This window comes from Collimonas sp. GW821-FHT07E08 (genome assembly GCF_059418905.1).
On the sequence record NZ_JBWKQR010000001.1, the window covers coordinates 502,929 to 557,688 of the forward strand.

A 54,760-nucleotide genomic window follows, 5' to 3' on the forward strand; every position below is an offset into this window, starting at 1 on the left:
GGGACAGTTCGCGCCTGCTCGACGACACCACATCATTCGGCAACCTGGTTTCCACGCTGACCGGCTATCGCGCGCAGCCTGCGCTGATGAGCTTGCTGGTGTACGTGGCATATTGGGTGTGCGTATTGTTATTCCTTAAACGAGCCAGGCCGCAGCCGATCCCAGCTAAATAAACCGATGAATACTTGTGCCATTCCTCAAACGCAAACACGCCTCTCCCGCACCGCTGACTGGATGCGGGACCATGCGAAACTGATTCGCTGGGTGCAGTGGGGGATTGTGCTGGTGTACGGTTTCCTGATCCTGGTGCCGATCTTCTTGCCGTTGCCCGACGAGACCGCGCACATCTGGTCGAACTTGACCCTGGTCGCGCAATTTGCTTTCTGGGGCATCTGGTGGCCGTTTGTGCTGATCAGCATGGTGCTGATGGGGCGGGTCTGGTGCGGCGTGCTGTGCCCGGAAGGCGCGCTGACCGAGTTCGCCAGCCGCCATGGGCTCGGCAAAGCCATCCCGCACTGGATGCGCTGGGGCGGCTGGCCATTCGTGGCGTTTGCGCTGACTACCATCTACGGCCAGATGGTGAGCGTGTATCAATATCCTAAAGCGGTGCTGCTGGTGCTGGGCGGTTCTACCGCCGGCGCCATCGTGGTGGGCTACCTGTATGGCCGCGACAAGCGCGTCTGGTGCAAATACCTGTGTCCGGTGAACGGCGTGTTCGGCCTGCTGGCCAAGCTGGCGCCGTTTCACTATAAAGTCAATGAAACCGCCTGGCGCGCTTCCTACGGCACCCATAGCCACACGCAAGGACGCACCGTGATCCCTGTTAATTGCGCGCCGCTGGTGCCGCTGCGGGCCATGAAGGGCGCTTCCGACTGCCATATGTGCGGCCGTTGCAGCGGCCACCGCGACGCCATCGAACTGACCTGGCGCGCGCCGACCGAGGAAATCGTCGCGCATGGCGAACAGCATAACAACCTGTGGGAAAGCGCCCTGGCCTTGTACGGCCTGATGGGGATCGCCATCGGCGCCTTCCACTGGTCGGCCAGCCCTTGGTTTGTGCAGGTCAAGCAAGCCATTGCGACCTGGCTGATCGACCGCGACATCATGTGGCCTTTCGATACCAGTGCGCCGTGGTGGGTGTTCACCAATTATCCGGCGCAGAACGATGTCTTCAGCTGGCTCGACGGCAGCCTGGTGGTCGCCTATATCCTCACCACCGGCCTGGTGCTTGGCACCGCGCTCACAGTATTGTTCGCGCTGGGCAGCCGTGCGCTTGGCAACTGGGACCGCAAGCGTTTCAACCACCTGGTGCAGTCCACCATCCCGCTGGCCGGCTGCGGCGTATTCGTCGGCTTGTCGGCCACTACCGTCAGCCTGCTGCGCGGCGAACACTTGCCGGTATTCTGGGCCAACGACTTGCGCGCCATCCTCCTGATCGCGACCACCTTGTGGAGCGTCTGGCTGGCCTGGCGCGTCACCGGCCGTTATACGGCTTCGCCGGTGCGCCGCCTGGCGAGCATGGCGCCGGTGATCGCTGGCCTGGCGCTGGTCAACTTTGCCTGGCTGCTGATGTTCTGGTTGTGGTGAATTCCCATCATTTGCCGGAATTTTGTCACGTACTGATCGATGGGCAGGTGGTTAGTGCGTAAAATGAGGGTTGTTGTCCCGTCTATATTTATCTTGCCGTTCCCCTCCACAGGGGTACGGCGACGGCGGCGGGGAAGCTTTCTTCAACTCTACGCGACTCTGCGTTTCTTATCATGGTCCGCCCACGCTTTTTACCCGACAACTTCACGTTGTTGCTGGTTACCACGGTTCTTGTCGCCAGTCTTTTCCCGGCCAAGGGCCAGGTCGCGGTCTCTTTCAACCTGATTACCACGCTGGCCATCGGCCTGCTGTTTTTCCTGCACGGCGCCAAGCTGTCGCGCGAAGCGGTGGTGCAAGGGGCGCTGCACTGGCGCTTGCACTTGACGGTGCTGCTGGCCACTTTTGCACTGTTTCCGCTGCTCGGGCTGGTGTTCAAGCCGCTGCTGCTGCCGCTGGTGACGCCTGACTTGTATCTCGGGATCCTGTTCCTGTGCACCTTGCCGTCCACTGTGCAATCCTCGATCGCCTTTACCTCGGTGGCGCGCGGCAATGTGCCGGCCGCCGTGTGCAGTGCATCCGCGTCCAACCTGCTTGGCATTTTCCTGACTCCGGTGCTGGTCGGCCTGCTGGTGGTGACGCACAGCCAGGGCAAGGGTTCTTTCGATTCGATCCTGAATATCGTGATGCAGCTGCTGCTGCCATTTGTCGCCGGCCAGATCGCCCGCCGCTGGATCTGCAAATGGCTGGACAAGCACAAGATCATCCTGAAGATGGTGGACCAGGGCTCGATCCTGCTGGTGGTCTACACTGCCTTCAGCGAGGCCGTGGTGCAGGGGCTGTGGCATGAGCTGCCGCCGCTGTCGCTGGTCGGCCTGATGCTGGTGGTGATGCTGCTGCTGTTCGTGATGCTGACCATCGCCACGCTGGCCAGCCGCCGCCTGGGCTTCAACAAGGAGGACGAAATCACGATCGTGTTCTGCGGTTCCAAGAAAAGCCTGGCGAGCGGCGTGCCGATGGCGAAAGTCTTGTTTGCCGGGCACACCGTCGGCATGATCGTCTTGCCTTTGATGCTGTTCCACCAGGTCCAGCTGATGGTGTGCGCGGTGCTGGCGAAACGCTATGCTGCGCGTCCGGTTGAAATCGGCGCCGGCGGCCCGGCGCCGGTCTGGTCTGATGTCAGCCCCGAGGACTGAGGCTGCTTTTATTCAGGGGGCTGGATTAGGCTGGCGCACGTGGATTGCTTCGATCTCGCGCAAGATATCGTCATTCAGCGTGAGGTTGACGCTGTCGAGATTGCTTTGCAATTGTCCTAGCGTGGTGGCGCCGATGATATTGCTGGTCAGGAAACCGCGGCTGTTGACGAACGCCAGCGCCATCTGTGCCGGATCCAATCCGTGTTTTTTTGCCAGCGCAACGTAGTCGCCGACCACCCGGTTGACTTGCGGATTGGTATAGCGGCTGAAACGTTCAAACAAAGTCAGGCGGCCGCCGGCGGGCCGCGCCCCGTCCAGGTATTTTCCCGAAAGTACGCCAAAAGCCAGCGGCGAATACGCCAGCAGCCCGACCTGTTCACGGAACGCAAATTCCGAATGGCCGATTTCAAACGTGCGGTTGAGCAGGCTGTACGGATTCTGGATGCTGGCCACGCGCGGCAAATCGAATTTCTCCGAAGCCCGCAGAAACTCTGAAATACCCCATGGCGTTTCGTTCGAAATCCCGATTTGGCGCACTTTGCCGGCCTTGATGAAGTCCGCCAGGATGGCCAGCGTTTCTTCGATCGGCACTGTATCTTCGTCTGGAATATGGTTGTAGTTCAGGGTGCCGAAACAATTCACGCTGCGGTCCGGCCAATGCAGCTGGTACAGGTCGACGTAATCCGTTTGCAGGCGTTCCAGGCTGCCGTGCAGGGCTTCTGTCAATCCCTTGCGGTCGAAATTGTTGATGCCGCCGCGCACATGGCGCGGGTTGTGCGGCTTGCGCGCCGGGCCGGTAGCCTTGGTGGCGATCATGACTTCGCTGCGCTTGCCGGATTTTTTCAGCCAGCTGCCGATATAACGTTCGGTCGAACCCTGGGTCTCGGCACGCGGCGGCACCGGATACATTTCAGCGGTGTCGATCAGGTTGACGCCATGCGCCAGCGCCAGGTCGATCTGCGCATGCGCTTCTGCTTCCGAATTTTGTTCGCCCCAGGTCATGGTGCCGAGCGTAATCAGGCTGACCTTGAGCTTGCTGTGTCCGAGTTCACGATATTGCATTGTCGCTTCCTTTGCGGCGGGCGCTAAAAATTGGTGATGACGATATGACGACCAGGACCGCCGGTGTGCGGCAGCCGCCGATCCACGCCTGGGTGCAGGGGAATTGCCGCGTGCTGCCGAGGGCTAAGAGTATAGCTGGATCGCCGTTTCGCTGCAGGCCGCGGCTGCCCGCAGTCAAGTAGCTGTTGGGGTTGCCGGCGACGGCGGGTGGTTCGGCGGATTCGGGGCCGCAGCCGGACTGGCCAGTTTGTCGAGGCCGAACAGGGTGGGGAACAAGCGTATCCACAGCAGCACCACGACCACCGTGCCGACGCCGCCCAGCAGCACCGCCGGCACCGGTCCCAGCCATGCCGCGGTGACGCCGGATTCGAATTCGCCCAGCTGGTTGGAAGTACCGATGAAAACCGAATTGACGGCGCTGACGCGGCCGCGCATATGGTCCGGCGTTTCCAGCTGCACGAAAGAAGAACGCACCACCACGCTGATCATGTCGGAAGCGCCGAGCACAACCAGCGCCGCCAGCGACAAGACGAACGAACGGGACAGGGCAAACACGATAGTCGCCAGGCCAAACACGGCAACCGCAATGAACATGCTGCGGCCGACACGCCGGCTCAGCGGCCGCCGCGCCAGGAAGATCGCCGTCGACAGCGCTCCCACCGCCGGCGCCGAGCGCAGCAGGCCGAGGCCGAGCGGGCCGGTGGCGAGGATGTCATGCGCATAGATCGGCAGCAAGGCGGTGGCGCCGCCCAGCAGCACAGCGAACAAGTCGAGCGATATGGCGCCGAGGATCGCAGGCCGGCTCTTGATGAATGCAATCCCCGCCAGCAATGAACTGAGGGTGGCCGGTTCGCGCCGCGGCAACGCGCTTTCGATCCGGATCAGCGACACCAGCAGGCTGGCGCCGATGAACAGTGCGCTGCTGGTGGTGTACACCGCGCTTGGCCCCAGCACATAAATGAAGCCGCCCAACGCCGGGCCGATGATCACCGCCGTTTGCGTGGCCGATGCGGCCCAGGCGACAGCGCGCGGCAGCAGGCGCGCAGGCACCAGGCCGGGCACTAGCGCCTGCAATGTCGGCGATTCAAAGGCATGGGTAGCGCCGATCACAAACACGATGGCGAAGATGGCCTCCTTGTCGAGCCAGCCGTAGATGCTGCCGATGGCCAGCGCCGCCGCGGCCACGCCCTTGATGAACAGGCAGATGCGGGCGATCTTGCGGCGGTCGTAGCGGTCGGCGACATGGCCGACCAGCAACGCCAGGAACAACGCCGGCAGGAATTGCACCAGGCCCACCATGCCAAGATCAAAAGCGCTATGCGTGAGTTGATAGACTTGCCAGCCGACGGCGACGATCTGCATCTGGTTGGCGATGGTGGAGGCAACGCGCGCGCCCCAGAACAGCGTAAACGGGCGATGGCTCAGAACGGATTCGGATACGGGACTGGCAGGGGCGGGGGCGGTCATGTGGCGTAGGAAAATCGGGGCAAGGCCATAGAATATGCTTTTCCCATAAAAAAAACCGCTATCTGCAGCGGCTTTTTTTCATGCGTGTGGCTTATTCGGGATGGAACTGGTGAGCGAACGTAAATTCGTCGGTACGCGGCGTGTATTTGAGGCCCTTGCGCAGCGCCCATGTCGCGTACTGGTGATATAGCGGGATCAGTGCGTAATCGTTGAGCGCCACCACGGCACCCTGGCGCGCGAAATCCTCGCGCTGTTTCTGGTCGACCGAACCCAACGACGATTGCACCAGCTGGTCCAGTTTCGGATTGGTGTATTTGCCCCAGTTCCATGAACCCCAGCCGGTATCCGGATTGGTGGTGCCGAGCAGGGTGCGCAAACCGAAATCGCCGGCCAGCGTGCCCCAGCCCAGCAGGGCGGCGCTGTACTCGCCGGCGCGCGCCTTGCCGAAGTAGACGGCCAGCGGCAGCGTCTCGACCTTGGCCTGGATCCCGACCCGGTTCAGGAATTGGGCAACAGTCTGCACTACACGCTCATCGTTGATGTAGCGGTTGTTCGGGCCATGCAGCGTAATCCCGAAACCGTTGGGATATCCGGCCGCCGCCAGCAGTTTCTTGGCGCCTTCAGGATCGTATTTTTCCACTTTCAGCGTGTCGGCATAACCCAGGATGCCGGGCGCGATGATGTTCGATGCCGGCACCGCCAGTCCTTCCAGGGTGCGGTCAACCAAAGCCTGGCGGTTGATGGCCTTGGAAATCGCCTGGCGCACGCGCGCGTCTTTCAGCGGATTCTTGTCCAGCGGTTTGCCGGCCTTGTCGGTAATGTCCGGCGATTTGTCGCGCGACTGGTCCAGGGTCCAGAAGATAGTGCGCCAGGAAATCTTTTGCGCCAGCTTGAACTGCGGGTTGGCTTTCAGCTTGGCGAGGTCGGCTGGCGGCACGTTTTCGATGGCGTCGACTTCACCTGCAAGCAAGGCGGCCAGGCGGGCGCCGTCGGAGGTCAGGATGCGGAAGGTGACCTTGTCCCAGGCCGCTTTCTCGCCCCAGTAAGCATCGTTGCGCACCAGCTCGATACGGTCGCCGCGCTTGAAGCCGGCGAACTTGAAGGGGCCGGTGCCGACCAGCGCCTTGCCGCTGTTGAAATCGTCGGTGGTGGCGTTTTGCGCGGCTTTCTTGGAAACGATGAAGATGGTGCTGACATCCAGCGCCAGCGGCCCGTAAGGCGTGGCGGTCTTGAGGCGGACGGTATAGGGATCGACGGCCTGTTTGCTGACGATCTGTTTGGTGTAGCTGGTAAACGGCCCAGGGCTGTTGGTCAGCGTCGCGGGGCGGTCCAGCGAAAATACAACATCTTCCGCGGTCAGTTCGGAGCCGTCGCTGAATTTGACGCCGTGGCGCAGCTTGAATTCCCAGGTGAGTGGATCAATTGCCGTCCAGGAAGTAGCCAGGCCCGGAATCAGGCGGCCATTCGGGTCGACATTGACCAGCGCGTCGAACAGGTGCGACGACAGCGAGATGTTCGGCGCAATATTGTTGAAGTGGGGGTCGAGGGTCGAGACATCGGCAAACAGGCCGATTTTCAGGTCTGCAGCTTGGCTGGGCGCGGCGCTGAGCGCTATCGAGGCCAATGCGCCAAGGCCGGCAAAAGCCAGGCTCAGTATTTTCTTTCTTGAAAGCTGGAACATGCGATCTCCCAATCGTGATGAATAAGGCAAAAGCTAATTCTATGGGCGCTCACATAATTATCAAAACACAATAATTGCTTCCTGTTATGTGTTTTAGTTATATAGGGTAAAATGGGCCTTCCGAATCGCTGGCCGGGAATGGCAGATTGCGCAATCAAAAACGCAACTCTTTCCCTCGACGCAACTTTTATTTACGCCCCCGGTGTTTTAAATAAAATTATCGGTTATAATGCGACATCGTTTAAGATTCGAGCTAGTAGTGCAGTATTAGTCTGTCATTTCTTTCTTGCTTCAAACGATCTAACGGGCGACAGCCCAACTTAACTGAAATAGGAAATGTAATGGCAACTGGTATCGTAAAGTGGTTCAATGATTCGAAGGGTTTTGGTTTTATTACTCCTGACGAAGGTGGTGAAGATCTGTTCGCGCACTTCTCCGCAATCAATTCTTCCGGCTTCAAGTCGCTGCAAGAGAACCAACGTGTTTCTTTCGAAGTTACTGCCGGCCCAAAGGGCAAGCAAGCTTCGAACATCCAAGCTATCTAATATTAGATACGGCTTACTCAGTTGAAATAAACTGAGCATCGCAAAAATCCCTGGCTTGCCGGGGATTTTTTTCGTCTGTAGCAAACGCAGCGGCGACTATATAAAAGCGGAAAGACGCACCTTGTCAGGAAGCTGTAAGGGTGGCCTGAAATGCTGGGGTCGTCTGTATACCAGATGGCGGATATTGCAGTATGCTGGATCACCTTTTACTTAAGACAGCGCATTGGCGTCCATGCCGGTGCCCATCAATATAAAAACACGGAGGAGACGACATGAATACAATAATCAAAACATGTGTGGCAGCGGCATTGGTCAGCTGGTCGCTGGCGGCAGGAGCGGCAGAGCCGATCAAGATCGGCGTCACGGGACCATTTACCGGCGGCTCCGCGCCGATGGGCGTATCGATGCGCGACGGCGTCAAGCTGGCGGTGGCGGACATCAACGCCAAGGGCGGCGTGCTGGGACGGCAGCTGCAGCTGGTCGAGCGCGACGATGAAGCCAAGAATGAACGCGGAGTCCAGGTCGCCCAGGAACTGATCAACAAGGAAAAAGTGGTCGGCACGGTCGGCTTCATCAACACCGGCGTCGCCCTGGCGTCGCAGCGCTTCTACCAGGAAGCCAAGATCCCGGTCATAAACAACGTCGCCACCGGCAGCATCATCACCAAGCAGTTCGTGGCGCCGGAACAGAAAGATAACTACATATTCCGCACCTCGGCCAACGACACCATCCAGTCGGCGATGATCGTCGACGAAGCCGTAGTGCGTCAAAAACACACCAAGGTGGCAATCCTGGCGGACTCCACCAATTACGGCCAGCTCGGCCGTGAAGACCTGGAACGCGCCTTGGCCGCCAAGGGCATCAAACCGGTCGCCGTTGAAAAATACAACCTGAAAGATGTGGACATGACGGCGCAGCTGCTGAAGGCCAAGCAGGGCGGCGCCGAGGTGGTGCTGACTTACGGCATCGGCCCGGAGCTGGCGCAGATCGCCAACGGCATGGAAAAGCTCAACTGGAAAGTGCCCCTCATCGGCAGCTGGACCTTGTCGATGGGGAATTTCATCGACAACGCCGGCAAGAACGGCGACGGCGCGCGCATGCCGCAAACCTTCATCCAGGATGGCAGTACAGCCAAGCGCAAAGCCTTCATCGAAGCCTATCAGAAAACCTACAAGATCGACCGCATGCCGTCCCCTGTGTCAGCTGCGCAAGGCTATGACTCGCTCTACCTGCTGGCGGCGGCAATCAAGCAGGCTGGCAGCACCGACGGCGTCAAGGTGCGTGAAGCGCTGGAAAACCTGAACGGCACCGTGGAAGGCGTGGTCACCAACTACACCAAGCCGTATAGCCACGACGACCATGAAGCGATCAAGCCAAATATGGTGGTGATCGGCGAAGTCAAGAATGGCCGGGTGGTATTGGCCAAGTGATAGGAAGCCGGAGCGCAGCACTGCCGCGTTCCGGCGACACATCCGTTTAAGCGACATCGGTCCAGCCTGAGCAGGTCTACAGGCTGGATTTGTTTCGTCAAACGGCAGCGTTACTTTGCCATTTGTCTCTTGGGTCCATATCATGGAAATTCTGCTGCAACTCGTCTTCAGCGGCATCGCGCTAGGCATGATCTACGCGGTGATCGCTTTCGGTTATCAACTCACGTTCGCCACTTCCGGCACCCTCAACTTCGGCCAGGGCGAAGCGCTCATGCTGGGCGCGCTGGTAGGCCTCAGCCTGGTCGGCAATATCCATGGCGGCCCTTACCTGAACTACTGGCTGATGATCCCGGTGGTGATCGTGTTCGGCGCGCTGCAAGGCGTGGTGGTCGAATGGATAGGGGTGCGCCCGGCGCTCAAGATCAAATCGGAATTCGGCTGGATCATGTCGACCATCGCGCTGGCGATCATCTTCAAGAACGTCGCTGAAAACATCTGGGGCAAGGACGACCTGACTTTCCCGTCGCCCTTGTCGTCGACGCCGTTCCAGGTATTCGGCGCCAACGTCCAGCCGATGCAGGTGGTGGTGGTGCTGGGCGCGCTGGCGATGATGCTGGCGGTCGAGTTCTTCAACCGCAAATCGATTTACGGCAAGGCGGTGGTGGCGACCTCCAACGACCGCGATGCGGCCGGCCTGATGGGCATCAACACCAGCATGGTGATTACATTTTCCTACGCATTGTCGTCGGCCACGGCAGCGTTTGCCGGCGTGCTGGTGGCGCCGCTGACCTTGACCGGCGCCACGATGGGTGCGGCGCTCGGCCTGAAGGCTTTTGCGGTGGCGATCATCGGCGGCCTGACTTCGGGCATGGGGGCGGTCGTCGGCGGCCTGATCCTGGGCATCGCCGAGACGCTGACCGGATTCTATATCTCCACCGGCTACAAGGAAGTGCCGGGGCTGCTGTTGCTGCTGCTGGTGCTGGCTGTCAAGCCGGCCGGCCTGTTCGGCAAGACCGCCATCAAGAAGGTGTGAATATGAATAAAAAAATATTTGCACTGGCTATCGCCGGCATCCTGGTGCTGCTGGCGTTTCCCCAGGTTTTTCCGAATCCGTATTACATCCACCTGGCTGAAACCATCCTGATCTACGCCATCCTGCTGTTCGGGCTGGACATCGTGGTCGGCTACACCGGCCAGGTTTCGCTGGGACATGCCGGCCTGTTCGGCATCGGTTCCTACACGACCGGCGTGCTGGTGTTCAAGCTCGGCTGGCCGTTCCTGGTTGCAGCCCCGGCCAGCCTGGCGGTGACCGCCATCTTCGGCGCCGTCCTGGCGCTGCCCGCGCTGCGGGTGACGGGGCCTTACCTGGCCATGGTCACGCTGGCGTTCGGCACCATCATCCAGATACTGATCAATGAGATGAGCTTCCTGACGGAAGGGCCGATGGGGATCAAGCTGAACAAGCCGAGCTTCTTCGGCCATCGCCTCGACGAGGTGGAGTATTTTTACCTGGTGGCGGCGCTGATGGTGTTGGCGCTGATCGTCGTGCACCGGATCCTCAAGTCGCACCTGGGGCGCGCCTTCCAGGCGCTGCGCGACAGTCCGATCGCTTCCGATTGCATGGGGGTTTCGGTGTATCGCTACAAAGTGTACGCGTTTGTGATCAGCGCTGCGCTGGCGGGCCTGGCGGGCAGCCTGTATGCGTATTCGGAGGAATACATTTCGCCGAATACCTATAACTTCGAGCTGACCATCCTGTTCCTGCTGGCGGTCATCATGGGCGGTCGCAAGAGCCGCACCGGCTCGTTGATCGGGGCCTTGATCGTGGTCATGCTGCCGAGCCTGCTGGCGGATATCGAACTGTTCCGCCAGATCGCCACGGCTGCTGCCGTGATCGCAGTGCTGGCGACCGCTTTCCTGCTCTGGAAAAAGCGCAAGACCTTGCGCGAAGTGGCGGTGCCGGTGGTGGCGACGGTCGGCATGGCGGTGTTTTCCTATAAGCTGGAAAACATCACCGACTGGCGTTTGACGGTGTTCGGACTGATGACGCTGTTTGTCGTGTATTACCTGCAGGACGGCATCGTCGGTTTTGCCCGCAGCTTGCTGGGCCAGAGGATACCGTCCCGCGGCGAGCCGGCCAGCGTGGCCGCCAGTCCCGAGCAGGAGTGGGCTTCGGCCGGCGGCAGCGTTGCAGCCGGCGCTACCTTGCTGAGCGGCCAGCAAATATTGATGCAGTTCGGCGGCCTCAAGGCGCTCAACGATGTCAACCTCGATATCGTCAAAGGCAGCGTGCATGGCTTGATCGGGCCGAACGGTTCGGGCAAGAGCACCATGATGAATGTGCTGACCGGCATCTACAAGCCGACGGCCGGCAAGGTCGAATTCAACGGCAAGACCATTTCCGGTTCGACGCCGGCGGCCATAGCGCTGGGTGGCGTTGCCCGCACTTTCCAGAACGTGCAGCTGTTCGGTGAAATGACCGCTACTGAAAACGTGCTGGTCGGCCTGCACCACACCTTCCGCAGCAATGTGCTGGACGTGATCTTCCATACCCCGCGGTACCGGCGCGAGGAACTGGCGGCGCGCCAGCGTGCCGCCGGCATCCTGCAGTTCGTCGGGCTGAGCGGCCTGGCGGCCGAAGAGGCGCGCAACCTGCCCTACGGCAAGCAGCGCCTGCTGGAGATCGGCCGCGCGCTCGGGCTGAATCCGGAACTGCTGCTGCTGGACGAGCCGGCGGCGGGATTGACCGCGCCCGACATCAAGGAACTGATCGCGATCATCCACAAGATCCGGCAGCACGGTATCACGATCATCCTGATCGAACATCACATGGATGTCGTCATGTCGATTTCCGATACCGTGACGGTGCTGGACTTCGGCCAGAAAATCGCCGAAGGCAAGCCGGCTTCGGTGCAAAGCGATCCCAAGGTGATTGAAGCCTATCTCGGCGGCACCGCCGGCGAAGCCGCTGACGATGCCGGCAGCGCGCCGTCCACTTCCAACGCAGCGGGGTCATAAGATGCTCACGATTTCCAATTTGCATGCAGCGTATGGCAAGGTTGAGGTATTGCACGGCATTTCGCTGGAGGTGCCGAAAGGCAAGGTAGTGACGCTGATCGGCTCCAACGGCGCCGGCAAGACCACCACCATGCGCGCCATCTCAGGCATGATCAAGGCCAAGTCCGGCAACGTCACCCTGGCCGGGGTCGACGTTACCGGCCTGCCTTCGCACAAGATAGCGCGTGCCGGCCTGGCGCATTCGCCGGAAGGGCGCCGCGTGTTCGCCACCATGAGCGTGGTCGATAACCTGCTGCTGGGCGCATTCCCGCGGTTCACCCGCTTGCGTCCGCGCGGCGACATCAAGCACGACCTGGAGCAGGCGCTGGAACTGTTTCCACGCCTGAAAGAACGCCAGGGCCAGCTGGCCGGCACCTTGTCCGGCGGCGAGCAGCAGATGCTGGCGATGGCGCGCGCGGTCATGCTCAATCCGGAAGTGATCCTGCTGGACGAGCCCTCGATGGGGCTGGCGCCGATCCTGGTGGAAGAAGTGTTCCGCATCATTTCCCGGCTCAAGGAGCAGGGCGTGACGATGCTGCTGGTCGAGCAGTTTGCCGCCGCGGCGCTGAATGTCGCCGATTACGGTTATGTGCTGGAGAATGGGCGGATTTCAGTGCACGGGCCGGCGCAGAAGCTGAAAAACGATCCTGCGGTGAAGGCAGCGTACCTGGGTGGTGGGCAGCACTGATCTGTTCTTGTTTGTTGATTTTTGGAAATTATTTGTTGCAATAAACTGCTTAACAACGATTGATTATCATCAAATAAGCACAAAGGCGGACTTGTGACCAGGGTTTAGTTTTCTACAGTGTTCCGAACGTGAGAATCTGGCAATACCGTGATGCAGCTCATGCATAAAGCGGTCAACCATGTTGTTCACTTCGGAGCATTCAAATGAAACAAGACCACACAATCAGCACCTCCAGCGGCCCCGCAAGAGGGAAATTCATCCCGTCGTCCGTACCGACAGCCGCACTGCCTGAGGAGCGGCTGCCGTTTACCATCAGGATCGTCAGCGACGAGCAGGCTTTGCAGAAGGCCGTGGGGATTCGCTATGCAGCATACAGCCGGCACCTGCCTGAGCTGGCGCAAAACCTGCTCCGGTTCGAGCAGGCCGATCTTGCGCAGGATACCATCGTGCTGCTGGCGGAATCGAAGCTGGACGGCTCGTCCTTGGGTACCATGCGTATTCAGACCAATCATTTCCGGCCGCTGGGGCTGGAGCAGTCGGTGACTTTGCCGGATTGGCTGCAAGGCCGCAGCCTGGCGGAGGCGACGCGGCTAGGCGTAACTTCCAGCCAGATCGGCAAGATCGTCAAGACATTGCTGTTCAAGGCTTATTTTTTATATTGCGTCGAGAATGCCATCGACTGGATGGTGATTACTGCACGCTCTCCTTTGGACCGGCAATATGACGCCTTGTTGTTCCAGGATGTCTTCGCGGGACCTGAATTCATCCCGATGCTCCATGTCGGCAATTTGCCGCACCGTGTCATGGCGTTCGAGGTCGCTACTGCCCGTGAACGTTGGGCTGCCGCCAAGCACCCTCTGTTTGGGCTGGTGTTTGAGATGCAGCACCCTGACCTGATTCTCGAGCAGCCCCCCAATGTGCTGGCGGATCAGTTCACATCTCCCGACAGCTTGGCGAAAGAGCGGACGGCCCTGCCGAAATAGGCGTTTAATCTGGTGTTGATGCAACTTGATATTGAGAGGGTATTATTGTTTGTTTAAAAGGAATATTGTGTCTTTTTTTACAGTACAGTAGAACCCTCTCACTCTACGGATACGATGTCTATGTGGCTATTCCATGCCGATACGTCGAAAAGCTTTAATCAAAACCTGAAGCCTCAAGACTGGGCAGTGTTTTATTTTTCGGTCGTATTGGTGCCTGTGCTGGTTATCGTGTTGACGATCATCGCCTTTGCTACGCTTAACAGTCGCTTCGGTCATAGCGATCCGAGCCCGTCGCCATTCCATGTATTGAGCGATCCCGGGCAGCGCTTGCAGCCGGCGCAGGCATTCCAGGCGCTGGCGGCAACGCCGTTGCTGGCCTACAGCAATACACAGTTGCAAGAGACGCCGTTCTGGTTTTCATTTTTGGTGCCGGCAGCCGCGGATCCGGGGCTGACCGAGGTTGAGCTGCCTTCGCGCCATGCCCAGCAGGTCAGCTGCTGGGCCGGAGCCGGCGAGCGTTTGCTCGGGACTGCTAACCGCGACCGGGTAGACGGCCAGATAAAAGCCGAAAAAACCGGATTCGTCTTGTCGCTGGCGTCCGCCGCGCTGCCGCTCAACGTGCTGTGCAAGGGAGTATTTTCCGGTCCGGCGCGCATCACGGTGCGGCAATGGACACGTCCCGATTTCGTGCAGTCGCAGAAGGAATTTTATCGCGGCATAGGCCTGATGGAAGGCGGGCTGCTGACATTGACCCTGTTCGTGCTGGTGGCGGCGCTGATCAACCGCGAATGGATGTACGTATTGTTCGCGGTCTGGCTGCTGGGGAATCTGCGCCTTGGCGCCAATGCCATGGGCTGGGATGTGCACTGGCTGATATGGACCATTCCTAACCAATGGCTGCCATGGGTGCGCAAGCTCACGTTCGCCACCTACTACATCGTCACGTTCACCTTGTTCGGCCGTCTGTTCCAGAATGAACTGAAGCAGATCGGCTATGTTTTCCTGCAAAACGTGTTGCGCTGGATGGGGCTGGCCCTGCTGGTCGCCGCCATGCTGCTGTCGTACCAGCGCTTTCTTCCGGTCTTGTGGTTCTGGACCGTGGTTGGCATCGTTATCCTGGTGTTCCTGCTGGCGCGCATCGTCTGGAAGGCGCGTACCCGGGCGGCGCTCTGGTATTGCGCGTCGATGTTCGTGGTGCTGTTTACGCGGGTCGACGAGGTGGTTGCCGCTGCGTTCGGCATCAAGACGCTGGATGAAGTGCCGAATAATGTGATCGTGGCTTTGCTGTCGAGCTTGATGGCGTCGTTTGCCTTCGCCGAACAGATGCGCGCCGGCAAGCGCGAACTGGCAATGGTCCAGGCCGAATTGCGGACCACTTATGACGTCACGCCGGTCGGCTTGTTTACCCTGGCCGCCGATGGCAGTTTCGTGCGCACCAATCCCGCCCTCGAAAAAATCCTGGGCCACGATCCCGGTGCCGAATCGGTAAAAAAATTCGATGATTATTTCGAAGTCGGCGCGCGCGAAAAATTGCTGCGTATCGGTTCCGGCAGCGGCGGCAACGAGGCGGAGTTGCGCGGCGTCGCCGACGCCAGCGGCCGCCGCAGTTTTTACCTGGTGACAGCCACTTTCGCCAACGGCCGCATCGAAGGATCGCTGCAGGATATTACCGACCGCTCCCAGGCGGTCGAGCGCTTGCGGTTTTTTGCCGAGCATGATCCGCTGACCGGCGTCCTCAACCGGCGCGGCATCGAAATCATGCTGGAGCAGGCGATCGAGCGCCAGGCCGGCGACAGGCCTCTGGCCTTGGCTTATCTTGACCTTGACCGCTTCAAGCTGATCAACGACCTGTTCGGCCACCAGTCCGGCGACGAAGTGCTGAAGCAGCTATGTTTCCGGGTGCAGCAGCTGCTGGACGGCGATTGCCATATCGGCCGCATCGGCGGCGACGAATTCATCATCCTGTTCCAGGGTGTCGAGATCGGCGCGGCAACCGCCATCTGCAGCAAGATCATCCAGAAAATCAGCTATCAGTCGTATAACATCGGCGCCCGCGCATTCCAGGTAAAGGGTTCGATAGGGCTGATTGAAGTCGATGCCGGCATGCGCGTGCAGGACGCCATCTCCGCAGCCGACCGCGCCTGCCGCGAAGCCAAGCGGGCCCATAACGAACATATCGTGGTGTACCAGAAAAATGCGCCGGTGTTCCGCGAGCGGCTGGAAGAACTGAGCCTGATCGAAAGGCTGGGCGGCGAATTCCTGCCGGCCGGCCTGTTTGTCGAGATGCAGCCGATCATGTCGCTGCGTGAACCGGAAGCCTCGCTCAATTTTGAAGTGTTGCTGCGGCTGCGCGACGCCGACAACAAGATAGTGCCGGCCACCAAGGTGATTGCGGCGGCGGAAGAAAACGGCAACATCGCCGTGATCGACCGCTGGGTCATGAGCACGGTGCTGGAGTGGCTGGCGCAGCACCAGGCGCAACTGCCGCTGACAAAATTCGTTTGCGTGAATTTGAGCGGAGCCTCGCTCAACGACGAAAAATTCATCCAGGATATTTTCGTGATCCTCGGCCGGCATCCGCAAGTGGTGCCGATGTTATGCATCGAAATCACGGAAAGCGTGGCGCTGCACGACCTGGAGCATACCAGCCGTATCATCCAGCGCTTGCAGGCGTTGGGCGCCAAGATCGCGCTGGACGATTTCGGCGCCGGCTATACCTCGTTTACCTACCTGAAGAGCTTGTCGGCCGATGCCTTGAAAATAGACGGCGCCTTCATCCAAAGCATGAACCAGCATCCCGCCAACGAGGCGATCGTTGAAGCCATCGTTGAGCTGGCGCGCAACCTGGGCATGAAGAGCATCGCCGAATGGGTGGAGGACTGCGCCATGATCGAAGCGCTGGCGAAACTGGGCGTCGACTATGTGCAAGGTTACATCGTGGCCAAGCCGCAGTCGCCGCAAGCGATACTGGAAGCGAGCTCCGCCGCCAGCTTCATCACCGATCCGGCGCTGGCGCGTTTCGTCGCGAGCCGGCGGGTCGACGGCCGGCCATCATGGGCTGAAGCAGGAGACGGCTTTCCGCCCTCGGGTTTGCATTGAGCAGCAAGATGCCGATGTTATGATTACAATTTTCATGAAGCATCTATGAACGCTGCAATTTCCGGTTTTTCCCTCGGTCTTTCGCTTATCCTCGCCATCGGCGCACAAAATGCCTTTGTCCTCAAACAGGGACTCAAGCGCGAACATGTTTTCCTGGTCTGCCTGACTTGCGCGGCTTCCGACGCCGTCTTGATATTGCTGGGCGTGATGGGCCTGGGCATCATCATCGAGCAGGCGCCATGGCTGATGCCCGTCATGCGCTACGGCGGCGCGGCTTTCCTGCTGGCGTACGGCGCCAGGAGCTTCATCGCCGCCTGGCGCTCGTCGGACGTGCTGCTGCAAGCCGCGCATGTGAAAGGAGCGCTGCTGCCGACCTTGCTGACCTGCGCTGCGCTGACCTGGCTCAATCCGCACGTCTACTTGGATACGGTGCTGCTGATCGGCTCGATCTCGACCCAGTTTCCCGGGCAAAAAGGCTTGTTCGCCGCGGGCGCGATGCTGTCGTCGTTTGTCTTCTTTTTCTCGCTGGGGTATGCCGCCGCCTGGCTCCGGCCGATCTTCGCCCGGCCGATGTCGTGGCGTGTGCTGGAAGTCGTCGTCGGCGTCACGATGTGGTTCATCGCCTACAAGCTGCTGAGCGAATAGGCTTGCCGGGCGGCCGTGCAGGTAAAATAGCGGCTGGCGCCGGGATTGCGCCATTTACTCATTACCGGACAAAGAACATCATGAGCGCGACACTGAAACACATCGTATTCTGGAAATTGAAAGAGCATGCCGAAGGCGCCGACAAGGCCAGCAACGCCTTGCAGCTGAAAGCCTTGCTGGACAGCTGCGCCGGCATCGTGCCAGGCATGCTCAAGTTCGAAGCTGCAATCGCCCAGCCCGGACTGGAGGCGACTTACGACGTCGTGCTCAATGCCGAGTTCGCCTCGGCGGCGGCACTGGAGGCTTACCAGAACCATCCGGCCCACGTGGCGATCAAGCCTTTTGTCGGCGCAGTGCGGGAAGCGCGCCAATGCATGGATTACCTGAGCTGAACGGCGGCCATGTTTCCTTCCCATGTTTTTCCTGTCGATAATCCCTTCCTGACTTACCTCGGCGTCGAGTTCGTGGCGATGGGCGAGGGCGCGGCCGAACTGGCTTTGACCTTGCAGCCGCATCACATGAACAGCTGGCAAGTGACCCACGGCGGCGTGTCGATGACCATGCTGGACGTGGTCATGGCCCTGGCCGGCCGGTCGCTCTATCCGCAGGCTGAAGCGGCGGTCACGGTGGAAATGAAAACCAGCTTCCTGCAGCCAGCCGGGCAAACCGGCGCGCGTATAGTCGCTAAAGGCCGCGCCTTTCATCGTTCCACCACCATGTGTTTTTGCGACGCCGAGCTGTGGCACGGCGAGCACCTGGTGGCGAAGGCGATGGGCACATTCAAATATCTCAGGCACCATCGCGCTGCACTGAAAATCAAGGCGGGCTGAGGCAGGCATGAACAATAAAGACATGAAAATTCATCTGACAGTGGATGTCTGGGCGGCGCAGAAAGCCGACGCCCGCGCAGTGCGTTTCGACGTCTTCGTGATTGAACAGAAAATCCCGGTCGAGCTGGAGTGGGACGAGATGGACGAACACTGCCTGCATGCCGTCGCCTATGACGCCGCCGGCCATGCCATCGGCACCGGCCGCCTGCTGCCGGACGGCCACATCGGCCGCATGGCGGTGCGTGCAGCCGGGCGCGGCAAGGGGGTAGGCGCCGCTATCTTGAAAGCCTTGATGGCGCAGGCGCGGCAGCGCGGCGATGCCGAGGTGGTGCTGAATGCCCAGACCCAGGCCGAAGCGTTTTACGGACGCTACGGGTTCAGCCGCGACGGCGAGGAATATTACGAAGCCGGGATTGCGCACATCTGCATGCGCCACGTATTTAGCTGAACCATCACCAGCTCGGCGCGTCGCTGCCCAAAGGCACGGATGGCCGGCTCCAGTGCGCTGGCGTCAGCGACAGCTTTCCTGCATGGCTCACGGCGCTCAGGCGGCCAAAGCCGGAGGCGCTGTGCTCGAGCAGATCCTGGATCTGCTCGAATTCGATGTCAGCCGTCGCCAGCCCATTCTCGATCCGGCCAAGCTGGCGCAGCCAATGGCCGGTCTGCGCCAGCGATACCCGCACATGCCAGCTGCCGCCCTCGGCGACGCGGCGCGCCAGCGCCGTGATGGCGCCGGCTGCCATCAGATAGCCGGCGGCATGGTCCAGCACCTGCATCGGCAGCGGTTTCGGTTTGTCGCTGTGCGCGGCCTGCGCTTCGGCGTGGTTGAAACCGCTGGCAGTCTGCACCAGCGAATCGAAACCGCGGCGCTCGGCCCACGGTCCGGCATGGCCATACGCCGACAGCGATACATAGACAATGCCGGGACGTTTTTTTGCCGCCGCTTCGGGGCCAAAACCCAAGGCCTCAAGGCCGCCCGGACGGTAGCCTTGCACGAAAATATCGGTGTCATGCAGCAGGCGGCTCAAGATGCGATGATCGTCGGCCTGGCGCAAGTCGAGCTGGCATGAACGTTTGCCGCGTCCGGTATCGATCACCAGCGGGCCGATCGCCGGCAGCTGCGGCGCCGTCACCAGCATGACGTCGGCGCCATGCGCGGCCAGCGTGCGGCCGCAGACCGGTCCGGCGATGATGCGGGTCAGGTCGAGCACGCGCACGCCGTCCAGCGGCCGCTGCGCGACCGGCGCCGGCAGCGCGCGCGGCGGCGCATCGCCGATCTTTTCTATGGTCAGCAGCGGCAGCGCCTGCACCGCCTGTCCTTGCGGATGGCGGTCCCATTCCTCGAACGAACGCATGGCGGTCACTACCAGGCCGGTAGCGGCCGCAGCGTCCTCGAAATCCTCCGCGCTCCAGCTTTGCAGCGCCTGCTGCACGCTCTCGACCGTATGCTGGCATTGCAGCAGCCTGAGCACGCCGTCGCGGTGATGCGGGAAATTGGTGTGCAGGCGCAGCCATTTGCCGTCGCCGCAGCGATAGGTGCCGGCGATCTTGTCCCAGATTTCGTCGCTGCGGGCATCGTTGACCCGGAAATAGCGTTCGCTCCGGAACTCGGCCGCGGCGTGGCGCATGTCGACGCTGACCTGTTGCTGCTGCTGGCTGCGCAATTGCCACAGCTGCGCCGCCGACAAGGCCGCCGCCGCAATGCTGGCCTGGGCCGCGGTGCCGACTGCGAACGACGATGGCAGCACCGGGTCGCTGCCGCTCAGCGACAGCTGCGACAGCGCACCCTGCGGCTGGCCGAGGGTGCGCCACAGCTGCTGTACGACATCAGATGGGGCCAGCGCCGCTGGCGATGCATTCGGACTGGATGGCGACAACATGTTCTGCTCCTGTATTAGCAACGCGCCGCCCCGCCGGAGATGTCAGCGCGAACAGCGGGATTCAGATGGCGATGAAGTATGCGTGTGTATTTGCGAAGAAGGGCAAAACGGCGGCGCCACTCTTTCATGCAGCATGGCGCTGCCGTTGGCCTTGATCCTGACCAGGGTCGAGGCGCGCGTGCCGTAGTCCGGAGACTGGATAAATACCGCCGACAGCACACGCTCCAGCTCGATGCCGACGCCGGTGGACGGCAAGCGGCAATCTCCGGCACGGGTGGTGTCGCTCAGCATGTCGAAGAAACAGGCGTCGGGCGCTCCCTGGCACAGCAGGCTGGCGAACTGCGCCTTGGTGCGGACCACCTTGGGCCAGCAGCCGTCCAGCGAGGCGTTCGACAGGCCGTAGATGCCGGCCGGCAGAGGCTGGCCGTTGCGGACGTCTTCTTGGTGCTTGTTCGAAAACCAGATCAGCTCCTTGCCGTCGCCGACCAGCAGGTTGAAGCCGTTGTATTTTTCCGCATCGCCGGAAATCCCGGCGATGTATTCAGCCGCCGTCTTCTGGCCGCCGAGGAAATCCGACACCAGCGTGCCGCGGGTGGGCGCATCGGTGCGCCGTTCCGCCGGCGCCCGTACATTGGTAATGGCGGCAAAGCGGCCGCTGCGGGTGATGCCGATCCAGGTGCCGCCGTCCTGCAGGTCGCGGCCGGCGTAGATGCCGGGCCGGTCTTCCCACCAGCCGGCGGGCGCGGTCGGGCGCGCATAGAATTCATCGCGGTTGGCGGCGGCTATCAGAGGGGAGCCAGGAATCACTTGCCACGCAAAAACGATCAAGCACATGATGAAATATTCACAAAAAATTCAGTATGACGGGGACCATCGATCAAGGCGGCGAGGCCATGCTCGGCAACCGCCTGATCGATAATTTTCGTAAAATCCGGCGGCACCGAAGAATACACCTCCATCCAGGTGTGATGTTCATCCTTGATTTCGGGACTGCGTTTGAGGGCGGTGGCGACCTGGTATTGCAGCGACAGCCCGGCTTGCATTTTCGCCGCCGCCAGGTCGAACTGCTGGGCATTGCCGGCGGCCACGCGGTAATAGATGTAGAGATCGGAGCTCATCATGCGCTTACGCCGGCAGTTCAGCGTCAGTGACGTCGACGATGGAATAGGGCAGCGCCTGGAACTGCAGTTGCGCGCCGCCGGTCGAACCCAGGTGGACCGTGCCGTTTTCCAGCGCGGCCAGCTTGATCTCCAGCAGGCAGCGGCTGCTGCCGGCGCTGTCGGCCTCGGCGTTGACGATCATGCCGCAGGGCTGGTCCGGATCGGCGCTGGAAAAGACTTCGGCGCCGGCGGCGATGCCGGTCGCGGCGACGCTGGCCAGCACCGCACGGCGCTTGAGCTTGCCCAGGTACTGGCTGCGCGCGACAATTTCCTGTCCCGGATAGCAGCCTTTCTTGAAATTGACGCCGCCGATTACTTCAAAATTGATCATTTGCGGCACAAACTGTTCTTGCGTCGGCAACGTGATTTGCGGTACGCCTGCCAGGATGTCGCCCAGGCGCCAGGCTGAGGCGGCAACCGGCTGCAAGCTCTTGCTCAGCTGCGGCCAGGCGGCGATTGCATGCGCCGGGCTGGCGATCCATTGATAACGCGGCGCAGGACCTGCATCGGCGACACGGATCAAAGTGCCGTGTTCGTTGTCGACCTTGGCGTAGGGTCCGGCCGGCAGGGCCGGGAACCAGGGCGCCAGCGCGGCGCCGGCGGCATTGCCGGCCAGGCCGAGGATGACCTGCGCATCGGACACGTCGGCCAGCTTGGCCTTGGCGCGCATGACAAACATCTGCAGGCGCTTCTGGATCGCCGCCTGCAAGCTGCGCGGCAGCTGCAGCAGGATGCTGTCGCCGCTCTTCCACATCAGGAAGGTTGCCAGCAAGCGTCCTTTCGGCGAGCAATAGCCGGCCAGCCGAGCTTGTCCGGCAGCAAGGTTCTGGACATCGTTGGTCAGCTGGGTGTGCAGGAAACTGGCGGCGTCTTCGCCGGTGAGCGCGATCAGGCCCAGGTCGGCCAGCGGCGCCACGAAGGAGGCGCCGGCAGCAGCCGTCGCAGGAAGCGCATCGAATGCTTGCTGCTGTGAAAAATCCAGCCAGGTGCTTGTTATTTCATTCATAAATTGTAGGCATTCCCTAAACAGCGATTATCATATTGGGTTGATTATAGAGTTGTCGCAAAAAAAGCGTTGGAGTCGGCCAATTTTGCGAGGCGCATGAAAACCATTCGGAGCGGACCGGTCTTGTTTAAAAAACTATTGTTGAGCGTGATCTTGCTGGGCGGCGCGGCCGCCGGCGGCGTGGCTTACTGGGCGCAGCAGGCGATTTTCGAAGCCGGTCCGGTGCGGCCGTTCACCATCAAGCCGGGCAGCACCCTGGCAAGTTCGGCGCAGCAGATTGACGAAGCCGGGGTGGGCGTCAATCCCCAGCTGCTGGAATTGCTGGCAAGGGCGACCGGCAAGGGCGGCAAGCTGAAAGCCGGCAGTTACGAACTGAAACCTGGCGCCACGCCGCTGCGCCTGATAACGCAGCTGGTGCGCGGCGAATTTGCGCAGGAATCGCTGACCGTGATCGAAGGCTGGACCTTCCGCCAGATGCGCCAGGCGGTAGCGGCGCAGCCAGCGCTGAAACACGACACTGCAACCCTGTCCGACGCCGAGCTGCTGGCAAAAATCACGCCCGACTTCAGCACGCCGGAAGGATTGTTCTTTCCTGACACGTATCTGTTTGCAAAAGGATCGAGCGACATGCAGGTGTACAAGCAGGCGCACGGCCTGCTGATCAAGCGCCTTAACCAGAGCTGGGAGGGGCGCGACGCTTCGCTGCCTTACAAGACGCCATATGAAGCCCTGATCATGGCTTCGATCGTGGAAAAGGAGACCGGCAGGCGCGCAGACCGCAGCACGATTGCCGGCGTATTCATCAACCGCCTCAAGATCGGCATGCTGCTGCAGACCGATCCGACCGTGATCTATGGCATGGGCGAGCAATACCAGGGCGCCATCCGCAAGCGCGACCTGACCACCGATACGCCTTACAACACCTACACCCGCGCCGGCTTGCCGCCGACGCCGATCGCCTTGCCCGGCGCGGAATCGATCAGCGCGGCGATGCACCCGGCGCAGACCGACGCCCTGTATTTTGTCGCCAGGGGCGACGGCAGCAGCCATTTCTCGAACAACCTGGGCGAACATAACCAGGCGGTCAATCAATATCAGCGATAATTGGGATATTCGATAACATTCGACAAAATTCGGCAAGATTCGCCGCTGCTCGCAGCAGCGGCAACCCAACAGACAAGGCAATGGCAAAATTCATCACATTTGAAGGCATAGACGGCGCCGGCAAGTCGACCCACATCGGTTTTGTCGCCGGCCTGCTGCGCGCACAGGGCCTGCAGGTGGTCACCACCCGCGAGCCGGGCGGCACGGCGCTGGGCGAGGCGTTGCGCGAAGTATTGCTGCATCAGAAAATGCACCTGGAAACCGAAGCGATGCTGATGTTCGCCGCCCGCCGCGAGCACCTGGCGCAAGTGATAGAGCCGGCGCTGGCGCGCGGCGACTGGGTGATTTCAGACCGCTTCACCGACGCCTCCTTCGCCTACCAGGGCGGCGGCCGGCAATTGCCGCTGGCCAAGCTGGAAGCGCTGGAGCAATGGGTGCACCCGCATTTGCAGCCGGACCTGACATTGCTGTTCGACGTGCCGCTGGAAGTAGCGCGGGCGCGCCTGGACGCAACCCGCACGCTGGACAAGTTCGAACAGGAAAAAGCCGCTTTCTTCGCTGCCACGCGCGCCGAATACCTGCGCCGCGCCGCGCAGTTTCCCGAGCGTTTCCGCGTCATCGATGCGACCCGGGCGATTGCTGAAGTCCAGCAGGAACTGACGCAAATCATTGCAAGCCTGTCAGGCCAGCAGAGCGGAAAGCAATGAGCAATTCCCTGTTTCCGTGGCAGGACGGCGTCTGGCGGCAGCTGCAGCAAATGCGCGCACGCCTGCCGCACGCGATCCTGTTCCATGGCGCCGAAGGCATAGGCAAGACCGCGTTCGCCGAGCAGTTCGCGCAGTCGCTGCTGTGCGAGCAGCCGCAGGCCGACGGCCATGCTTGCGGAACCTGCGGCTCCTGCGGCTGGTTCGTGCAGTACAACCACCCGGATTACCGGCGCGTGCGGCCGGAAATCCTGGACGGCGAGGATGCGGCCGAGGGCGATGGCGCAGAGGGCGAGGCCGGCGACGGTAAAAAGACCGCCAAGTCAGCCAAGGCGCCATCCAAGGAAATCAAGATCGACCAGATCCGCGCCTTGTCCGGCTTCATGAATATTTCCACCCACAGGCAGGGGCAGCGGGTGGTCCTGCTGTATCCGGCGGAAGCGCTGAATACCGCAGCCGCCAACGCCTTGCTGAAGACCTTGGAAGAGCCGCCGCCGAATACGGTGTTCCTGCTCAGTTCGAACAGCCTGGACCGGCTGCTGCCGACCATCTTGTCGCGCTGTCGCAAATTCGCCATGCCGCTGCCGTCGCGCGAACAGGCCATGGCCTGGCTGCGCCAGCAGGAAGTCAAGGATGCCGATGTCTGGCTGGCCGAGCAGGGCGGCGCGCCGCTGACGGCTTATGCGCAGTCGCAAAGCGAAGGACGCGAGCTGATCGATGAGTTTTTGCAGCATTTGACCAGGCCCGGCATAGACGGCGCGCTGAAATGCGCCGAGCATTTGCAGAAAACCCCGGTCGCCGAGCTGGTGGCCTGGCAGCAGCGCTGGCTGTACGATCTGTTTTCCTTTAAATTAAGCTGCACAATCCGGTATTATCCTCGTTATGAAAAGGCGCTTGCAGGATTGGCCGCCAAAGTCGAAACCGGCGCCTTGCTGCGGGCGCTGAAAAGCAGCAACGAGCGCCGCGCAATCGCAGAACACCCGTTGTCGGCGCGTCTCTTCATTGAAGACATGCTGCTGGACTACGCCGCAATGTTTGCTTGAATTTTGCTTATAGGACGAAGATGGCTGAAAACACCACAATCCCGGCTGAACCGGTCAAACTATCCCGGCCATCGGTCTTGTCGCTGGTGATCAAGGAAAAATCGGCCTTGTATGCGGCCTACATGCCGTTCCTGACCAACGGCGGCATCTTTGTGCCGACCAACAAGAGCTATCACCTGGGCGACGAGATCTACCTGATCCTGAGCCTGATGGACGACGGCACCAAATACCCGATCGCCGCCAAGGTGGCCTGGATCACGCCCAAGAACGCCAATAACAACAAGGCGCAAGGGGTAGGCGTGCATTTCCCGGACGACGACAGCGGCCAGCGCCTGCGCAAGCGGATCGAAGAAGTGCTCGGCTCGGCGCTGGGCTCAGCGCGTCCCACCCATACTTATTAAGGCTGGCGCAGCCGGCAACATCTCGATGAACCAAACGAACTACAGTTTCAGGATCGCCGGCCAGCAGGATTTGCCGGCGATCGTTGCTATCTACAACAGCACCGTCGCCTCGCGCGAAGTCACCGCCGATACCGAACCCGTCACGGTCGCCTCGCGCCAGGCCTGGTTCGACCATCACAACGCCGAGCGCCGGCCGTTGTGGGTGGTGGAACAGCAGGGCGTGGACGGCCAGCCGGCCATCCTGGGCTGGCTGTCGTATTCCGATTTCTATGGCCGCCCGGCTTATGCCGGCACCGCCGAGCTGTCGATCTATATCCATGAAGACGCGCGCGGCAAGGGCATGGGCCGCTATCTGCTGGGGCTGGCGATCGAGCGCGCCCCGAGCCTGGGCGTGCACACCTTGCTTGGTTTCGTGTTTGGTCACAACCAGCCTAGCTTGAAGCTGTTCGATGCCTTTGGCTTCGAGCGTTGGGCCAACATGCCGCGCGTCGCCACGCTGGACGGCATCGAGCGCGACCTGGTGATCCTGGGCAAGCGCGTCGCCTGATCCGTTTTAGCTGCGGGTCCGACGTCAATTCCTGCCGGTGCTAAAGTACCGGCTCTCTCTCCTATCTTGTTTTGAGTTGCTCATGTCACGCACCCTGGTCCTGGCCTCCAATAACGCCGGTAAATTGAAAGAATTCAGCTCGTTGCTGGCGCAGATCGATTTCGAGGTCCGTCCGCAAGGCGAATTCGATGTTCCGGAAGCGGAAGAGCCGTACCTGACCTTTGTCGAAAACGCCCTTGCCAAGGCGCGCCACGCCTCCCGCCTGACCGGCTTGCCGGCGCTGGCCGACGACTCCGGCGTCTGCGTCAACGCCTTGGGCGGCGCGCCCGGCGTATTGTCGGCGCGTTACGCCGGCGAACCGAAATCGGACACGGAAAACAATCGCAAGCTGGTTGCCGACCTGGCGCCGCATGCCGACAAATCGGCCTATTATTATTGTGTGCTGGTGTTCGTGCGCCATGCCGACGATCCGCAACCGGTGATCGCCGACGGCCGCTGGAACGGTGTCATCGTCGACCAGCCGCGCGGCGCCGGCGGTTTCGGCTACGACCCGTATTTCCTGCTGCCGGAGCAGGGCAAGACCGCGGCTGAATTCAGCGCCGCCGAAAAAAATGCCGTTTCGCACCGCGGCCAGGCATTGCGCGCGCTGGTAGAAAAATTACGATGATCCCGATCAAACCCATAGGCATGCCTGGACAGGCCAAGAGCCAGGCCAGCGACAAGCCGTCGGCAGCGGCCCAGGCGGCGCTGGCGTATCTGCAGCCGGGCGCGCTTAGCCTGAGCGCCTTGCCGCCGCTGTCTCTGTATATCCATTTCCCGTGGTGCGTGAAAAAATGCCCGTATTGCGATTTCAATTCGCATGAAGCCAAAGGCGGTTTTCCTGAAGAGGAGTACCTGGCGGCCTTGCGCGCCGACCTGGAAGCGGCGCTGCCGCTGATCTGGGGCCGCAAGATCTATACGATCTTTATCGGCGGCGGCACGCCAAGCCTGATGTCGGCGGCCGGGCTGGACCGCCTGATGTCGGATGTGCGCTCCCTGCTGCCGCTGGACGGCGCAGCGGAAATCACGATGGAAGCCAATCCTGGCACCTTCGAGGTGGAAAAATTCAAGTCCTACCGCAACAGCGGCATCAACCGCCTGTCTATCGGGATCCAGAGCTTCAACGGCCGCCATTTGCAGGCCCTGGGCCGGATCCACGACGACGGCGAAGCGCGCCGCGCAGTCGAGATCGCCCATGCGACTTTCGATAATTTCAATCTCGACCTGATGTATGCCTTGCCGTCGCAAACGCTGGCAGAGGCGCAGCAGGACGTGGCTACCGCCATCGGCTTTGCGCCGCCGCACCTGTCGCTCTACCACCTGACGCTGGAACCGAACACCTACTTCGCCAAGTATCCGCCGGCAGTGCCCGACGACGACGCCAGCGCCGAAATGCAAGACATGATCAGCGCCCACACCAGCGCCGCCGGCTACGGACATTACGAAGTGTCGGCCTACGCCCAGGCTGGCCGCCAGGCGCGCCACAACCTGAACTACTGGCAGTTCGGCGATTACCTCGGCATCGGCGCCGGCGCCCACTCCAAGCTGTCGTTCCCGCACCGCGTGATCCGCCAGATGCGCTACAAGCAGCCCAAGGCTTACCTGGAACACAGCCGGCTGGGCAATGTGGTGCAGGAAGAAACCGAAATCGGCCGCGACGACCTGGGTTTTGAGTTCATGCTCAATGCGCTGCGTTTGAACAACGGTTTCGAGGTGAACCTGTTCAGCGAGCGTACAGGGCTGGCGCTCAACTCGATAGAGAAATCCCTGAACCAGGCCGAAGCCAAGGGCTTGCTGTACCGCGATCACAAGATCATCCGGCCGACGGAGCTGGGGCGGCGCTTCCTGAACGATCTGCAGCAGGTGTTCTTGCTGGATTGAGCGGTTTTCCTGGCCAATTCAGGCGAATTCCAGGAAAAAGCGCGTCCGGTATCGTTAATTTTCTGCAAAATGGGTATAATGACGACCTTCCCAGGAAGTGTGGCCGAGTGGTTGAAGGCACTAGTCTTGAAAACTAGCGACGGTTTATCCCGTTCGTGAGTTCGAATCTCACCGCTTCCGCCAGATCCAAGCAAAACGGCCCTCTACGGGCCGTTTTGCTTTTCTCGCAAGTCCTTTTCCAAGCAATCGTTTCCGCATTTTTCAAATCGTTTCCGCATATTGAGGTGCGTATAGGTAGCCGTCTTTTGCGGCAGTTCATCCATAATGGCCTTGCCTGCAACTCGCAGGAAACGTTCATAGGGTAAAAATGTTGGCATTCCTGAAGATTGGCGCCTTGTTCGCTATCACTGCTTTGGCAGAAATCGTGGGCTGTTATTTGCCTTGGCTGGTAATGAAACAAGGGAAGTCAGTCTGGCTCTTGGTCCCAGCTGCTGTGTCATTAGCTCTGTTTTCCTGGCTACTCACACTGCATCCGACAGCGGCTGGCCGGACTTATGCGGCATACGGTGGGATGTACATAGCGGTCGCTTTACTGTGGCTCCGATTTGTTGATGGAATTGTGCTGAGTCGTTGGGATGTTGCCGGTGCGGGGATAGCCTTGGTAGGCATGGCTGTGATTTCTTTACAGCCACAGCTGCAATAACCGTTTTTAGGCGAATTGAGTCCATCGTGACTGACCCAATTCGGCCAGGAGCTGCCGGTTACGGATGCGACCCGAAAGCAGTCAATCAGACCCCTCAAGTGTATGCTTATGCAGCAAATCCTGATTTGCTGCTTTTCGGGGAAGTCAGGACGGCACGAAACAATATCAAGGCACTGGGGACGCGGACGGCATGCTGTCTCAGACCTTCAATCAGGGCGGCGTCATATAAGCAATACCCGTCCAGGTCAACCGCGTGCGTCGTGTCGTCCGCTCGAACAACTGCGCGGCCAAGTGGGATTCCAGTTCCTTAATAGCCCGCTACAACGGCGACTGCTCGATGTGCAATCGCTCGGCCGCACGGGCGAAGTGTAATTCTTCAGCGGCCGCGGCAAAGCAGCGCAGGTAGCAAAATTCCATATGTTCTCGTCCGTCTCCGTTGACGCGTACTGTGCTACCTAATAGCTACCGCTTCGGATTCCTGAGGTTGCCAACCGCCGCCGAGCGCCTTGAATGCCGCGACCGCCGCGCGTGCGGATTCGGTTTGCGCTTGCGCTCGCATATCGGACGCACGTAGCAAATTCTCGTCGGCTTGCAGGACTTCGATAAGGCTGACGACCCCTTTCTGGTATGCCGCAAACGAGGCCCCCCGCGCTCGACTGAGAGAATCCACACCCTGACTGAGTATGCCGGCCTGATCTTCGCGTTTTACCAGGGCCGAGAATGCGTTTTCCACGTCTTCGGTGGCGCGCAGCGCGGCGAGCCGATAACCGGCTAGCGCCTCGGCTTCCTGGCCTTTGGCTAGGTCAATCTGCGCGTTGATGCGGCCGAAGTCGAACAGGCGCCAGCGAAGGCCCAGCACGCCGGCGGCTTGGCTTGCGCCACCAGTGAACAGGTTGCCGCTAGATAAAGATGTCGCGCTGCCGATCAGTCCGCTAAAGGAGAGCTTGGGGTAATACTCGGCGATCGCCATGCCGATACGCGCGTTCGACGCAGCCAGACGGCGTTCGGCCACGATCAGATCGGGCCGGCGCCTGAGCAAATCAGCCGGCGAGCCGGTTGATGCGATTTGCGGAGCGACCGGAATGACGCCAGCATTAGCCAGCTCCTCCCGATGCGTACCGGGCGGTGTGCCTAGCATCACGTCCAGCGCATTCATGGCTGTATCCAGCCCTGTTTCTAGGACCGGTACCGATGCCCGCACCTGGGCGAGCGCGCCCTCGACCTGCCGCACTTGAAGTTCGGCTGCCAATCCCTTGCCATAAAGCAGATTGATGGTTGAGAGTAGTTCCTGTTGCGTCTGTACCTGCCGGCGAGCAACATCTAAGCGAGTTTGCAGCCCGCGTATACTGATATAGATGTCGGCGGTCTGTGCCGCCACCGCCAATCGTGTCGCCGCCGCGCCAGCCTCCGAAGCCTGATACTCGGCCAGTGCCGCTTCCCGTCCGCGACGCAGGCCGCCAAATACGTCCAGCTCCCAGCCTACGCCGAGGTTGGCCTCATAGGCGTTGCCATAACGATCGAAATTGGGCCTTGAATTCAAGACTTGCCCCAATGGCGTTTCAACTGATTGGTAAGCTCGTGTACCTTGGGCATTGATGTTGCCGGAAGGCAGCAACGCGGCATTCGCGGCCCCGAGTCCTGCGCGCGCCTGGGCGACGCGAGCGGCTGCTTGCGCAAGATCCAAATTCTGCTCCAGCGCAAGCGTTACGAAGCGGGTCAATTGCGGATCGCCAAAACTTCCCCACCACACACTGAAATCGGCAGTGGCGTTGGCATGCCGTTGCTCAACTGCCGTTTGACCAAGGTAGCGGCCTGGCATGGGCGTGTCGGGCCGAATGTAATCCGGCCCGACAGCGCAACCCGCCGAAAGACTGGCGACGACCAACATGAGGAGAGTGCGTTTAAGTAGCATGGGTATCTTCCGCGAAGTGAAAGGGAGAAATTGTGAAGTGACTATATCATGAAATCGTCACTCGTTGTGCAAGTCGAAGATAAGGGGTAAGCTATTGAATATGAGCAAAGCAACCACTAATCCGGGCTCAGCCCGAGGCCCAGTCGATCACGAAGTGCGAGATCAAATTGTTGTCGCGGCTACCGAGCACTTCCGCCTGTACGGCTACGAAAAGACCACCGTCTCTGACCTTGCCAAGGCCATCGGCTTTTCCAAAGCCTATATTTACAAGTTTTTCGAGTCCAAGCAGGCCATTGGCGAACTGATTTGCGCAAATTGCCTGCACGAGATTGAAGCCGATGTCAGGGCAGCCGTTGACGGAGTCGACCGCCCACCAGAGAAACTTCGGCGCATGTTCAAGACGGGCGTCGAGTCAAGCGTTCGCCTGTTTTTTGAAGATCGCAAGCTCTATGACATTGCGGCTTCGGCTGCCACCGAACATTGGGAGGCGGTACGCACCTATGAGGGGCGCGTCAAGGCAATGTTGCAGGACATCCTGCGTCAGGGGCGTGAGACAGAGGAGTTTGAGCGCAAGACGCCGCTCGATGAAACGGCGACGGCGATTTACCTGGTCATTCGCCCCTATCTCAATCCGTTGCTTTTGCAGCAAAGTTTTGATTCCGCGGACGATGCCCCAGCGCAACTATCTAATCTGGTGTTGCGCAGTCTATCGCCATAAGCACCAAATATTGATGTGACCATTGACATAGTTGGTCACTAGTCCCAAAATAGAAATCCTGTTTAGCTCTTTATGGGATTTCTATGCTCCGCCGCCTCGTTTTCTCTGCCGCCCTATCTACATTGCCGTTTGCACTGGTCGCTTGTGGCGAAAAACCGCAATCCGATCCACGTACCGAAGCGCCGTTGGTACGTGCGGCTACCATTCAGGGCGCGGTCGCTGCATCACGTACGTTCACCGGAACCGTAGCCGCTCGGGTACAAAGCGATCTTGGTTTCCGGGTCTCTGGCAAGGTGTTGGAGCGGCTTGTGGACGCGGGGCAAACCGTTAAGCGCGGGCAACCACTCATGCGCATCGACCCCGTCGATCTGAAGCTTGCCGCGCATGCTCAGCAGGAAGCAGTCGCCGCAGCACGAGCACGGGAGCAGCAAACGGCGGACGATGAAGCCCGCTACCGCGACCTGCGTGGAACCGGCGCGATATCGGCTTCAGCCTACGACCAAGTCAAGGCTGCGGCAGATACTGCCAAAGCCCAGCTCAATGCGGCCGAAGCCCAAGCCGAAGTTGCTCGCAACGCGAGCCGATACACGGAGCTGGTAGCGGATTCCGATGGCGTCATCATGGAAACGCTGGTCGAACCCGGTCAAGTCGTCAACGCCGGACAAGTCGTGGTGCGTGTAGCCCATGCCGGACGCCGCGAAGCCATCATCCAATTGCCGGAAACCTTGCGCCCCGCGGTCGGCTCGGTAGGCCAAGCCAGGCTCTTTGGCAAAGAGGGCGTTATCGTTCCAGCCAAACTCAGGCAACTCTCGGACACTGCGGACCGGCTGACCCGCACCTTCGAGGCGCGGTATGTGCTGGACGGGGAGATGTCCAACGCCCCACTGGGCACAACGGTCAGCGTTCAGATCCCGGACGCACATCCCGCTGAGCAAGGCGGCCTGTGGGTGCCGATTGGCTCGCTGTTCGACGCGGGCAAGGGGGCGGGAGTCTGGGTCATCGAAGGCAAGCCAGCAAAGGTTTCCTGGCGGGCGGTCGCGGTCCAGCGACTGGACGACGACGGCGCGTACATTGCAGGTCAGCTCAAACCAGGTGACCGGATAGTCGCACTCGGCGCTCACCTGCTGCACGAAGGCGAGCAGGTGCGGGTGGCTGACCAGGCCGCCGCCGCAACCGTGGGAGTGCGGCCATGAGCGAAGGTCGCTTCAACCTGTCGGCGCTCGCCGTACGCGAGCGCTCCGTCACCTTGTTTCTGATCTGCCTGATCTCGTTGGCCGGGCTCATTTCCTTCTTCAAACTTGGACGAGCGGAAGATCCCGCGTTCACGGTCAAGGTGATGACCATCGTTACTGCTTGGCCAGGCGCCACCGCACAGGAAATGCAAGACCAGGTTGCCGAAAAGATCGAAAAGCGCTTGCAGGAACTACGCTGGTACGACCGGTCCGAGACCTACACCAGACCTGGTTTGGCCTTCACTACCTTGAACCTGCTCGACAGCACCCCGCCATCGGAAGTGCAGGGGGAGTTTTACCAAGCCCGAAAGAAAATCAGCGATGAGGCAAGCAACCTTCCGCCTGGCGTGATCGGGCCGATGGTCAACGATGAATACGCGGACGTCACCTTTGCTCTATTCGCACTCAAGGCCAAGGGCGAACCACAGCGTCTACTTGTACGCGACGCGGAGACGCTGCGTCAGCGCCTGCTGCATGTGCCAGGTGTAAAGAAGGTCAACATCGTCGGCGAGCAGTCCGAGCGCATCTATGTCGAGTTTTCGCATGAGCGCCTGGCAACGCTGGGCGTCAGCCCGCAGGAAGTATTCGCCGCACTCAATAGCCAGAACGCGCTGACGCCCGCTGGCTCCGTGGAAACCAAGGGACCGCAGGTGTTTATTCGCCTGGACGGTGCTTTCGATGAATTGCAAAAGATCCGCGATACGCCGGTCGTGGCGCAAGGCCGCACATTGAAGCTGTCGGACATCGCCACGATCAAGCGTGGCTATGAGGACCCGGCGACTTTCATGATCCGCAACGGCGGCGAACCCGCGCTGCTGTTGGGCATCGTCATGCGCGATGGCTGGAACGGATTAGACTTGGGCAAGGCGCTGGATAAAGAGGTCGGTGCGATCAACGCCGACATGCCGCAGGGTATGGGCCTGACCAAGGTCACAGACCAAGCCGTCAACATCAGCTCGGCGGTCGATGAGTTCATGGTCAAGTTCTTCGTCGCGCTGCTGGTGGTCATGGTGGTGTGTTTCGTGAGCATGGGCTGGCGTGTGGGTATCGTAGTCGCTGCGGCTGTGCCGCTGACGCTGGCGGCAGTCTTCATTGTGATGGCCGCGACCGGAAAGAACTTCGACCGCATCACGCTGGGCTCGCTGATCCTGGGACTGGGACTGCTTGTGGACGATGCCATCATCGCCATCGAGATGATGGTGGTAAAGATGGAAGAAGGCTACGACCGCATTTCCGCGTCTGCCTATGCGTGGAGCCACACGGCCGCGCCAATGCTCTCCGGCACGCTGGTCACGGCCGTCGGCTTCATGCCCAATGGCTTTGCCCGTTCCACCGCCGGCGAATACACCAGCAATATGTTCTGGATTGTCGGCATCGCACTGATCGCGTCGTGGGTAGTCGCCGTAGTCTTTACACCTTACCTTGGCGTCAAGCTGCTACCCGATCTCAAAAAAGTCGAAGGCGGCCACGACGCACTCTACGATACGCCGCGCTATAACCGCTTCCGCCAGGTGCTGGAACGCGTTATCGCACGCAAGTGGCTGGTCGCCGGTACTGTAGTGGGTCTTTTCGTTGTGGCTGTGCTAGGCATGGCAGTGGTCAAGAAGCAATTCTTCCCGATCTCCGACCGCCCCGAAGTGCTGGTCGAGGTGCAGATGCCCTATGGCACCTCGATCGGCCAGACCAGCGCCGCCACAGAGAAGGTGGAAGCATGGTTGGCTAAACAGCCGGAAGCGAAGATCGTCACGGCCTATGTTGGTCAAGGCGCGCCACGCTTCTACTTGGCAATGGGACCAGAACTGCCTGACCCGTCGTTTGCCAAGATCGTGATCCGCACAGACAACCAGGATGAGCGCGAGGTATTGAAAAAGCGGTTACGCAAGGCAATCGCCGAGGGTCTCGCCCCTGAGGCGCGCGTGCGTGTCACCCAGCTCGTATTCGGCCCGTACTCGCCGTTCCCGGTCGCCTACCGGGTCGCTGGCCCGGACCAGGACAAGCTACGCAGTATCGCGGCTGAAGTGCAACGGGTCATGGAAGCCAGTCCGATGATGCGCACAGTCAACGCTGACTGGGGCACGCGTACGCCTATGCTGCACTTCACCTTGCAGCAAGACCGTTTGCAGGCCGTCGGGCTGAGCTCCAGCGCCGTGGCGCAGCAACTGCAATTCTTGCTCAGCGGTGCGCCTGTCACCACCGTACGCGAGGACATCCGCACGGTGCAAGTCACGGCCCGTTCGGCTGGCGACAGCCGGCTCGACCTGGCGAAGATCGCGGACTTCACGCTGGCTGGCGCCAATGGCCAACGCATTCCGCTGTCGCAGGTGGGTAAGGTCGACGTGCGCATGGAGGAAGCAATCATGCGCCGTCGCGACCGGATGCCGACGATCACCGTGCGGGGCGACATCGCCGATAGCTTGCAGCCGCCGGACGTGTCAACAGCCATCACCCAGAAGCTCCAGCCCATCATGGACAAACTGCCTGGCGGCTACCGCATCGAGGAGGCCGGTTCCATCGAAGAGTCAGGAAAAGCGACGAAAGCAATGTTGCCGCTATTTCCCATCATGCTGGCAGTAACCCTACTCATCATCATCTTCCAGGTGCGCTCGATCTCCGCAATGGTCATGGTCTTTTTGACCAGCCCACTTGGCCTGATCGGTGTGGTGCCAACCTTGATTCTGTTCCAGCAGCCATTCGGCATCAATGCGCTGGTCGGCCTGATTGCACTGTCGGGCATCCTGATGCGCAACACGCTGATTCTGATCGGGCAAATCCGCCACAACGAACAGGCGGGATTGAGCCCATTCCATGCGGTTGTCGAGGCGACAGTGCAGCGTTCCCGGCCGGTGGTCTTGACCGCATTGGCGGCGATCTTGGCCTTCATTCCGCTTACCCATTCGGTGTTCTGGGGCACGCTCGCTTACACGTTGATCGGCGGCACATTTGCAGGGACGATCCTGACCCTCGTGTTCTTGCCGGCGATGTATTCCATCTGGTTCAAGATCCGGCCAGTCCCTTCGCCAGCCTGATCTGCCGTTCATCCCAATTCACACAACCAGAAAGGAACTGCTATGTCGAATTCTAACGTTGTCGTTGTTACCGGCGTGTCGTCGGGCATCGGGCGAGTCACCGCAGAGAAGTTTGTCAAGCGTGGTTGCCGAGTATTCGGTACCGTACGCAATACTGCAAAAGCACAGTCAATACCTGGTGTCGTGCTGGTGGAAATGGATATCCGTGACGAAGCGTCTGTTCAACATGGAATCCGGACCATCATCGCTGAGGCCAAGCGCATTGACGTGCTCGTCAATAGTGCAGGCGTGACCCTGCTTGGCTCGACGGAAGAAACGTCGATCGCCGAGGCTCAGTCGCTGTTCGATACCAATGTTTTTGGCATCTTGCGCACAACACAAGCGGTATTGCCGCACATGCGCGAGCAACGTTCGGGAAGGATCGTCAACGTCAGCTCAGTGCTGGGCTTCCTTCCGGCTCCGTACATGGGGCTCTATTCAGCATCCAAACATGCCGTTGAGGGCATGTCCGAGACCTTGGATCATGAGGTGCGCAAGTTCGGAATCCGTGTGGCGCTTGTCGAACCTTCCTTCACCAAGACCAATTTGGATCTCAATGCACCCCATGCGGCTTCCCAACTTTCAGCCTATGACGATGAGCGCAACGGCGTGTTCCGCGCAATTGAACAAAATGTCAAAGGCGCACCTGAGCCCGATGGTGTCGCGACCGCGATTGTCGATGCTGCTTTGGGTCCTTGGAGAATGCGGCGCACTCCGAAAGGCCAAGCATCTCTTCTGAGCAAATTGCGTCGCTTCATGCCTGCCGGCCCCGTCGATGCAAGCCTGAGAAAAACATTTGGACTCGCCTGAATAAGGATCGACGATGAAACCGAAGATGGATCGAAAGCATTGTTCGCGAGGATGTCGATACTGCCATACGCAGCCACCACCTTGTCGACCGAGGTCGTGATCTGATCGGGATCGGCGATGTCACATACCACGCCGAGCGCGATGCCGCCCGCTGCCTGAATGTCCGAGACGACGCGATCGACATTTTCGGCGGTGCGCGAAACAACGGCCACCTTCGCGCCTTCCGCTGCAAACAATTGGACGACATCGACCCGGTGCGACCGGCTCAGCACGGCCAAATCCATGGACGTCGCGTTCCCAACAGTAAAGTAGTACGCCGACTAACTCCATATGTGCCACCACTACGAACGTACTGCCAGTATTCATGCGGGTTTGTAAGAATCTCACCGCTTCCGCCAGATATTCTCATTAACCCCTTGATGTTTAAGGGGTTTTTGTTTTTCTGGCTCGTCTGGCACGCTATTCGGCATGCCATCTTTGTTTGGAACGGATTGGATGCGACTGGGTAGGCAGGGCGATTGGAATCGTGAAATATCCCTGTCATATCTTTCGGCTATCGTCGATGTTTAAATCCACTCTGGATAACTTTGTATGACAGCGTCGCGAGCTTACTCATTGTCCGCAGTTTTCATCAAGACCGCAAAAGGTCGCGAGGAAATTGCGCAGCGCACATTTGGTTTGTCGTCCCGTCAGCGCAGCGTCCTCATCGTGATGGATGGCACCAAGAATTTAGCCGCGCTCAAGGGAGTGATGCCGCAGAATGAATTGGACGATATCGTTTCTGTCCTCTCAACACATCTTTTTATTACTTTGTCCGAGGCAGAACCCAAAAAGGTGCAAGAGATTCCTGTTGCGAAGTCTTTTAGGCCTGCTCAGTTTTCTGCGCAGGAATCAATCGATGTTACGCCGCGACGAGTAGAAAACGCGCTGACTCAAGACGATACTGAAATCAGGAAAATTAAAGATTTTATGACCACAACGGCACACACGTATCTAGGTCTGCTTGCCGCTGACGTCATTCAACAGATTGAACGCGCTAAAACATCCGCCTCACTGAGGGCCGTCGTTGGGCAGTGGCATATGGCCTTGCGCAGCTCCAAGCACGGGAACCGGTTTGCCGGTCCATATCTTGAACAAGTCACTGCGGCTTTGGCAGCGAATGAAGGGTAGCTATTCCAGTAACCTCTCAAGGCTGCATAAAAGAGGATCAGCGACATCTTCATAACTCTCCTTTTATTTTCCGAACACAACACACTAAATCATCCGGCGCAATGGAATGCTCATTCTAAACAAGCGGTTTGTTGCTTTTTTCAGCTTCGGAAATTCCTGACATCAGGCAGTCACATTTCCTCGTGAGAATGCGGGTTTATCCAGATGCATGCCGCCTGCGGCGCTCATGCACTTTGGCTTGAACCTGACAATCATCCAATCACGGGATAACCATGAAACTTCGTTCCTTGGCGCTGGCATGCGCAACGCTAGCCTATCTGAGCGGCTGCAGCGGTGGCGGCGGAAATGCGCTTGGCGCTGGCGGCGCCACGGTCAACGGCGTTGCGGCGAGCGGTAAAGCGCTGGCCGGCGTCAATGTAACCATCACCGACAGCAGCGGCCAGAACGTACAGACGGCGTTGACCGACGCCAGCGGCAAGTTCACGCTGACGCTGAAAGGCAACGCGCCCTTTATCCTGACCGCGCCGTTTAACGACGCCGATGGCAGCGCTGCCACATTGTCTGCTGTCATCAATCCGAGCTCGACCCAGGTGGGTACCGTGCAAGCCAACCTGAATCCTCTGACCTCGCTGGTAACCCAGCGTGTGCTCGGCATGATCCCGAACGGCAGCCCGAACGCAGCCCAAATCAGCGCCGCCAAGATCAGCTCGGCCAGCATAGCGCAGGCGGTCAGCGATGTCTCCTTGCCGCTGCAGCCTTTGTTTGCCGCGCTGGGCGTGCCTGCCAGCGAGACCGGCGATCCGATAGGCAGCACCGCCTACCAGGCGATTGCAAGCGATCCGCTCGATAATCTGTTCGAGCTGGCGCGCTTTACCGTACATACCGGCCAGGTCGCGGTCGGCGCCGATGCCAATCGCGCGGTCCTGACGATCCCGGCCAGCGGCAGCGTCAGCGGCGCATTGCCGGCCAGCGCGATCCAGTCGCTGGTGGCGCTGAACAACGGCCCGACCACCACCCCGATCCAGAACGTTATCGTGATCGTCGGCGAAAACCAGACCTTCGATGCGGTATTCGGCGCTTATCAGCCGCCGCAAGGGCAGACCGTAAAGAATTTGCTGTCGCAAGGGATCATCAACGCCGACGGCACGCCCGGTCCGAACTTCAGCCTGGCGCTGCAAAACCAGGGGACTAGCCAGACTGCCTATACGCTTAACCCGGCCCGCGCCGGCGCTTACGCTAACCTGCCGCAACCGACCGCAATCGGCGAACTCAGCCCGCCGACCTTCCAGAATCCGGGCGGCGTGCCGGACACCCGTTTCCCGGCAAACCTGCCGAACGGCCCGTTCCAGCTGACCAAATACGTGGCTTACGGCACCGCCAACAGCGCGCTGACCGGCGATCCGGTGCATCGCTTCTTCCAGATGTGGCAGCAAACCGGCGGCGACAATGCCAAGCTGGATATGTTTACCTGGGTCGCCGCCACCGTCGGCCAGGGCGGCGACACCACCGGCATCACACCGAGCAATCCGGGGCAGGGCGGCGAGCTGATGAGCTTCCTTAACATGAACACCGGCGATGCGCCTTTCTTCAAATCGCTGGCGCAGCAATATGCCCTGAGCGACAACTATCACCAGAGCATCATGGGCGGCACCGGCGCCAACTTCTTCAGCATCGCTACCGGCGACCTGCCGTATTTCAACAGCGGCGGCGCAATTGGCGTGCCGCCGGCGAACCAGATCGAGAATCCGAATCCGCTGGCGCAAACCCCCAATTTCTATTCACAGGACGGCTACCAGGGCGGCTCTTACGTCAATTGTTCCGATGCGGGCCAGCCTGGCGTTGGCGCCATCCTGAATTTCCTGGGCAGCAAGAAGGTCAAGAGCAATTGCGAGGCCGGCAAATACTACCTGGTCAATAATTACAATCCGGGCTACGACATGAACGGCAATGTGCAGCCTATCGGTCCCAACAATTACAACTACCCGCCGCAAACCGTGCCGACCATCGCCGAAGGCCTGGCCAAGAAAAACGTCGGCTGGAAGTGGTATACGGGCGCCCGCGAAACAGCCGACGTCACCGCCGACGCCGCCGCCCTTGGTTTCCCGGTGTCGGTGACGCAAGGGGCCCAATACAACGCCATCGGCGATCCGCTGGTCGCGTCCAGCAACATCATGAACAGCAGCCTGAAATCGAACCTGGCAGGCCTCACCACCTTCTACAGCGACATCGCCAAGGGCAGCTTGCCGGCGGTTTCGTTCGTGGTCCCCAAGAACCTCGACAGCGGCCACCCCGGCTATTCAGCACCGGCGCGCTACGAGGCATTCCTGCAAGACCTGATCGCCAAGGTCAAGGCGAACCCGACGCTGTGGGCGCATACCGCGATCCTGGTCACTACCGATGAAGGCGGCGGCCACTTCGACACCGGCTACATCCAGAACGTCGACTTCTTCGGCGACGGCCCGCGCATCCCGTTCCTGGTAGTGTCGCCTTACGCCCGCACCGGCTTCATCGACCACACCTACTACGATCACTCATCGGTGCTGAAATTCATCGAGCGCAACTGGCGCCTGGCGCCGCTGTCGCCCCGCAGCCGCGACAACCTGCCTAACCCGGTCAGCCTCGCCGCCGACCAGTACCGCCCGGTCAACACCACCGCCATCGGTGACCTGATGGCAATGTTCAACTTCTGACCTGAAAAAATTAGGGTCAGAGTCGAATTAAAAAATGAGGAGCAGAGTCAAATATTTCCTCAAATAAAAATTCGACTCTGACCCTAATTTAAATGCGGCTTTATGGAAATGGGTTGAGAATCTTGGGCAACAATTGCGGCTGGCTTGTTTGTATGCGTTGGCATGGCGCTGCTGTGCTGTTTGCGGCTGCGTTGCTGGCTGGCTGCCACGATGCGGAAACGCCGGCCCGGGCGGCGCTTGCGGCTGGCGCGGCGTCGGCTGCGCCTAAACCGGCGCTGAAAATGTGGGTGCGTTATCCTGAGCCGCCGGTTGCGCTGAGTGCTGCAGCGAGTTTGGGGAAGCAGATATTCTTCGATCCCTCGCTGTCGGCTTCCGGCGCCATGTCTTGCGCCACCTGCCACAGTCCTGACCATGCTTACGGTCCGCCCAACGGCCTGGCCGTGCAGCTGGGCGGCGCCGACATGCAACGGCAAGGGACGCGCGCCGTGCCGTCCCTGCGTTACCTGGGTTTCACTCCCAAGTTTACGCGCCACTACTACGTCCCCGGTCCGGACGATACCGAGGATGAAGGTCCTACCGGCGGCTTCACCCATGATGGCGCGGTCGACTCCTTGCATGAGCAGGCGCTGATTCCGCTGCTTAACCCCAATGAGATGGCCAATCCGGATCCACAGGCGGTGGTCGCCAAGCTGCAAAAAGCCGCTTATGCCGAACAGTTCCGGCAGGCCTACGGCGCCGATATCTTCCAGCGGCCGGCGGCAGCACTGGAACAGGCGACGCTGGCGCTGGAAGCATTCCAGACGGAAGACGCGAGCTTCCATCCCTATACCAGCAAATTCGATGCGGCGATGGCCGGCAACGCCGAGTTTGCGCCGGCCGAATTGCGCGGCTACGGTTTGTTCAACAATCCAGGCAAGGGCAATTGCGCCAAGTGCCACATCGACACGCCCGGGCCGGGAGGACGGCCGGCGCAATTCACCGACTTCGGTTTCCAGGCGCTGGGCGTGCCGCGTAACCTCGAGATCGCGGCGAACCGCAATCCGAAATATGCCGACCTTGGCATCTGCGGCCCCGAGCGCAAGGATATGGCGCGGGAGGCCGAATTCTGCGGCATGTTCAAATCACCCACCTTGCGTAACGTGGCGACGCGGGCAGCGTTCTTCCATAACGGCCGTTTCCATACGCTGGAAGACATGATGCATTTTTATGTCACGCGCGACACCGATCCCGCCAGGTGGTATCCGAAGGTAAAAGGCAAAGTCGCCAAGTTCGACGACCTGCCGCCGCGTTACCGCGCCAACATCGACAACCTGGACGCTCCGCTGAACCGCAAGGCGGGCGAAGCGCCGGCCCTGGACGAGGACGAAATCGGCGACCTGATCGCTTTCCTGAAAACACTCAACGACGGCTACTCGGCCAAATCCGGCGCCGCGCGCACCGAATGAAGCCATTCAGGGATGTGCCGCCGGCGCCATCCAGCCCGGCATGTTTCAGCAGCCGTACGCCTTGCGTCCGTCAATCCATTGATAGCGTCCACCGCGCGGGCCGACATGGCAAGCCGCGCCGCGGGAGGCGCTGTGCCGGAAACGCCAGGGCGGCGCCGGATTCGATGCTGACCACAATCCGGTCCTGTTATTGCGCGCGATTGCCTCAAGAGCCTTGAGTTCGCGGTTGCTTCGTGCGGAGGCCCAGGCCATGCCGCGTTCCACCTGGGCCCGGCCGGCATCAACGCCATTGCAGCGCACGGTCGCAACTCCGCGGCCGAAACGATCGGTGGCGCGTGTGTTGTACTGGACATCCGTGCCGGCGCAGAGCTGATGCAGCGATTGCCGGGCCTGCGGGCCGAACGCCTGCCTGATTTCCGGCGCGTCGATATCGGCCAGGCGCAGCTTGACCCGGTTGCGGCCAACCTGCAGCGTCATGCTGTCGCCGTCGGCCACGCTGACAACCCGGTGCGCGGACGCGGCCAGCGGCGCGAGCAGCAGAAAAGTGGCGAGCAGTATTCTCATTTACACTGAGGCATGGGGACGAGGAAACGACTGATCCGCCAGCTTACAGAGGAAGAGCAATGAAGAATATAAGAGGTATCGTATTCGATCTCTACGGCACGCTATACGACGTGCATTCGGTCGCCGCTGCCTGCGACGCCTATCACCCGGGCCGAGGGCGCGAAATCAGCACGGTCTGGCGGCAGAAGCAGCTCGAGTACACCTGGCTGCGCAGCCTGATGGGCGACTATGCCGATTTCGAGCAGGTTACTCGCGACGCCCTGGAGTTTACGTCCGGGCAGCTGCGGCTATCGCTCGGCGAGGCCGCGTTTTCAGCGCTTTGCGCGGAATACCTCAGGATTGCGCCGTACCCGGAAGTGCCCGCAGCGCTGGCAAGGCTGCAGGCGATGGGATTGCCGCTGGCGATCCTGTCCAACGGTTCTGCCAGTTCAATCCGCAGCGTGGTAGAGGCATCCGGGCTGGAACAGTGTTTCGCGCACCTGATCAGCGCCGACAGCGTGCGTATCTTCAAGCCGCACGACAAGGTCTACCAGCTGGCGGAGCAGCAGATGCATTGCGATCGTTCGGAACTGCTGTTCGTTTCGTCAAATGCATGGGATGCGTCCGGTGCGCGGCATTTCGGCTATCCGGTCTGCTGGATCAACCGGGCCGGCAACGCGTTTGACGAGTTAGGGCAGTCACCCGATCATATTCTGCAGGGATTGGACCAGCTGGCGGACCGGTTTGAAACACGGCGGCCGGCGGCCTGACTGGATTCAGCTCAACAATCTTTCGCGTTTCTGCTCTTCGTCGAAAAACAGCCGTGACGGCTTGATCAGGTCGCTGCGGCTGATGATGCCGACCAGGCGCCGGCTTTGCAGGTCGCTTACCACCGGCAGCCGTTCCAGGCGATGGGTCGCCATGCGCGCGGCGACGACGCGGCAGGTTTCGGACGGCAGCGCGACCAAGGCGGCAGAATGCTCCAGGCAGGCCGGATTGAACAAGGTCGTCAGGGGATTGCTGCCGTCGGCTTGCGGACTGAAGCTGCTGCGTTCAACCATGCCCATCAAGCCTTGGTTCATGTCGACCACCGGATAGCAGCGGTGCGCCTGCTGCGCACCGAAATAGCGCTCCAGCGTTTCCGCAATAGCGAGGCTGGCGGGAATCGCCGCCACCGCATGGGTCATCACTTCATCCACATGCTGGCGCTCGAGCGGATCGACGCCGTATTCGCGATAGATGTGATAGCCGCGGCGGGCGATCTTTTCCGTCATGATCGAGCGCCGCATGGTCAGCACCGTAAAGCCGTAGGCGACGCCGGTGGTGAGCAGCAGCGGCAGCAAGGCATTGGTGTCGTGGGTCAGGCCGAAAGCAAACACGGCGGCCGTCAGCGGGGCGCCCAATACCCCGGCCAGCACCGCGGCCATGCACACCAGCGGCCACAAATGCGCATCGCCGCCCGGCAGCCATGGCGCCAGCACCGTGCCCAGGCCGGCGCCGATGATCAGCAACGGCGCCAGCACGCCGCCGGAGGTGCCGGAGCCGAGCGCAATCACCCAGATCACGGCTTTCACCAGCAGCAGGCTCAGCGCCAGCTGCAAAGCCAGGCTGCCGTTGAGCAGGTCGCCGATCACATCGTAGCCTACGCCCAGCGCCCGCGGCTCGAAATAGCCGCCTATGCCGACCGCGACGCCGCCCAGCGCCGGCCACCACATCCAGTGGATCGGCAGTTTGCCGAACAGGTCTTCGACCCGGTACAAGGCAGTCGACATCAGCGCCGACAACGCGCCGCTCAGGATGCCGGCAACGAAGCAGGAGAACAGGGCGCTGGGGCCGATTTCCGGCGTCTGCATGGGAAACAGCGGACCGGCGTCCAGCAGCAGCGGCCGGGTGAATCCGGCAACGGCGCAGGCAACGATGACTGGCAGCAGGCTGCGCGGCCGCAGTTCGAACAGCAGCAGTTCCACCGCCAGCAGCACCGCTGCCACCGGCGTGCCGAACACCGCCGTCATGCCGGCCGCCGCGCCGGCGACCAGCAAGGTCTTGCGTTCGGCCGCGGTCAGGTGGAAATGCTGCGCGATCAGCGAGCCGATGGCGCCGCCGGTCATGATGATCGGACCTTCGGCGCCAAACGGGCCGCCGCTGCCGATCACGATGCCGGACGACAGCGGCTTGAGGACGGCGACCTTGGCCGACATCTTGCTTTTGCCGAACAGGATCGCTTCAATCGCTTCTGGAATGCCGTGGCCGCGGATCTTGTCGGAACCGAAGCGCGCGATCAGGCCGACGATCAAGCCGCCCAGCACAGGCAACACGATCACCCAGGCCCCGAGATGGTGGCCAGCGGGTGAACGGGCGGCGAAAGACAGCGTTTGATAGAAGAACAGGTTGGTGAACAGCCTGATCAGGTTCAGCAAGGCGTATGCCGCCAGCGTGCCGAAGCCGCCGATGACCAGCGCGATCAGGGAAATCCTGAGCAGCCGCGTGTCCGCCGCGAAATCGCGTTTGTGTGAGTGCGGTGTCGATGACATGGTGGATTTCTCAGCTATTGATGGTCGGGATGCGGAAGATGTCGGCCAGGGTATTCAATTCGGCATGGTGCAGTTCGGCCAGCTTGGCGAGGCAGCGTTCGCCGGCCGGCAGCAGGTGGATGTTCACCTGGCGGCGGTCGACTTCGCTGTTGCGGCGTTGCACCAGCTCGAGTTTTTCGCAGCGCGATATCAGCGCCACCACGCTGTGGTGCTGCGACTGCAAGCGCTCGGCCAGCTCGCCGACGCTGGCCCAGTCGCGGCCGGGGGTGCCTTTTACGTGCAGCAACAGCAGGTATTGCTGGGGCGTGACGCCTTCGCTCTGGGCCGCTTCTTCGCTGAAGCGCAGGAATTTACGGAGCTGGTAACGGAATGTCGACAGCGCTTCAAAGTCTTGCTTGGAGAGGGAGGATGGCGGCATCTGGCAATTGCGGCTTTGGGCGGCAGGGTTCTTGAGAACGGCTAATATATCACAATACGATATATATTTGCCGAAGGCTATCCCGGTCCGGAAAATATGGAAATGGTAATAAAATGCAGCTTCCATCACTCCAGGAAAAGCGGATGAATCCAGGTCGAGACAAGGCAGCGGCGTTGTCGATAGAACTTTTCGAGCAGCAAAAGGACTGGACCGCATGGCTGAAAAAGAACCACGGCAAATCGGCCGGGGTCTGGCTGCGGCTGGCGAAGAAAGGTGCGGGGCAGGCTTCGGTTTCCTACCAGGAAGCGCTGGAGTCGGCGCTGTGCTACGGCTGGATAGATGGCCAGAAAAAGGGCGACGATGAAAATTACTGGCTGCAGAAATTCACGCCGCGCTCAGCCCGGAGCATCTGGTCCAAGATCAACCGCGACAAGGCTCTGCTGCTGGCCGAGAGCGGCCGGATGGCGCCGGCCGGGCTGAAGGAAATCGAGCGCGCCCAGGCCGACGGCCGTTGGGAAGCGGCCTATGACTCGGCCAGCAAATCCACCGTGCCGGCCGATTTCCAGGCAGCGCTGGACGCCAGTCCGCGCGCGCTGGCGTTTTTTTCCACCCTCGACAGCGGCAATCGATATGCGCTGCTGTTCCGGATACAGACCGCAAAGAAATCAGAGACTCGTGCCAAGCGGATCCAGGATTTCACCCAGATGCTCGAACGGCACGAGAAATTCCATCCTTGAGACCTTGCTTTCTGCCACGTCGGTACGCAGGCCAAAGTCGGGCAGGGCGAATCCCATCTGGCATGGTCGACGATATCTCCCGTGGTTATCGCGATCACTTGATCGACAAAAGCCTATACCGGTGTACCCTGTGGTTTATTCCTGGATAAATGCCTTTTTCGGGAATAATTTTTTCGCATTTGCGGTCTTGTGTTTCATGAACCCTGGAAACGCGTGAATGACAGTCCCGACAAAAAAACAGCGATTCCAAGCGAACGTGCTGCCGCACTTGAATTCCGCATTCAACCTGGCATGCTGGCTCACGCGCAGCCGCCAGGACGCGGAGGACGTGGTGCAGGAAGCGTATCTGCGCGCCTTCAAGTTCTACGACGGTTTCCATGGCGAGGACAGCCGCGCCTGGCTGCTGACGATCGTGCGCAATACTTTCTATACCTGGTACCAGGAACAGCAGAAGCAGCGGCAGGAGACGGCATTTGACGAGGACGTGCATGATTTCAGCGCGGCCGGCACGGCCGACGGCAACCCGGAGCTGCTGCTGATTCAGAAAGACAGCGAACGGCAGCTGCAGCAGGCGCTGCACGCCTTGCCCCTGGAGTTTCGCGAGGTGATGGTGATGCGCGAGCTGGAGGAACTGTCCTATAAGCAGATCGCCGCGATTGTCGGCATCCCTATCGGTACCGTAATGTCGCGCCTTGGGCGCGGCCGTAAATTGCTGGCGGCAATCCTTGCGCCGGCCAGGCAGGAGGCATGATGGATCATCAGGAAACACTGGAGCTGTTGCCGGCTTTTGCAGACCAGGAGCTCGGCATAGTGGAGATGCAGGAAGTGCAGCGCCATCTTGAAAACTGCCCCGATTGCCAGCGTGAATATGCGGCGCAGCGCATCGTCAGCGCGCGCTTCAAGAAGGAAGCGGTTTATTTCGAGGCGCCGCTGCATCTGGCGCACCGCATCAACAGCGCTTTGCCGGCAGAAGCCGCGCGCGCAAGGTCCTGGCGTTTCAACTGGATGAACCTGGGCGCCGCCATGGCAGCCGGGCTGGCGCTGGCCTGGAGCGTCGGTTTGTATCTCAACCTGCCGTCAGACCAGGACCGGCTGACCGGCGAAGTGGTGGCCAGCCATGTGCGCTCGCTGCAGGTCGACCATCTGTCGGACGTGGTTTCAAGCGACCAGCACACGGTAAAACCGTGGTTCAACGGCAAACTCGATTTCTCCCCGCCGGTGGTGGACCTGGCGCAGCAAGGTTTTCCGCTGGTGGGCGGCCGCCTCGATTATCTCGACGGCCGGCCGGTGGCCGCGCTGGTCTATCGCCGCGCGCGGCATCCGATCAATCTGTATATCTGGCCGAGCAACGACCGCGACCAGCCGCCGCAGTTGCAAAATCATCAAGGCTACCACCTGGTGCGCTGGACCTGGGACGGCATGAATTACTGGACGGTATCCGACCTGGCCGCCAATGACCTGCAAAACTTCGTAGGGCTGGTGCGTTCCACGGTACGGCAATAGGCCGGCATTCAGGCCAGGGAAAAATATCGCTTTTGCAACATGTTTTCATGCCAGGGCTTTTCTTTTACGTTGACCGACAAAGTCATAACATTTTCTTGTTTGACAGATGCCTGTCCGTGGACAACAGTGAATAGGTCCGGAATCGCAATCGCGCCTGCTTGATCAGGGCGTCGCCGCGAACTTGCAGTAATATGCAAATAACTGCCACTATTGACAGTTCAAGACGGGTCACCAAAAGCGTACTATCAAAGGAATGAAACGGGCCGCATGCCCGGTGCGCCGCTGTCGCGGCGGAGCCGGGCATCCGCTATTTTTCCTGCACGATCGGCACTGCATTTCCCGCGCGGCGGGAAGTCGATGTTTTTGCCAGGCAGGGGAATCTTTATCTTTCGACATTGGGCTAAGGAGATTGCAATGGTCAGGCTGACTGAAGCTACCGTCATTTTTAAAGGACTTGCCTACGAATTCGACAGCACCGGCGAGGCCGAGGAATTCAAGAAACGCCTGGAAGCCGGCGGCGATCCGAAGCGCTATGCGGACGCATTCAAATGTATTGATATCTACGCAAGCCCGGCCAAGCGCGAGGTGGAAGAGGCCTGATGTAACCGCCTTTGCTGCTGCCGGCAACCGGTGAGCGCAGCAATCTGTGCTAGGATTTCCCTCCGATAAATTCAACGCGCCGGCTGCGTGCCGCGTCGCTGAACCATCAACAGGAGAACCTATGCAGCTCATCGGCATGCTTGACTCACCCTTCGTCCGCCGCGTCTCGATTTCCTTGCAACTGCTTGGCATCCCATTCGAACACCATTCCGTCTCGGTGTTCAGCACTTTCGAACAATTCCGCCAGATCAATCCGGTCGTCAAGGCGCCGTCGCTGGTATGCGACGACGGCGAGGTGCTGATGGATTCCAGCCTTATCCTGGATTACGCGGAAGCGCTGGCGGCGCCGCGCAAGAGCCTGATGCCGGCCGTCATCGGCGAACGCCAGCATGCGTTGCGGGTGATCGGGCTGGCGTTGGCGGCATGCGAAAAAACCGTGCAGATTGTCTATGAGCGCAATTTGCGGCCGGTGGAAAAGCAGCACGAGCCGTGGGTCGCCCGCGTCCAGGGCCAGCTGTTCGCGGCTTACCAGGCACTGGAGCAGGAACTGCGCAACAAGCCGCTGGAAGTCAGCAGCAAGACGATCAACCAGGCCGGGGTGAGCACCGCTGTGGCTTGGCAGTTCACGCAAATGATGCTGCCTGAAATCGTCATCGCGGCCGATTATCCGACGCTGCAGGCATACGCTGAACAGGCCGAGCACCTGGCCGAGTTCATCGCCGCGCCACCGTTATAAAATCCAGGAAGCTGCCACCCGTCCGAGCCGGGCGGTTCTTATTGCGCGCGTTTGGCGCCGTGGCTGGCACCCGTATCGTCGCACCAGGACGGGCGGACATCGGGATCGTCGCATTTCAGGTTTGGATAGGCGCAGCCGGACAGCAGCGAAATCAAGACCAGTATTCCTAGTGCTGTTTTCATGGGACCCGCCTGTGGCCTGGATTTAATTCATCATGCGGCACTGCCGCTGTTCACATTTGTAAAGCTGCTGCTGGCCATCCTGGCAACTGACCTGGTAGGTCTCGATGGCGCCGGTCTTGGCGATCAGCGTTGCGCCAGGCTGGGCCGGCAGGCAAGCCGTCTTGCGCGCCATGCGCTCCACGGTGTCAGACAGTTCGCCGCCTTTGCGGGCCGATGGCTGCTGCGGCACATCGATCACTTGCTCCGACGGGCTCAGCGATTCCGACAGCGATACCGGCGCCGGACTGCGCGGCGGCGGCGTGTAGCTGCGCACGTTAGGTTGCAATGCGCTGCAGCCGGCAAGAAGGATAGCGGCGAGAAATAGAAATGAATTTTTCATGCGTCTCCCATTTAGGAATGCAACAGGTTGCTGCTGGAACCAAATGTGTTAAATGTATCATCTTTCGGTTGCGCATAGCTTGGTTAAGTGTAGCCCGGGATAGCAAAAAAGAAACCGCAAGCCGCCAAAGCGCTTGCGGTTTCGGCCAGGCCTGCCATGCGGAGGTCAGGCTTTGGCGGGACTCATGATGTAGCGCCCGACCAGCAAGGCGGCGGCGCCGTAAGCCAGGCCGATCGCGCCGAAAGCCAGCGGAATCCGTATTTCCCAGCTTGGCGCCGCGTGCAGGATACTGCCGATGATGGCGACCCCGACCAGCGCGCCGATCTGGCGGTTGGCGTTCAAGGCTGCGGCGGCGCTGTTGGCATGGCTGCGTCCGGCAATCTGCATGACGGTGGTGGTCATGGCGGGTACGGCGATGCCGACGCCCCAGTTGGCGATGGCGACCGCCAGCGCGAACAACGGATAAGAGGTGTGCGGCCGCATGCCGGTCAGCAGCGCGGCCAGCAAAGCCGCGAGCAGCAGGCCGCCCAGCATGGGCAGGCGCGCGCCCCAGTGCGCGGTAATGCGTCCCGACAGCAGGTTCCCGATAGAAAATACGGCCATCACCGGCAGCAGCTGCAAACCGGTGTGCAAGGCGTCTGCGCCACGCGCCTGCTGCAAGAACAGGCTCAGCAGGAACAGCTGGCCGAATGCGCCGAAGTTGATCAGGAAGCCGATTGCATTGGCGGCGGCAAAGCGTGGCGTGGCGAATAATGCGCGCGGCAGCAACGGCTCTGCGCCATTCCGTTCACGCCGCACCAGCAAGGCAAGGGCGATCACCACGAGCGCCGCGGTGGCCAGGATGGGCGCGGAGGTCCAGCCGAACACAGGTCCTTCGATCAAGGTAAAACAGAGGCTGGCCAGTCCTGCGATGCCAAGCGCGTGGCTGGCGGCAGGCAGCGGCCGCCAATGCCTGGGAGCGGCCGGAATCACCTTCTGCGCCAGCACCAGGCCCAGCAAGCCGACCGGGACATTGACCAGGAACACGTTGCGCCAGCCGAAACTGTCGACCAGCACGCCGCCCACCAGCGGCCCCATGGCCGCCGCCACCGCGACAATCGCCGACCAGGTGCCCAGCATGTGCGCACGGACGCGGTCGTCTTCGTAAGTGTGGGTCAGCAGGCTCAGGGAGCTGGGCATGAACAAGGCCGAGCCGACGCCCTGCAGCATGCGGGCGGCGATCAGGGTATTGCCGTCGGGCGCGGCGCCGCACAGCAGCGAGCCGAGCATGAACACTACCAGCCCGCTCAAGTAGATGGCCTTGGCGCCGTAGCGGTCCGCCAGCGCGCCGCCGACCAGCAGCAGGGCGGCAAAGGTCAGCGTATAGCCGTCCACCACCCACACCAGGCCGCTCAGCGGCACCGACAGATTGTGCGCGATGTCGGACAAGGCGACATTGACGGCGGTAACGTCCAGCATCGCCATCACGAAGCCGATCGCCAGCGTCAGCAGCGGCAGCAAACCGCTGGGGGCCGTGCGGGCAGCGCTGGCGGTGGGGATGGGGCATTGAGCTGACATGGTCCGTTTCTCCTGTGATGTAGCGGCATTGACCGGCAAGGTTCTATGGTAGTCCGCTCGGCTGATGTAATAAATCCGTATAATTTCATTGGCCTGATGCAAAAATGCATCATCAAGGAGAAAATTATGGATTGGGACAACGCCCGGATTTTCCTCGGCATATACCGCGCCGGCACGCTGCGCGGCGCCGCGGCGCTGCTGCAGGTGGACCAGGCCACCGCCGGCCGCCGCCTGAACGCCATGGAGCAGGTTTTGGGCGCGCGCCTGTTCTTGCGCACCCCGACCGGCTACGTGCCGACCCCGGCCGGCGAGCTGGCGTTTGCCGCGGCGGAGCGGATGGAGCATGCCGCCGACCAGCTGCAGCGGCAGATGCAGGGCATCGACGATCGTTTATCCGGCGTGGTGCGGCTGGCAGCGACCGATACCATGGGCAAGCATTTCCTGATGGTCGCCCTGCAGCGGCTGCACGCTGTGCATCCGGATATCCGGGTGGTGCTGAGCACTTCCACCCAGGTATCGAACCTGACCCGGCGCGAAGCGGACCTGGCGGTGCGCACCATACGTCCCAGCAGCCCGGACCTGATTTCGCGCCACCTGACGCGCCGCGAAGTGGGCCTGTATGCGGCAAAAAGCTACCTGAAACTGCGTGGCGAGCCGCAGCCCGATACCGCGTTGGCCGGGCATGACCTGGTGATCTACCAGCGCAGCATTTCACCCTCTCAAGGGGTGGCCTTGTGCGGCGAAGCTATCGGCAACGCCAGGGTGGCGATGGAAGTCAATTCCGGGTTGATGATGATCGAAGCGGTGCGCGCCGGACTCGGCATCGGCGAGCTGCCGACCCACATGGCCGACAGCGATCCGCTGCTGGCGCGGATCTGGCCGCAGCGCGCCGAAGCCTACGATATCTGGCTGGTGCTGCACGGCGACCTGAACCGTACGGCGCGGGTGCGGGCGGTGGCGGATGCGATTGTCGAAGTCTGCGGCGAAATGTGACGCCGCCGCAAAAATCGACCGCTTAGAATTTCAATGCCTTGAGATAACCGGTCAATTCCAGGTAGCCGCGCCCGGCGCGCCGGCCGTCGCGACTCACGGTCACCGCGCCTTCCCAATACACTGATCCGGTCGACAGCCGCGAATCGAGTTCCTGGTCGTCTTGCAAAGGCGCCAGCGACCATTCGGCGGCGCCGGCATGCAGCACCTGCTGCACCGGATAACTGGCGTCGGTGCGCGGCGAGCGCCAGCTGCGCTGCGGCTGGAAGCTGACCTGCCCGGGCGCGAACTGGGTAACCTTGCCAGCGGCGTCGCGTAGCGCGGCGTGCGCCCACAGCTTGCTGCCGTCGCGGCTGCGGATCTGGAACGCCATCAAGGCGGAACCGTCATCCAGGTTGGCGCCCAGCCAGTCCCAGCCGACAGCGTCGGCATCCAGCACGCTGGTCGACCATTCGTGATCGAGCCAGGCGCTGCCGCTCACCTCTTGGGCACGGCCGGCGCGCACCAGCTTGCCGCTGGCCTGCAGCTGCGGCTCGCTATAGTAATAGCTGGCTTGCGCCGCTTGCGGTCCCTTGCGCGAATAGCCGTGGTCGCCTTGCAGCATGGGCGGCTGGCCAGGCTTGAGGCTGAGTTCCAGGGTGAATTCATCGGCGGCGATGCTGGCCTGGTAGCTGCCGTCGGCGTTGCGCAGCAAGCGCCAGTCATCCACCGCGACATCGGTATTGCCTTCCTTGGCATAGGCCAGGCCGAAACCGGCGCGCGCGCTTTTTTGCGCATGCAGGAGTTTGCCCAGGCTGGGATCCGACAGCGCCGCATGGGCGATGATCAGCTGGCTAGGCGCGAAGGCGCTCGGATTGGCGCGGTCGTGCTCGGTGGCGGAACGGAAGAAGGTGACCTGGAAGCCGATCGGCTTGCCGTCCGGCGTCGCCAGCCAGCCGGTGGCGTACCACCATTCGGTGCGGAAATCGGGGTGGGCGCCGCTATCCTGCGGCAGCGCCAGCTGCCGTTCCGGCGTCACTTGCGCAAAGCGCGGCGGCGCTGCGAATTGCGGCGGCGCCGCCAGCAACAGCATGCTCAACAGCCAAAACCGGCAACAGCGGAAAAACATCACCAATCCTCCCGTACCGAATGCAGCACGTCGACAGAGACGGCGCGCAAGCCCGCCAGCAACGCCGTGGCGCCGGCCGACAGCAGCAGCAACAGCGCCACCGCCGCCAGTTCCTGCCATGGCATGTGCAGCTCCATGGTCCAGTGGAACGATTGCGGATTGACGATGAACACCAGTATCAGGCTGATGGTCCAGCCCAGCAGGAAACCGACCAGCATCCCCAGCGCCGTCAGCAAACCGCCTTCCAGCGCCAGCATGGACAGGACCTGGCGCCGCGTGACGCCGACATGGCGCAGCATGCCGAACTCGCGCGCCCGCGCCAGGGTCTGGGCGGAAAACGTGGCGGCCACGCCAAACAGGCCGATCACGATGGCGACGATTTCCAGCAGATAAGTGACGGCAAAACTGCGGTCGAAAATCTTCAGCGTCTGCGCGCGGATTTCGCCCGGCTGGGAAATCTCCAGCGCGGCGCCGAACGGCAATGTGCGCAGCGCGCTGATCACCGTTCCGGGATCGGCATCGCGCTGCAGCCTGAGCGCGGCGTCGGTGACGTCGGCGTCGCCGCTCAATCGCTGGTAATCCGCCAGGCGCAGCTGGATTGCTCCCGATTGCCGCGCATAGTCGCGCCAGACGCCGGCCACCGTAAAGCGGTAAGGGTGGTTCGCCAGCGGCAGCGTGACTTGCTGTCCCAGGCGATAGCCATACAGGTCGACCATGGCTTCCGAGACCCAGATCGGCAAGCTGCCGGCGGCAATCGCGCCGGCCGGCAGCAGCGGGCCGACGATGGGCAGCGCGCGGGCCGGATCGGCGGCGTCGATGCGGCGTGCGATCAGTATCACCGGCGGCCGCGCCGGATCCAGCGTGAGTGTCGAGGTGCGCAGGAAATCGGCGCGCGCCACGCCTGGAACGGCTGCCAGCAAGCGCTGTTCGGCAGGCTGCATGGCGCCGGTTTCGCCGCTGGCGGCGGAACGCGCATACAGGTCCGCCGACAGCAATTGCTGCATCCAGTCGTCAACCGATATGCGGAAACTGGCGACCATGATCGCCATCGCCACGATCAGGCTGAAGCTGGACAGCACGCCGCCCAGCGCAATCGAGGCTTGCCCCGGCACATTGGCCAGGCGCGCCAGCACCAGGGCGGTGATGACGCCATGGCGGCGTCCCAGGCTCAATCTTTGCAGCGCAGAGAATGCCAGCGCCGCCACCCGCGGCATCAGCGTGATGCCGCCGACCAGCAGCAGCGCCACCGCGATGTAACCAAACACAGGCAAGCCGAACAGCGGCGGCAGCTGCGTCAGCAGCGCTCCCAGCAGCAGGCAGGCCAGCGCCGGCCAGGGTGTCGCCAGCGGCGCCAGCGCGGTTTCTTCGCTGCCGGATTTGAGCGCCGCCGCTGGATGCGCCCGCGATGCTTCCAGCGCCGGCGCCAGGCTGCCGAGCAAGGAGACGCCGCTGCCGAGCGCAAAAAAAACCAGCGCCGCCGGCAGGTCGAACTGTACGCTCGCCTGCACGCCGCGAAAATAGCCGCCGCCCAGGTCGCCGCCAAAAAAATGCAAGGCGGCGGCCGCCAGCACATATCCCAGCGCCAGTCCAAGCAGCGCCCCGAGGCAGCCCAGCAAAGCGCCTTCCAGCAATACCTGGCGCAGCAGCTGGGCGCGCCGCCATCCGAGCACGCGCAGCAGGGCAAACTGCGGACGGCGCC

Annotated in this window: 52 protein-coding genes, 1 tRNA gene and 2 pseudogenes (2 of these 55 only partly in view); 37 read left to right on the forward strand and 18 right to left on the reverse strand. The window is 61.0% G+C overall.

The annotated features are described in order from the left end of the window. The 3 genes from AC07RZ_RS02235 to AC07RZ_RS02245 form a co-directional block, all read left to right on the forward strand. On the forward strand, positions 1-173 hold the final stretch of the coding sequence (locus AC07RZ_RS02235) for an FTR1 family iron permease (protein WP_342827958.1). 658 nt of this gene lie to the left of the window's left edge; only the last 173 of its 831 coding nucleotides appear in the window; the start codon falls outside the window, past its left edge; its stop codon occupies positions 171-173. A gap of 61 nt (positions 174-234) precedes the next feature. Then, positions 235-1,587: a 4Fe-4S binding protein gene (locus tag AC07RZ_RS02240; RefSeq protein ID WP_494666781.1), complete on the forward strand. Its 1,353-nt coding sequence runs from the start codon at positions 235-237 to the stop codon at positions 1,585-1,587. Positions 1,588-1,760: 173 nt separating this feature from the next. Continuing rightward, positions 1,761-2,780, forward strand: coding sequence for a bile acid:sodium symporter family protein (locus AC07RZ_RS02245; RefSeq protein WP_494666723.1), 1,020 nt, complete (start codon positions 1,761-1,763; stop codon positions 2,778-2,780). 12 nt (positions 2,781-2,792) lie between these two features. On the opposite strand, the gene AC07RZ_RS02250 is transcribed toward AC07RZ_RS02245, so the two are convergent. The 3 genes from AC07RZ_RS02250 to AC07RZ_RS02260 form a co-directional block, all read right to left on the reverse strand. Then, a complete protein-coding gene (locus AC07RZ_RS02250) occupies positions 2,793-3,842 on the reverse strand; it encodes an NADP(H)-dependent aldo-keto reductase (protein ID WP_494666724.1) in 1,050 nt (349 codons plus the stop codon). A gap of 174 nt (positions 3,843-4,016) precedes the next feature. Then, positions 4,017-5,309 (reverse strand): MFS transporter, encoded by a 1,293-nt coding sequence (locus tag AC07RZ_RS02255; RefSeq protein ID WP_494666725.1) that lies wholly within the window; start codon positions 5,307-5,309, stop codon positions 4,017-4,019. Positions 5,310-5,400: 91 nt separating this feature from the next. Further along, entirely contained in the window at positions 5,401-6,990 is a 1,590-nt protein-coding gene (locus AC07RZ_RS02260; RefSeq protein ID WP_494666726.1) for an ABC transporter substrate-binding protein, read from the reverse strand. 341 nt (positions 6,991-7,331) lie between these two features. Here AC07RZ_RS02260 and AC07RZ_RS02265 point away from each other — a divergent pair, with 341 nt between their 5' ends. From AC07RZ_RS02265 to AC07RZ_RS02315, 11 genes are all read left to right on the forward strand, one after another. Further along, on the forward strand, positions 7,332-7,535 hold the full coding sequence (locus AC07RZ_RS02265; protein WP_014005790.1) for a cold-shock protein: 204 nt from the start codon (positions 7,332-7,334) through the stop codon (positions 7,533-7,535). A 272-nt stretch (positions 7,536-7,807) separates the two neighbouring features. Next, complete coding sequence (locus tag AC07RZ_RS02270) at positions 7,808-8,965, forward strand: ABC transporter substrate-binding protein (RefSeq protein WP_494666727.1); 1,158 nt, start codon at positions 7,808-7,810, stop codon at positions 8,963-8,965. 142 nt (positions 8,966-9,107) lie between these two features. After that, on the forward strand, positions 9,108-9,998 hold the full coding sequence (locus tag AC07RZ_RS02275; protein WP_092392200.1) for a branched-chain amino acid ABC transporter permease: 891 nt from the start codon (positions 9,108-9,110) through the stop codon (positions 9,996-9,998). Between the two features lie 2 nt (positions 9,999-10,000). After that, positions 10,001-11,983: a branched-chain amino acid ABC transporter ATP-binding protein/permease gene (locus AC07RZ_RS02280; RefSeq protein WP_494666728.1), complete on the forward strand. Its 1,983-nt coding sequence runs from the start codon at positions 10,001-10,003 to the stop codon at positions 11,981-11,983. Between the two features lies 1 nt (position 11,984). After that, positions 11,985-12,710, forward strand: coding sequence for an ABC transporter ATP-binding protein (locus AC07RZ_RS02285; RefSeq protein WP_092392204.1), 726 nt, complete (start codon positions 11,985-11,987; stop codon positions 12,708-12,710). Between the two features lie 203 nt (positions 12,711-12,913). Further along, entirely contained in the window at positions 12,914-13,693 is a 780-nt protein-coding gene (locus AC07RZ_RS02290) for an N-acyl amino acid synthase FeeM domain-containing protein (protein WP_494666729.1), read from the forward strand. Between the two features lie 114 nt (positions 13,694-13,807). Beyond that, positions 13,808-16,792 carry a putative bifunctional diguanylate cyclase/phosphodiesterase gene (locus tag AC07RZ_RS02295; RefSeq protein ID WP_494666730.1) on the forward strand — a complete coding sequence of 995 codons (2,985 nt, stop codon included), beginning with the start codon at positions 13,808-13,810 and terminating at the stop codon, positions 16,790-16,792. 45 nt (positions 16,793-16,837) lie between these two features. Then, entirely contained in the window at positions 16,838-17,437 is a 600-nt protein-coding gene (locus AC07RZ_RS02300) for a LysE/ArgO family amino acid transporter (protein WP_494666731.1), read from the forward strand. 80 nt (positions 17,438-17,517) lie between these two features. Then, positions 17,518-17,829 carry a Dabb family protein gene (locus tag AC07RZ_RS02305; RefSeq protein WP_144736291.1) on the forward strand — a complete coding sequence of 104 codons (312 nt, stop codon included), beginning with the start codon at positions 17,518-17,520 and terminating at the stop codon, positions 17,827-17,829. A 9-nt stretch (positions 17,830-17,838) separates the two neighbouring features. Next, positions 17,839-18,267 carry a PaaI family thioesterase gene (locus AC07RZ_RS02310; RefSeq protein ID WP_144736293.1) on the forward strand — a complete coding sequence of 143 codons (429 nt, stop codon included), beginning with the start codon at positions 17,839-17,841 and terminating at the stop codon, positions 18,265-18,267. Positions 18,268-18,289: 22 nt separating this feature from the next. Next, a complete protein-coding gene (locus AC07RZ_RS02315; RefSeq protein ID WP_494666782.1) occupies positions 18,290-18,715 on the forward strand; it encodes a GNAT family N-acetyltransferase in 426 nt (141 codons plus the stop codon). 4 nt (positions 18,716-18,719) lie between these two features. Here AC07RZ_RS02315 and AC07RZ_RS02320 read toward each other — a convergent pair whose 3' ends face one another. Genes AC07RZ_RS02320 through ygfZ form a run of 4 tightly spaced genes read right to left on the reverse strand, consistent with a single transcriptional unit; the run spans position 18,720 to position 22,313 of the window. Then, complete coding sequence (locus AC07RZ_RS02320; protein ID WP_494666732.1) at positions 18,720-20,147, reverse strand: CoA transferase; 1,428 nt, start codon at positions 20,145-20,147, stop codon at positions 18,720-18,722. Positions 20,148-20,189: 42 nt separating this feature from the next. Continuing rightward, positions 20,190-20,981, reverse strand: coding sequence for an NRDE family protein (locus AC07RZ_RS02325; protein ID WP_342827969.1), 792 nt, complete (start codon positions 20,979-20,981; stop codon positions 20,190-20,192). Beyond that, on the reverse strand, positions 20,972-21,268 hold the full coding sequence (locus tag AC07RZ_RS02330) for a DUF4936 family protein (RefSeq protein ID WP_494666733.1): 297 nt from the start codon (positions 21,266-21,268) through the stop codon (positions 20,972-20,974). The genes AC07RZ_RS02325 and AC07RZ_RS02330 overlap by 10 nt, the downstream gene beginning before the upstream one ends. Positions 21,269-21,272: 4 nt before the next feature. After that, complete coding sequence (gene ygfZ / locus AC07RZ_RS02335; protein ID WP_494666734.1) at positions 21,273-22,313, reverse strand: CAF17-like 4Fe-4S cluster assembly/insertion protein YgfZ; 1,041 nt, start codon at positions 22,311-22,313, stop codon at positions 21,273-21,275. Positions 22,314-22,409: 96 nt separating this feature from the next. Between ygfZ and mltG the strand changes: the two genes are divergently transcribed. From mltG to AC07RZ_RS02380, 9 genes are all read left to right on the forward strand, one after another. Next, entirely contained in the window at positions 22,410-23,417 is a 1,008-nt protein-coding gene (gene mltG / locus AC07RZ_RS02340) for an endolytic transglycosylase MltG (protein WP_494666735.1), read from the forward strand. A gap of 80 nt (positions 23,418-23,497) precedes the next feature. After that, on the forward strand, positions 23,498-24,124 hold the full coding sequence (gene tmk / locus AC07RZ_RS02345; RefSeq protein WP_494666736.1) for a dTMP kinase: 627 nt from the start codon (positions 23,498-23,500) through the stop codon (positions 24,122-24,124). Next, positions 24,121-25,164: a DNA polymerase III subunit delta' gene (locus tag AC07RZ_RS02350; protein ID WP_494666737.1), complete on the forward strand. Its 1,044-nt coding sequence runs from the start codon at positions 24,121-24,123 to the stop codon at positions 25,162-25,164. The genes tmk and AC07RZ_RS02350 overlap by 4 nt, the downstream gene beginning before the upstream one ends. 20 nt (positions 25,165-25,184) lie before the next feature. Beyond that, the gene (locus AC07RZ_RS02355; protein ID WP_041743208.1) at positions 25,185-25,565 is read left to right on the forward strand and encodes a PilZ domain-containing protein; all 381 of its coding nucleotides are present in this window, start codon (positions 25,185-25,187) and stop codon (positions 25,563-25,565) included. A 25-nt stretch (positions 25,566-25,590) separates the two neighbouring features. Beyond that, on the forward strand, positions 25,591-26,112 hold the full coding sequence (locus AC07RZ_RS02360) for a GNAT family N-acetyltransferase (protein ID WP_494666738.1): 522 nt from the start codon (positions 25,591-25,593) through the stop codon (positions 26,110-26,112). Positions 26,113-26,194: 82 nt separating this feature from the next. Further along, complete coding sequence (rdgB, locus tag AC07RZ_RS02365; RefSeq protein ID WP_144736311.1) at positions 26,195-26,779, forward strand: RdgB/HAM1 family non-canonical purine NTP pyrophosphatase; 585 nt, start codon at positions 26,195-26,197, stop codon at positions 26,777-26,779. After that, positions 26,776-28,032, forward strand: a complete 1,257-nt coding sequence (gene hemW / locus AC07RZ_RS02370) for a radical SAM family heme chaperone HemW (protein WP_494666739.1) — start codon at positions 26,776-26,778, stop codon at positions 28,030-28,032. Before rdgB ends, hemW begins: the two co-directional genes overlap by 4 nt. Before the next feature lie 93 nt (positions 28,033-28,125). Beyond that, a tRNA-Ser gene (locus AC07RZ_RS02375) sits at positions 28,126-28,215 on the forward strand. Positions 28,216-28,399: 184 nt separating this feature from the next. Then, entirely contained in the window at positions 28,400-28,735 is a 336-nt protein-coding gene (locus AC07RZ_RS02380) for a YnfA family protein (RefSeq protein ID WP_494666740.1), read from the forward strand. Positions 28,736-28,957: 222 nt separating this feature from the next. Here AC07RZ_RS02380 and AC07RZ_RS02385 read toward each other — a convergent pair. Together AC07RZ_RS02385 and AC07RZ_RS02390 are read right to left on the reverse strand one after the other, a co-directional pair. Continuing rightward, positions 28,958-29,152 (reverse strand): annotated as a pseudogene (locus AC07RZ_RS02385) (LysR family transcriptional regulator); the annotation flags it as partial. A 34-nt stretch (positions 29,153-29,186) separates the two neighbouring features. Beyond that, entirely contained in the window at positions 29,187-30,647 is a 1,461-nt protein-coding gene (locus AC07RZ_RS02390; protein ID WP_494666741.1) for an efflux transporter outer membrane subunit, read from the reverse strand. A 100-nt stretch (positions 30,648-30,747) separates the two neighbouring features. Here AC07RZ_RS02390 and AC07RZ_RS02395 point away from each other — a divergent pair, with 100 nt between their 5' ends. The 4 genes from AC07RZ_RS02395 (at position 30,748) to AC07RZ_RS02410 (ending at position 36,472) form a co-directional block, all read left to right on the forward strand. Continuing rightward, positions 30,748-31,365, forward strand: a complete 618-nt coding sequence (locus AC07RZ_RS02395; protein WP_494666742.1) for a TetR/AcrR family transcriptional regulator — start codon at positions 30,748-30,750, stop codon at positions 31,363-31,365. A gap of 83 nt (positions 31,366-31,448) precedes the next feature. After that, the gene (locus AC07RZ_RS02400; RefSeq protein WP_494666743.1) at positions 31,449-32,558 is read left to right on the forward strand and encodes an efflux RND transporter periplasmic adaptor subunit; all 1,110 of its coding nucleotides are present in this window, start codon (positions 31,449-31,451) and stop codon (positions 32,556-32,558) included. Beyond that, positions 32,555-35,623, forward strand: a complete 3,069-nt coding sequence (locus tag AC07RZ_RS02405) for an efflux RND transporter permease subunit (protein ID WP_494666744.1) — start codon at positions 32,555-32,557, stop codon at positions 35,621-35,623. The genes AC07RZ_RS02400 and AC07RZ_RS02405 overlap by 4 nt, the downstream gene beginning before the upstream one ends. Before the next feature lie 42 nt (positions 35,624-35,665). Continuing rightward, complete coding sequence (locus AC07RZ_RS02410) at positions 35,666-36,472, forward strand: oxidoreductase (protein ID WP_494666745.1); 807 nt, start codon at positions 35,666-35,668, stop codon at positions 36,470-36,472. A 47-nt stretch (positions 36,473-36,519) separates the two neighbouring features. On the opposite strand, the pseudogene AC07RZ_RS02415 reads toward AC07RZ_RS02410, so the two are convergent. Continuing rightward, a pseudogene (locus tag AC07RZ_RS02415) lies at positions 36,520-36,756 on the reverse strand (SDR family NAD(P)-dependent oxidoreductase); the annotation flags it as partial. A 307-nt stretch (positions 36,757-37,063) separates the two neighbouring features. Between AC07RZ_RS02415 and AC07RZ_RS02420 the strand changes: the two are divergent. The 3 genes from AC07RZ_RS02420 (at position 37,064) to AC07RZ_RS02430 (ending at position 41,777) form a co-directional block, all read left to right on the forward strand. After that, positions 37,064-37,642 carry a hypothetical protein gene (locus tag AC07RZ_RS02420; RefSeq protein ID WP_494666746.1) on the forward strand — a complete coding sequence of 193 codons (579 nt, stop codon included), beginning with the start codon at positions 37,064-37,066 and terminating at the stop codon, positions 37,640-37,642. 272 nt (positions 37,643-37,914) lie between these two features. Then, positions 37,915-40,332, forward strand: a complete 2,418-nt coding sequence (locus AC07RZ_RS02425) for an alkaline phosphatase family protein (protein ID WP_494666747.1) — start codon at positions 37,915-37,917, stop codon at positions 40,330-40,332. A 152-nt stretch (positions 40,333-40,484) separates the two neighbouring features. Further along, positions 40,485-41,777 carry a cytochrome-c peroxidase gene (locus AC07RZ_RS02430; RefSeq protein WP_494666748.1) on the forward strand — a complete coding sequence of 431 codons (1,293 nt, stop codon included), beginning with the start codon at positions 40,485-40,487 and terminating at the stop codon, positions 41,775-41,777. 45 nt (positions 41,778-41,822) lie between these two features. On the opposite strand, the gene AC07RZ_RS02435 is transcribed toward AC07RZ_RS02430, so the two are convergent. Continuing rightward, positions 41,823-42,341 carry a thermonuclease family protein gene (locus AC07RZ_RS02435; protein WP_494666749.1) on the reverse strand — a complete coding sequence of 173 codons (519 nt, stop codon included), beginning with the start codon at positions 42,339-42,341 and terminating at the stop codon, positions 41,823-41,825. A 59-nt stretch (positions 42,342-42,400) separates the two neighbouring features. Here AC07RZ_RS02435 and AC07RZ_RS02440 point away from each other — a divergent pair, with 59 nt between their 5' ends. Continuing rightward, on the forward strand, positions 42,401-43,090 hold the full coding sequence (locus AC07RZ_RS02440; protein ID WP_494666750.1) for a haloacid dehalogenase type II: 690 nt from the start codon (positions 42,401-42,403) through the stop codon (positions 43,088-43,090). A gap of 6 nt (positions 43,091-43,096) precedes the next feature. Here AC07RZ_RS02440 and AC07RZ_RS02445 read toward each other — a convergent pair whose 3' ends face one another. Next, the gene (locus AC07RZ_RS02445) at positions 43,097-44,851 is read right to left on the reverse strand and encodes a chloride channel protein (RefSeq protein ID WP_494666751.1); all 1,755 of its coding nucleotides are present in this window, start codon (positions 44,849-44,851) and stop codon (positions 43,097-43,099) included. 10 nt (positions 44,852-44,861) lie between these two features. Next, a complete protein-coding gene (locus AC07RZ_RS02450; protein ID WP_144736346.1) occupies positions 44,862-45,269 on the reverse strand; it encodes a MarR family transcriptional regulator in 408 nt (135 codons plus the stop codon). Positions 45,270-45,412: 143 nt separating this feature from the next. Between AC07RZ_RS02450 and AC07RZ_RS02455 the strand changes: the two genes are divergently transcribed. From AC07RZ_RS02455 to AC07RZ_RS02475, 5 genes are all read left to right on the forward strand, one after another. Then, positions 45,413-46,006, forward strand: coding sequence for a YdeI/OmpD-associated family protein (locus AC07RZ_RS02455; protein WP_494666752.1), 594 nt, complete (start codon positions 45,413-45,415; stop codon positions 46,004-46,006). 217 nt (positions 46,007-46,223) lie between these two features. Continuing rightward, complete coding sequence (locus AC07RZ_RS02460) at positions 46,224-46,757, forward strand: sigma-70 family RNA polymerase sigma factor (RefSeq protein ID WP_494666753.1); 534 nt, start codon at positions 46,224-46,226, stop codon at positions 46,755-46,757. After that, positions 46,754-47,509: an anti-sigma factor family protein gene (locus AC07RZ_RS02465; protein ID WP_494666754.1), complete on the forward strand. Its 756-nt coding sequence runs from the start codon at positions 46,754-46,756 to the stop codon at positions 47,507-47,509. Before AC07RZ_RS02460 ends, AC07RZ_RS02465 begins: the two co-directional genes overlap by 4 nt. Positions 47,510-47,923: 414 nt before the next feature. Continuing rightward, the gene (locus AC07RZ_RS02470; RefSeq protein WP_092392277.1) at positions 47,924-48,109 is read left to right on the forward strand and encodes a hypothetical protein; all 186 of its coding nucleotides are present in this window, start codon (positions 47,924-47,926) and stop codon (positions 48,107-48,109) included. A 121-nt stretch (positions 48,110-48,230) separates the two neighbouring features. Further along, positions 48,231-48,845, forward strand: a complete 615-nt coding sequence (locus AC07RZ_RS02475; RefSeq protein WP_494666755.1) for a glutathione S-transferase — start codon at positions 48,231-48,233, stop codon at positions 48,843-48,845. Between the two features lie 38 nt (positions 48,846-48,883). Here the strand turns inward: AC07RZ_RS02475 and AC07RZ_RS02480 are convergent, their stop codons facing one another. The 3 genes from AC07RZ_RS02480 to AC07RZ_RS02490 all read right to left on the reverse strand — a co-directional run bounded on the left by AC07RZ_RS02480 (position 48,884) and on the right by AC07RZ_RS02490 (position 50,963). After that, the gene (locus tag AC07RZ_RS02480; RefSeq protein WP_175500841.1) at positions 48,884-49,027 is read right to left on the reverse strand and encodes a hypothetical protein; all 144 of its coding nucleotides are present in this window, start codon (positions 49,025-49,027) and stop codon (positions 48,884-48,886) included. Between the two features lie 22 nt (positions 49,028-49,049). After that, complete coding sequence (locus AC07RZ_RS02485) at positions 49,050-49,406, reverse strand: hypothetical protein (protein WP_494666756.1); 357 nt, start codon at positions 49,404-49,406, stop codon at positions 49,050-49,052. 165 nt (positions 49,407-49,571) lie between these two features. After that, complete coding sequence (locus AC07RZ_RS02490; RefSeq protein ID WP_494666757.1) at positions 49,572-50,963, reverse strand: MFS transporter; 1,392 nt, start codon at positions 50,961-50,963, stop codon at positions 49,572-49,574. 126 nt (positions 50,964-51,089) lie between these two features. Here AC07RZ_RS02490 and AC07RZ_RS02495 point away from each other — a divergent pair, with 126 nt between their 5' ends. After that, complete coding sequence (locus AC07RZ_RS02495; protein ID WP_494666758.1) at positions 51,090-51,956, forward strand: LysR family transcriptional regulator; 867 nt, start codon at positions 51,090-51,092, stop codon at positions 51,954-51,956. A gap of 22 nt (positions 51,957-51,978) precedes the next feature. Here the strand turns inward: AC07RZ_RS02495 and AC07RZ_RS02500 are convergent, their stop codons facing one another. Continuing rightward, complete coding sequence (locus AC07RZ_RS02500) at positions 51,979-53,025, reverse strand: lipocalin-like domain-containing protein (RefSeq protein ID WP_494666783.1); 1,047 nt, start codon at positions 53,023-53,025, stop codon at positions 51,979-51,981. Between the two features lie 35 nt (positions 53,026-53,060). Continuing rightward, positions 53,061-54,760 carry the 3' portion of an FtsX-like permease family protein gene (locus tag AC07RZ_RS02505; protein ID WP_494666759.1) on the reverse strand. Its footprint extends 880 nt past the window's final position, so only the last 1,700 of its 2,580 coding nucleotides appear in the window; the start codon falls outside the window, past its right edge; the stop codon is at positions 53,061-53,063.

Excerpts from the sequence above, each read along its gene's own strand:
- AC07RZ_RS02240 (WP_494666781.1), top strand. The coding sequence starts at position 235 with ATGCGGGACCATGCGAAACTGATTCGCTGGGTGCAGTGGGGGATTGTG.
- AC07RZ_RS02245 (WP_494666723.1), top strand. The coding sequence starts at position 1,761 with ATGGTCCGCCCACGCTTTTTACCCGACAACTTCACGTTGTTGCTGGTT.
- AC07RZ_RS02250 (WP_494666724.1), bottom strand. The coding sequence starts at position 3,842 with ATGCAATATCGTGAACTCGGACACAGCAAGCTCAAGGTCAGCCTGATT.
- AC07RZ_RS02255 (WP_494666725.1), bottom strand. The coding sequence starts at position 5,309 with ATGACCGCCCCCGCCCCTGCCAGTCCCGTATCCGAATCCGTTCTGAGC.
- AC07RZ_RS02260 (WP_494666726.1), bottom strand. The coding sequence starts at position 6,990 with ATGTTCCAGCTTTCAAGAAAGAAAATACTGAGCCTGGCTTTTGCCGGC.
- AC07RZ_RS02265 (WP_014005790.1), top strand. The coding sequence starts at position 7,332 with ATGGCAACTGGTATCGTAAAGTGGTTCAATGATTCGAAGGGTTTTGGT.
- AC07RZ_RS02270 (WP_494666727.1), top strand. The coding sequence starts at position 7,808 with ATGAATACAATAATCAAAACATGTGTGGCAGCGGCATTGGTCAGCTGG.
- AC07RZ_RS02275 (WP_092392200.1), top strand. The coding sequence starts at position 9,108 with ATGGAAATTCTGCTGCAACTCGTCTTCAGCGGCATCGCGCTAGGCATG.
- AC07RZ_RS02280 (WP_494666728.1), top strand. The coding sequence starts at position 10,001 with ATGAATAAAAAAATATTTGCACTGGCTATCGCCGGCATCCTGGTGCTG.
- AC07RZ_RS02285 (WP_092392204.1), top strand. The coding sequence starts at position 11,985 with ATGCTCACGATTTCCAATTTGCATGCAGCGTATGGCAAGGTTGAGGTA.
- AC07RZ_RS02290 (WP_494666729.1), top strand. The coding sequence starts at position 12,914 with ATGAAACAAGACCACACAATCAGCACCTCCAGCGGCCCCGCAAGAGGG.
- AC07RZ_RS02295 (WP_494666730.1), top strand. The coding sequence starts at position 13,808 with ATGTCTATGTGGCTATTCCATGCCGATACGTCGAAAAGCTTTAATCAA.
- AC07RZ_RS02300 (WP_494666731.1), top strand. The coding sequence starts at position 16,838 with ATGAACGCTGCAATTTCCGGTTTTTCCCTCGGTCTTTCGCTTATCCTC.
- AC07RZ_RS02305 (WP_144736291.1), top strand. The coding sequence starts at position 17,518 with ATGAGCGCGACACTGAAACACATCGTATTCTGGAAATTGAAAGAGCAT.
- AC07RZ_RS02310 (WP_144736293.1), top strand. The coding sequence starts at position 17,839 with ATGTTTCCTTCCCATGTTTTTCCTGTCGATAATCCCTTCCTGACTTAC.
- AC07RZ_RS02315 (WP_494666782.1), top strand. The coding sequence starts at position 18,290 with ATGAAAATTCATCTGACAGTGGATGTCTGGGCGGCGCAGAAAGCCGAC.
- AC07RZ_RS02320 (WP_494666732.1), bottom strand. The coding sequence starts at position 20,147 with ATGTTGTCGCCATCCAGTCCGAATGCATCGCCAGCGGCGCTGGCCCCA.
- AC07RZ_RS02325 (WP_342827969.1), bottom strand. The coding sequence starts at position 20,981 with ATGTGCTTGATCGTTTTTGCGTGGCAAGTGATTCCTGGCTCCCCTCTG.
- AC07RZ_RS02330 (WP_494666733.1), bottom strand. The coding sequence starts at position 21,268 with ATGATGAGCTCCGATCTCTACATCTATTACCGCGTGGCCGCCGGCAAT.
- ygfZ (WP_494666734.1), bottom strand. The coding sequence starts at position 22,313 with ATGAATGAAATAACAAGCACCTGGCTGGATTTTTCACAGCAGCAAGCA.
- mltG (WP_494666735.1), top strand. The coding sequence starts at position 22,410 with ATGAAAACCATTCGGAGCGGACCGGTCTTGTTTAAAAAACTATTGTTG.
- tmk (WP_494666736.1), top strand. The coding sequence starts at position 23,498 with ATGGCAAAATTCATCACATTTGAAGGCATAGACGGCGCCGGCAAGTCG.
- AC07RZ_RS02350 (WP_494666737.1), top strand. The coding sequence starts at position 24,121 with ATGAGCAATTCCCTGTTTCCGTGGCAGGACGGCGTCTGGCGGCAGCTG.
- AC07RZ_RS02355 (WP_041743208.1), top strand. The coding sequence starts at position 25,185 with ATGGCTGAAAACACCACAATCCCGGCTGAACCGGTCAAACTATCCCGG.
- AC07RZ_RS02360 (WP_494666738.1), top strand. The coding sequence starts at position 25,591 with ATGAACCAAACGAACTACAGTTTCAGGATCGCCGGCCAGCAGGATTTG.
- rdgB (WP_144736311.1), top strand. The coding sequence starts at position 26,195 with ATGTCACGCACCCTGGTCCTGGCCTCCAATAACGCCGGTAAATTGAAA.
- hemW (WP_494666739.1), top strand. The coding sequence starts at position 26,776 with ATGATCCCGATCAAACCCATAGGCATGCCTGGACAGGCCAAGAGCCAG.
- AC07RZ_RS02380 (WP_494666740.1), top strand. The coding sequence starts at position 28,400 with ATGTTGGCATTCCTGAAGATTGGCGCCTTGTTCGCTATCACTGCTTTG.
- AC07RZ_RS02390 (WP_494666741.1), bottom strand. The coding sequence starts at position 30,647 with ATGCTACTTAAACGCACTCTCCTCATGTTGGTCGTCGCCAGTCTTTCG.
- AC07RZ_RS02395 (WP_494666742.1), top strand. The coding sequence starts at position 30,748 with ATGAGCAAAGCAACCACTAATCCGGGCTCAGCCCGAGGCCCAGTCGAT.
- AC07RZ_RS02400 (WP_494666743.1), top strand. The coding sequence starts at position 31,449 with ATGCTCCGCCGCCTCGTTTTCTCTGCCGCCCTATCTACATTGCCGTTT.
- AC07RZ_RS02405 (WP_494666744.1), top strand. The coding sequence starts at position 32,555 with ATGAGCGAAGGTCGCTTCAACCTGTCGGCGCTCGCCGTACGCGAGCGC.
- AC07RZ_RS02410 (WP_494666745.1), top strand. The coding sequence starts at position 35,666 with ATGTCGAATTCTAACGTTGTCGTTGTTACCGGCGTGTCGTCGGGCATC.
- AC07RZ_RS02420 (WP_494666746.1), top strand. The coding sequence starts at position 37,064 with ATGACAGCGTCGCGAGCTTACTCATTGTCCGCAGTTTTCATCAAGACC.
- AC07RZ_RS02425 (WP_494666747.1), top strand. The coding sequence starts at position 37,915 with ATGAAACTTCGTTCCTTGGCGCTGGCATGCGCAACGCTAGCCTATCTG.
- AC07RZ_RS02430 (WP_494666748.1), top strand. The coding sequence starts at position 40,485 with ATGCGTTGGCATGGCGCTGCTGTGCTGTTTGCGGCTGCGTTGCTGGCT.
- AC07RZ_RS02435 (WP_494666749.1), bottom strand. The coding sequence starts at position 42,341 with ATGAGAATACTGCTCGCCACTTTTCTGCTGCTCGCGCCGCTGGCCGCG.
- AC07RZ_RS02440 (WP_494666750.1), top strand. The coding sequence starts at position 42,401 with ATGAAGAATATAAGAGGTATCGTATTCGATCTCTACGGCACGCTATAC.
- AC07RZ_RS02445 (WP_494666751.1), bottom strand. The coding sequence starts at position 44,851 with ATGTCATCGACACCGCACTCACACAAACGCGATTTCGCGGCGGACACG.
- AC07RZ_RS02450 (WP_144736346.1), bottom strand. The coding sequence starts at position 45,269 with ATGCCGCCATCCTCCCTCTCCAAGCAAGACTTTGAAGCGCTGTCGACA.
- AC07RZ_RS02455 (WP_494666752.1), top strand. The coding sequence starts at position 45,413 with ATGAATCCAGGTCGAGACAAGGCAGCGGCGTTGTCGATAGAACTTTTC.
- AC07RZ_RS02460 (WP_494666753.1), top strand. The coding sequence starts at position 46,224 with ATGACAGTCCCGACAAAAAAACAGCGATTCCAAGCGAACGTGCTGCCG.
- AC07RZ_RS02465 (WP_494666754.1), top strand. The coding sequence starts at position 46,754 with ATGATGGATCATCAGGAAACACTGGAGCTGTTGCCGGCTTTTGCAGAC.
- AC07RZ_RS02470 (WP_092392277.1), top strand. The coding sequence starts at position 47,924 with ATGGTCAGGCTGACTGAAGCTACCGTCATTTTTAAAGGACTTGCCTAC.
- AC07RZ_RS02475 (WP_494666755.1), top strand. The coding sequence starts at position 48,231 with ATGCAGCTCATCGGCATGCTTGACTCACCCTTCGTCCGCCGCGTCTCG.
- AC07RZ_RS02480 (WP_175500841.1), bottom strand. The coding sequence starts at position 49,027 with ATGAAAACAGCACTAGGAATACTGGTCTTGATTTCGCTGCTGTCCGGC.
- AC07RZ_RS02485 (WP_494666756.1), bottom strand. The coding sequence starts at position 49,406 with ATGAAAAATTCATTTCTATTTCTCGCCGCTATCCTTCTTGCCGGCTGC.
- AC07RZ_RS02490 (WP_494666757.1), bottom strand. The coding sequence starts at position 50,963 with ATGTCAGCTCAATGCCCCATCCCCACCGCCAGCGCTGCCCGCACGGCC.
- AC07RZ_RS02495 (WP_494666758.1), top strand. The coding sequence starts at position 51,090 with ATGGATTGGGACAACGCCCGGATTTTCCTCGGCATATACCGCGCCGGC.
- AC07RZ_RS02500 (WP_494666783.1), bottom strand. The coding sequence starts at position 53,025 with ATGCTGTTGCTGGCGGCGCCGCCGCAATTCGCAGCGCCGCCGCGCTTT.